The sequence below is a fragment of the Mucilaginibacter gracilis genome (assembly GCF_003633615.1).
GTDB classification, from domain to species: domain Bacteria; phylum Bacteroidota; class Bacteroidia; order Sphingobacteriales; family Sphingobacteriaceae; genus Mucilaginibacter; species Mucilaginibacter gracilis.
In genome coordinates this window covers 1,095,757-1,153,427 of the sequence record NZ_RBKU01000001.1, presented here as the reverse complement: position 1 = coordinate 1,153,427, position 57,671 = coordinate 1,095,757, and the positions used below count along the sequence as shown (strand labels likewise).

The following is a 57,671-nucleotide window of genomic DNA, read 5'->3' as shown; positions in this document are numbered from 1 at the left end:
TTGGTTGATGTTAGCATGGGCAATACCATAACACCGAATGGCGACGGTTATAACGACACCTGGAAAATAACAGGCCTCGAAAAATTCCCCGGCACTACGGTACAAATTTACAACCGATCGGGCCAACTGATATTCGAATCAACCGATTATCCAAAAGCCTTCGATGGAACATTTAAAGGCAACCCGCTGCCAACAGGTAGTTATTATTATGTAATTAACCTGCATGTGCCATGTACACTAATATCGGGTAACTTAACTATTGTCCGCTAAGTAAATTGAAATTATAAACACGGGTTAAAACAACCGTAAATAGCTAAACAATATAAAAAAGGGTCGCAGGAGCTAAAACTCTTGCGACCCTTTTTTATATAAACTGTGCATATAAACGCTCTGATCTCGCTTCTTGATTTTCGCTTCTCGGCTCTTTCTCGCCTATGCTACCTTAGCTATATACTTGGCCAGGCACTTCTTCACCACAGGCAACAAGGTTTGCTCAAGCGGAAAGGTAACCGAACTTTCAACATAGTAAACAGCCGGGTTGGGCATGTGTTTATATCGGTAAATGAGGTCGCTTTTTATCAATTCGGGTGTGTTAACAAGGTTTTGTTCGTAAATATCAACAAAGCGGGTGTTTATACTGCGGTATTCATCGTCTTTAGCTTCAAAAAGCGTTATCTGGTACTCGTAAACCCAATTACCTTTTTCGTTGCCATTACGCAGCGAAAAATAGCCATAATTGGGCATTAGTGGTATAACGCCTACAGGGTCAATAAAAAGGTTGCTTTCAACAAAATTATAAATCTCTTTACCGGTTTTAATGGCAGGGTCCATTTTGTATATCGCATAAGCAATAATTTGCTCAATCTCCCGCATCGAGCTATCGTCTTCAACTATTTTTTGGTAGGTAAGTTTAACAGCATCAATATTGGCCTGAGTTAACCGCTGCGGAAAGGCCTGCTGAAGGTTGGTTTTGTTTTGCTTAAAACTTAGCAAATTGTTGTAATGATATATCAAATCGCTAAGGTTGGGGTACAAGTGCTTGCGGTTAAAATGCTGGTTAATTTCCTGCAAATAATCAAGCAGTACATATTTTTTGTGCTCAAAGTCAACATAGCCCTCTATAAACCAATTAATTCCTAACGATTTCATTTTTGAAGTCCCTTTCGGGAGATCAAATTACAAAAAAAAAGCCACTTTTGTAAATGCCCAAAGGAACGCTCTATTTAATTCCGGTTCCGCTTGCCGAAAACGCAGCGGCAAAATCATTTACTCCCTACCTGGTTGACACTATTAATGCTATTACCGAATACATTGTGGAGAATGAAAAAACGGCCCGCAAATTTTTAAAGGAAGCCGGACTAAAAACACCGCAAAGCGCACTGCTTATACATGATTATGGCAAACACAACCGCAGCAATGGCCTGGCCTATTTTTTTGCAGGTTTAGAAGGCGGTAAAGATGTTGGCTTAATGAGCGAGGCCGGCTGCCCCGGCGTTGCCGACCCAGGATCGGAAATTGTGGCCGAGGCACACAAACGCGGCATAAAAGTAGTGCCGCTTGTTGGTCCAAGTTCTATTTTGCTTGCGCTGATGGCATCGGGCTTTAACGGGCAAAGCTTTACCTTTAACGGTTATTTACCTATTGATAAGGTGGAACGCAGTAAACGTGTAAAGGCTTTAGAACTATTGGCCGAACGTAACGACCAAACACAGATATTTATTGAAACGCCTTTCCGTAATAACTCCATGCTCGAAGAGGTTTTAAAAAGCTGTAACCCTAAAACTAAACTTTGTATAGCGTGTGATGTTACAGCCGAGAGCGAGTTTATTAAAACAATGAGCGTTGAAGGCTGGCGCAAACAAGTGCCCGATTTGCATAAACGGCCAACTATATTTTTAATATTTCATCCCTGATTTTGATGAAAATACCTGCCGAACATACTTCTGTTTTAATTATTGGTGCGGGCCCGTCGGGTTTAATGATGGCCGCTCAGTTGTTGCGTAACGGCATTCAGCCTGTAATTATCGATAGTAAAAAAGGGCCTACCGAGCAGTCAAAGGCCTTGGCAGTACAAGCTCGCTCGCTCGAAATTTACAGGCAATTGGGTGTTGTTGACCGTGTTTTACACGACGGAAAAAAAGCCGGTGGTGTATTGCTAAATCAGGATGGCCAAAGGGTAGCTTCGCTTTTGTTGGATGATATGGGCGAGCCGCAAACTTTGTATCCTTATATCCTGATGTATGAGCAAAGTAAAAACGAACGTTTGCTTTTAGATTACCTAACCCAAAATTGTTGCCCTGTTTATTGGGATACAGCGTTAATATCATTTAGGCAAAAAGAAAGCCGCTTTGAGGTTTTGTTAAAAACAGGAGCTGACCAATTATACATCACCTGCGACTGGCTAATTGGCGCCGACGGCGCACATAGCACCGTACGCAAAGAGCTGGAAATTAGTTTTAAAGGCGATACTTACGCAAACGAGTTTTATTTGGCCGATGTAACACTGGCCAATTTAAACGATAGCAACCTGCATTTACATTTATCAAAGCAAGGCTTCGCCGCTTTTTTCCCGATGCCGGAAGAGAATAGGTACAGGATTGTAGGCAGTTTATCGCCACAGTTATTGGCCAAACAAAATTTAACCATTGATGATGTAAGGCCGCATTTAAGTGGCGTTGTTAGAAAACCGGTTAACATAACAGAAGCGCATTGGTTTACTACCTACCGCTTGCACCACCGTATGGCCCAAAGGTTTAGGGCGCAACGTGCCTTTTTAATTGGCGATGCGGCACATATTCATTCGCCGGTGGGTGGGCAGGGCATGAATACCGGCTTGCAGGATGCTTATAACTTAGCATGGAAATTAGCCGGTGTTATTAACCTGCAATATAACGCTGTAATATTAGATAGTTATGCTGCCGAGCGGATGCCCGTTGCAAAAGGTTTGTTAAAAACTACCGATAGGGCATTTACTTTTATTGTATCGGATGGGTTTTTGAACCAAATTATAAAAAAATGGGTATTGCCGGGCATTATCAGGAAACTTTGGAGCAGCCCTAAATTAAGGCAGGCGTTTTTTAAGCGCATATCGCAAACTCACATTAGCTATGCCGAAAGCAAAATAAACCTGCACCTAAGCCAGGGAACTAAAATTATAGCCGGCGACAGGCTGCCCTGCCTTAAAGTTTACGACGAGAAAAAGCAAATTGATACCGACCTGCACGAATGGTGTGCTAAACCTGGCTTTACCTTTATTGCCATAGGCAAGCAAACCGAAGATGAGCTTTTTAGGCTGGCTAAATGGATAACACAAAACTACCCAAACATTCTTAATTTTTTTTATTTGCCACCAACCCAAAAAAACCGGCACGTGTTTGATGCTTTTGAAATGGGTGCCAGCCAACAAAAAACCCTTATTGTACGCCCTGATATGTATATCGGCTTCATTAACGATTCGGTTGATGTGGCTAAGATTGATAATTATTTAATAACTGTGGCAGGAGTGGTGAAGGTAGTTTAGTTACATCCCGAATGTGGCTTAAATTACCGCGATTTAACAATATCGAAATTTCGGGTATAGGCATCATGTATCCCATATAAAATCCCCGCCGAGGCAAAATATGTTTTAAATATGCTTATTTTATCGTCACAAAAATCACCTATCTTCATTTTTTCGGGACGGATTTTGATCTGTTTGCATTCAAAACAAATCTCAATGTAAGCAAATATTTTGCCTTCCGCATTAATAAAAACAATGGCATTGCGCGGTTCATAACATTTATAACCAGCGTAAGGATATTTATTGGCTTTGCGTTCGCCAATATTATAAAGTATGTCGGTTAATTTGTTTATCTGTACTTTATCTAATAGCTTACTTTCAATAAATTGAGAAGTATCTGCTTTGTAGTCATCAAAAGGGTATTTCCAATATTTTATTTTTTTTAGAGGTTCCTGTTCAGCGCTATCAACGTCGTATACGTATACCAGCACGTTACGTGCGCTCATGCCAATAAAAGAAACCAATTCAACTTTCGTGGCCTTATTAAACGGATAAAATTTCAACCGCTGCACTGCCGAATAAGTATTGCGATGAACACACCCTGCCTTGTATTGCTCCACTTTAGTTTCAGCTTCGGTCAGAATATGATAGCGCAGGCGCGATGTTTTAGTTTGACCTAAAGCCGAGAATAACGACAGTAAGAAAGCTAAGAGTAGTATTGGCCTTTTGCGCATAATTATTGGTTTGGTCCATATAAATCTACACAAAAAATAGCATGATCTATGAACCATCAACTATGAACAAAATACTTACCCGTGTATCGTTTCCTTCTTCCCGTAATTTTTTACCACATCGGCTTCGTAAGCTAAAAAATCTTTCCATCGGGCATCTACATCAATATCGCCACAGTGTTTTTTGGCGAGGTTAATAAACATGGCATAATGGCCGGCTTCGCTAACCATTAATTCGTGGTAAAAGTTCTTCGTCGTTAATGTTTTCGGATAATACCTTAAAGCGTTCGCAGCTCCGGGCCTCTATCATGGCCGAAAAGAGTAGCCTGTCAACCATTTGGCTTTGGCGCGTGCCGCCATGCTTTAAAAACCTAAATAGTTGCCCAACATAATCGTCTTTTCGCTCCTTGCCTAATTGGTATCCACGGGCAATGATGATGTCGTGTACGCGTTTAAAGTGGTCCATTTCTTCCTGCACAAGCATGGCCATTTCCTGCACCAGGTCGGGATAGTTAGGGTTTTGTATGATGAGCGTAATAGCATTGCTGGCTGCTTTTTGCTCACAGTAAGCATGGTCTGTTAATATTTCTTCAATATTGCTTTCTACCACATTTTTTACCCAAAGTGGGTCGGTAGGTAACTGTAGTTTAAGGATAGTTTTCTCGCTCACAATGGCAAAGATAGGAGTTAGATGGGAAGTGCGGAAGATTATGCCTGAGTTAGATTCGACAACTTTTTAAAAGTTGTCGAATCTTTAGTACAGCCACCAATGTTTAATACGTTTACCTGTACAAACCTTTGCCCTCAATAAATTTTAAAACCGGGTCGGGAACAAAAAACTGCACGTTTTTTTTAGCAGCTATTGATTTACGGATAAATGTGGCCGATAGCTCCATTAAAGGTGTCATGGTGATGTGTACGGAGGGGTGCGAGGCCAGGTCGGTATTTTCGTACCCTGGGCGCGGGTAAACATAAATCTGGTAATCGCGCAAAATAAGTTTATAGTTTTTCCATTTATGGAGAGATACCAAATTGTCCGATCCCATAATAATGGCAAACTCATGCTGCGGGTATTTCTCCTTGAGCAGGGTTAGTGTGTCAATGGTGTAGGATGGCTGTGGCAGCTTTAATTCGATGTCGCTAACGCTAAGGTTGTCGCTGTTATCGGTAGCAAGGCGGGCCATTTCAAGCCTGTCGTAAGTGTTAATCAGGTCGCCGTATTTTTTTAATGGGTTTTGTGGCGATACTACCAGCCAAACTTTATCAAGGTCGGTGTGGTTGGCCATATAGTTGGCAATAATTAAATGGCCTATATGTATGGGGTTAAATGAACCAAATAATAAACCGATTTTCATTTTTAATTATTGGTGCGCTATGTTTTTAAAAAATCAGTTACTAATTGTTTTGCTTCGTTACAAGCCGTTTCAAGATCGTAATTTTTAAGGATTATATCAAATTGCGGAGCGTAATTGAGTTCTTTTTCGGCTTTAACAAACCTTTCGGCCAATTTTTCGGCGGTATCGGTGCCTCTTCCGGTTAAACGTTCCTTCAAAACTTCAAGCGAAGGGGGTTGTACAAAAATAGCCAGGGCGTGCTCCTCATATTTGCGTTTAAGGTGCAGGCCGCCTTCTACATCAATATCAAATATTACGTGTTTGCCTTTATCCCAAATGCGTTGTATCTCCGAGCGTAGCGTTCCGTAAAATGTGCCCGAATAAACTTCCTCAAATTCAACAAATTGTTTTTTGGCTATGCGGTGCAAAAACTCCTCGTTGCTTATAAAATAGTAGTCAATTCCCTGGCGCTCATCGCCCCTTGGCTTGCGCGTAGTTGCCGAAATGGAAAACTCAAGCTCGGGAACAACACCCAGCAAATGATGTACAATGGTTGTTTTACCGGCCCCTGATGGTGCAGAAAATATGATGAGTTTACCTTGGGTCATTAGTCAGTTATGGGGGTTATTTGTTATTAAGTTACTGAGTTATTATCGAAAAACGCCTGATAATTCAATAACGAATAACTTATTAACTATAAAACATTCAATAGTTGTTCTTTAATTTTTTCGAGCTCTTCTTTCATGCCAACTACCAGTTTTTGTATGTTGGCATCGTTGGCTTTTGAGCCCAGGGTATTAATTTCTCGCCCAATCTCTTGCGAAATAAACCCTAATTTTTTACCATTGGCATCGGCATTTTTTAAGGTTTCGATAAAATAATCGCAATGTGCTGTGAGGCGTACTTTTTCTTCTGTAATATCCAGCTTATCAATAAAATAAATAAGCTCCTGTTCAAAACGGTTTTGATCCAGGTTTTCGCGGCCAACGCTTTCGGTTAAAAAGGTGTTTAGCCTTTCGCGGATAACGGGTACACGCTTTGGCTCTTCTACCTCAACCTTTTTAAGGTTGCCCATTATGGTGTTTATGCGTTCTTTAATGTCTTGCTCAAGCACGTTGCCTTCGTCGGCCCTAAATTGCTGAAACGCGGCGATAGCTTTTTGGAAAGTTTGCTCTACAATTTTCCATTCCTCGTCAGATACCGTTTCCTCGCCATATTTAACCACTTCGGGTAAGCCCAGAGCCAGTTGTAAAAGGTTTGAGGTAGGTTCGCCTAAGTCGTTACTTACGGCTTTTAATTGTTCGTAATAATGCTTTAGTAAAACGGTATCAATACCGGCAGCCTTAACCTGCTGGCTAACCTGCTCAATGTTGATGGATAAGCTAACCTTGCCGCGCTCTATCTGTTTGCTGCAATCGTTACGTAACTGAAATTCTTTGTCGGAAAACGAACGTGGAATTCTGAGCGTTAATTCAAGAAATTTGCTGTTCAGGGATTTAATTTCAACAGTATATTTTGTACTTCCCGAATCGTAAGTGGCCAGTCCATACCCTGTCATGGATTTTATCATGTGCAAAGATAGAAATTTATTCAGGATAGCTAAATACTCAGCAATGTGATATTTAACAAGCTTTTAACAATTTTTGAGTGTAAAATACTTAATTTTGCTTGCTTGAATAATTATAATTATAAAAATCGCTCAAAATTTTACGCATATTTTATTGCGGCAATACTGTGTTGCAGTAGTCTGTTAGCTCATGCGCAACGGCAGGAGTTTGTGCTAAAAGGAGTTGCTTTTAAAGATGGAACCACACAACGCTTGGCCAGAGTGCTGGTTGCTAACCTTACCGATGGCGGCATAACTACTACCGACGAACTGGGTACTTTTCAATTGAAATGCGCTTTGGGCGATAGCCTGTTATTTCGCCAAAAAGATTTCTCGGATAAAAAGATAGCCGTTAACACGCAAAATACTGTTATGGTTTATATGCAAGCCAATATTAGCCTCAGCGAGGTTAATATTAAAGGGCTTAATAAAAGGCAGGAACTACAGCAGGTAATGAATGAGTATAATAGCCAGGGCATTTATAATAAAGGAAAGCCATCGGTTGCGTCGGCAATTTTAAACCCGCTAAATGGTCTTTACGATTTGTTTGGATCGGGCCCAAAGCAAGCCAGACATTTTAAGCAGTTTGCCGAGCACGATTTGCAACAAACCGAAGTTAACCGCCGCTTTACCAAAAACCTGGTGCAGCGCATAACCGGCTTGCAGGATAGCGCCAAAGTGCAAACGTTTATATTGGCCTACAAGCCATCGTACGAGGATATTAAGGCCTGGAACGATTATGATTTAATCAATTACGTTAAAAGGTCGTTTACTGATTTTGAGAAAAATGGCGAGCAGCCACCACCTGCTTTACCAAGCCTTACTGCACCACAAGCAAAACCCGTTAAAAAAGAAAACTAATGATGCTTGCTTAATTTAAACTTTACGGTTGTTTTAAGTTAATGATGAGTTTGCTTGCTTGTGTCCCACTTTTTTAAGCCCGAAAACAAATACCGGTATATCAGCAGGCTTAAAGCCACTATTATTAAAATTGATTTTTAAAGTAACCAAGGCTATTCAACCAAAAGTACATTGGCCACTTTGCGCGCTCCTTGGCGATCCCATTTTTTGTTGTCGCATGGGTAATTTACAATACCATTATCGGTTTGTTTATTTATCCACATCGTGGTTGATCCGCCTCCATCAAGGTTAATACCATCGGTGGTTTTTAACCATTTCAATAGTTTTGCTAGTTCGTATAAATTTACGCCGCCGGCATTTGTGTTGCGCCCGTCGATGGTAATCAGTAATATGTGTTTTTTGGTTATAGCAACTGCGGTACGCGGATGGCGCATTTTTATAAGCGATGTAGTGTCCAATACCTGTATGTTATTATCGTATACCAGTAAGGGGCCGGTGTCCATTATGTCGCCGTTAAGGTGGCTTTCCCAATCGTTTGTGCCGTCCCATTTGGCTATGCTAACTGTACCATTGTTAAACAATAAAGCCGACTTTTGATGCACAGCCCTAACACCCGCTTTATTAAACTTATTCGGACTTATAATTTCTCCGTTAACCCTTATCAAATCAACAGCACCGCCGTTTTTAACATCAAAAAAGCTTCCGTTAATAGCCGCAACAGCGTTTGCCAGTGTAGCAAAGTCGCTCACTAATTTTAACTCTTGCTTTTGGTATCCCAGTGCCAGTTTTACTTTTTTATGCCTGTCTATCTCCAGGATATTAATATTTTGGTTGGTATCAAACAGGTTTTTATTAAACCAATAGTGTTTCCATTTTACGCCGGGTGCTATTTTATGTGTTTCCCATTTAGCTTTAACAAAAGTTATTGAATCCGTTTGCGCTTGGGCAGAAAACGCCATTAATAATACTACTAAAAAAGCTGTGCTGTTTTTAAACATATTTTTAATGTTTAACGTAAAAATAGCCTAATAAATTTATTACAAAAGTGTGGCCATGTGTTTTTTTGTTGAGCCCCTTGTGTGCTATATTATTTGTTTAAGACAAATTGCGGTACCATTAAAAAGCATTGTTAGTGCAATGGTTTACCTTAAAAACAAATTAAATATTAAATTTGGAAAACATATAAGTTTAACCGGTTGGTAATTCAACAATGGCTGTGATAAATAGTATATGTTTGTTAATGCTTTTAAGTGCTTTTTAATCCTGATATAATTTAAAAAATTGCTATGCCTTTGGTACAAAAAGCACTCGCCTTGTTTAAAAATGTGCACTTTCAATCGTTGTTAGGTAACGGGGTTATGGCCGGGCTTGGGATGGTGACAATAGGGATGCTATACAGGGCACTATCAATAAACGATATTGGGGTTTATGTGTTTTTTATGACTATTAACAACCTGATTGATACCTTAAAATCGGGCTTTTTAACAATGCCTTTTGTTAAATTTTATGCAGGTACTAATGAGGAGCGCCAAAACGAAGTAGCCGGTTCAACCTGGACCTTGGCCATATTAGTTACCGCAGTATTGCTTTTACTTAATATCCCAACCTTTTTTATTGCCCGGCATGTTGACGACGCCGCTATAGAGCTTTTATTAAAATGCTTTTCGTTGGTTTTTTTATCCACGCTGCCATCGTTTATGGCCAATGTTGTTGTACAGGCCGAAAGCCGGTTTGACAGGCTGTTGTGGTTGCGTTTAATAAACCAGCTATTGTTTATTGCAACTATTGTTGTTTTAATGGTTTTACATAGGGCCACAGTGTCATCGGCAATTATAGCTTTTATTGCCACCAATGCTTTAACCAGTGTAATTATAATGCTAACCGGGTGGACAAAGGCATACTCCATAAAGTACACAACAAAAAAAACCATTGCCGAAATATTTCATTTTGGTAAATACAGCATGGGCACCAGTTTAAGCTCTAACCTGTTTGGCGTTACCGATACCATTTTTATTAAGATTTTTTTAGGTGCGCCGGCACTGGCAATATACAACCTTGGCGGTAGGCTAAACCAAATTGTTGAAATACCGATGTTGAGTTTTGCAGCATCCGGAATGCCTGCTTTATCGGCCTATTATAACCAAAACCAAAAGGACAATTTAATGTATACCATGAAAAAGTTAATTGGTATGCTATCCATCGCAATTTTTGCTATTGCAATTGTGGCTATTATTTTTGCCGACCCTATAATTTTGTTACTTGGAGGCCATAAGTACATAGGCTCGCAGGCGCCAAACATTTTTAGGTTATTTATAAGCATTGCCATTTTATATCCATCCGACAGGTTTTTTGCTTTAACGCTTGATGTTATTCACAAACCCAAAATAAATTTTTATAAAATATTGGTGATGCTGGCCGTAAATTTAATTGCCGATTATATTGCTATAAGCATTTGCAAATCTACCTATTCTATTATAATGGCTAATATTTTCCCAGTGCTGGCAGCCATTATCATAGCTTATATTCCGCTAAATAAGTATTCCAAATTTAATTTTTGGTCTATTTATAGTGTTGGATACAAAGAGATTGTTATATTTATAAAGCAAACCTATGGCACTTTTGTTACTAAAAAGGCGGCTGCTAAAGGTTGATAGTTATACAATTAAGCAAGTATAATAACACTGTGCCGGCAGGGGCTATTGTTAACCCGGTATGCAAGCCTTAAATGGTATTACTGGCAGCTAAAAAGCTTAACAAGCATTCAATAAAAATATAATATATAGTAAAATGTTCAACACAGTTACTTTGCTAATTACCCATTACAACAGAAGTAAATCGTTGCAGCGTTTGTTGCAAGCTTTTGTTGACCAGAAAATAGAGTTTGCAGGCATCGTAGTGTCTGACGATTGTAGCTCTGCAGCTCACTTAGATTATTTAAATGAGTTGAAGGACCTGTTTAATTTCACCTTGGTAACCACACCTAAAAATGGTGGGTTGGGTAACAATATTAATAAAGGGCTTGACGTGATTACAACGCCCTATATATTATACGTACAAGAAGACTTTGATCCGTTACCGGGATACGCAACACACCTGCAGGATGCCATCGACATTATGGAAGAGAGGCCCGAAATGGATATAACCCGTTTTTACGCTTATTTTAAATATCCGTATTTAAAACCTTTTAGAAAGGGTTTTTCGGAAATGATTTTTAAAATATGGTATCCGGGTTACCGTAAATTCCATGCATACAGCGATCATCCGCATTTGCGACGCAGCACCTTTACCCAAAAATTTGGGCGTTATGCCGAAGGGCTCAATGTTGAACGTACCGAGTTTTTAATGGTAATATCGTTTTTGAAAAACAAAGGAAAAGGAATGTTTTACGAGGACCATAAAGGCTTGTTTGAACAGATAAACACATCGGTTGAACCAAGCACTATGGAACGTAAGGGTTTAAAACACCTTGATAACCCAATAATGTGGGCCGCAAAAGCGCTTTACCGTAATGTTGTGCACACTATAAAGGTTTTAAGTTAAAGAGTACGCTGTAGCATTATAATGTGGCTATCGTGAGCAAAACTATAGCCACATTATAAATATTATAGCTTTTGCGATAACTGTTTTAAATAGCGTATACCGCGTTGCCACAAACTGCCTTTGCGGTACTTTAAAAAATATTTGATGGCTTGGTATGCTGCCGGGTCCTCAATTACTTCTGCGGGGAACCGGGTTACGGGTTGTTTAGATATTTGTACCTTATAAATGTCTTCGTTATTGGAGTGTATTCCACTACCATCGTTACCAATGTTTTCGATGAGTGACTTTGCCGGATTGAGCGTTAAGCCATCCCGCAGAAATACGGATGCGTACCAGCGTATTGCCCACGAATTGTTTTTGCCTTTTTTAAATTCCTGTATTTGTTTCCAAAAATTCATGTTGCCCTCAATAGAGAACTTTAATATTTTGGCTGTATCAAACTGAGCGATTAGTTTGTTTACATCGGGCTCAAAATACTTCCATGCCCTATCCCAGGTGGCCCATCCCCAGCTTGAGGCGGCGCGGTAAAAAAAAGTTTCGGGAAGAATGGCAGCTTCTTTAAGCGGATACATGTAAGCGCCAATATGCATCACCTTATCATTCTGCATATATTTGTCTAACGCCTCGTTAAAATAATTTAAGGTATATGGCGATGTAAGCAAATCGTCTTCAAAAACTATTACCTTACCATATTCGTTTACAAGCTGGGTAACACCGGCAATTACCGAATTGGCAAGCCCCAGGTTATCCTTCCGCTTAATAATTTTTATCGACTTAAAACCATCTGCCTGTTTAATTATATCCCTAACCTCTTCAACTTTTGCAGCATCGGTTGCCGTTTTAGCAGCGTCCGAAAAGATATATAACCGCGATTCATCGGCAAGTTGATTGTTTTTTAAGTAAACCAACGTGCGGCGTGTGTGCTCGGGCCGGTTATATACAAACAAGGCAATGGGCGCTAAATGCTGCATCCTGATTTATGCTATGTAAAACTCTTATTTTTTACCGTTTAAGTTAATCGAAATTGCCATTGCGGAACGGCAGCCTGAAGTAACTTAACCAGCGATTGCATTTATATTTAATTTTTCTAAAAAAATCGGGATGGTCGTTCCTTGTAAAAGCAATTTTTGTAGTCCCGGTTTCGCTGCTGATGGGTTTAGGCGTAGGTCGTTTTTCGATAACCAATACACTATCGTAATAATGAAGTGAGTTTACCGATTTGGTGAACGAGTTAACCTGAAACGATTTCTGCCTTGAATGATAGGCATGCAAATAATCAATAAAGTTTTTTGAGTATTCTATAAAAGTTCCGTGCCTTTTATAACCTCCGCCCCAATCCATCCAGTACGATGTGTGCAAATCTTCGCATAAGTAAATTCCGTCGGATTTTACATGATCGAAGAGCTCTTCAAACGTTACAATTTGCTGTAGCATAGTATGTCCTCCGTCGTCGATTAAAATATCAATAGGCGGAATTTCGCTTTTTACCTTTTTTAAAAAATCACGATCTGATTGCGAGCCGATCATAATCTTGATATTCTCTTCTTCAACTTCTTTGCAGTTAGGGTTAATATCTATCCCATATATTTTAGCCTTTGGACCGAAATAATCTTTCCACATCTGTAAACTTCCGCCATGAAAGGTTCCTATTTCCAATATTACAATATCCTTGCCCCGGTATTTGCTAAAATGCCTGTCGTACACGTCAAAATATTGACTCCATTTGTTTATTACTCTACCCGTATTGTTATTGAAGTAGTTTTGCAGATCATTCATTTGCTGGTTGATATATTAGTTTACCTATGTTTTCTAATTCGTTGAGTTTTCAATACTATTACTTATAATTTTATTTAAAGTATTGATGTTGTTTACGATGTTATAATTTTTAGTGATGTGTTGTCTGCCCGCGTTTCCTAATTTTACCGCGGTTTCCACAGACGATGCCAAAATTATCATTTTTTCGGCCATATTCTCTATATCAAATTCGTTCACCAAATATCCGGTTACATTATTAATTACTGCTTCCTTTATTCCGGCGTGTAATGTGCTCACAACCGGCAATCCTGATGAACTCGCTTCCAAAATTGCCAGCGGTGTACCTTCCATGTCCCCGCTTGGTGGTGTTACAGAGTGTTGCACAAAACAACGGGTATTTTGCATTAACTCTCTAATTTGTATAGCATTTAAAACGCCCGCAAGTGTTACCTTATCGTTAAGGTTCAATTGGGTTATCAAGTTTTTTGCATCTTCAAATAATGGGCCATCGCCTACCATTACCAGCTTGGCCTCGGAGATCTTTTTTGAAACTAAATTAAAAGCTTTTACGAGAGATAGAGGCGATTTTTTTTCGACAAACCGACCAACCGATAAAAAAACCGATTCCGTTTTGGCGATGTTTACTTGTGAAAATGCAGTAGTGTCAATTCCGTAAGGGCATAAAATTACTTTATGCGGTGATGCGCCTAATTTTATTAAAGCGTTGGCCATATCCTGCGATACGGCGATAAGCGCGCTGGCGTAATTGAAAGCTCTTTTGTAGGATTGAAGGTATTTCGCTACTGTTTCCCGGTGGTGAACATCGGCTCCGTGAAAATGGACTACCAACGGGATTTTAGCGGCTTCGCATGATTCGGCCACCATAGCACCTACCATGCCATATTCGGCCAGTACTACATCAATGTTGTTGCTTTTTAAATAAGCAGTTAATGCTTTGTTGCGCACTTGGATACGTTGCCTTTTTAATATTCTTTTTTGAATGAGGTAGCTTAAAATACCGAGTTTTGATTTAATCAAAAATTTACCCTCATCGTCATAAACCGGAAAAGCACCACCATATAATACCTTTTTATTTCCCGCCAAATAATCAATATGCTTTTGAATGAACGTTTCAGAAAAAGCGCTTTTATTGGGTTTTATAATACAAAGGTTGTAATTATCCATTTTCTCTCCGGCTGCAAATATGTTGAAGTAATTTAGAACTTGTCGGCATCTGCTTTCCCTAAGTTCCCGTTTAGGCCGTCCTGTACGGCGGCAGCCAGTTTCTTATATTCGTTTTGTTTTGAACCTACTATACTTAAAAATTTTAGCCAACTCATGAATAGAAATTTATTGATACTAAATACCCATGGCCGTTTGGTAGCATTCAGTTGGTAAAAGTATGTTCCGTTACGGGTAAAATAGTAGGTTCTGTAATTCCATAAGTCGAGATGAATAGAATGCAAAAATCTTCTTTTATAATTAACCTGGAATGAATGGTCGATATCGGTAATTACACTGCCCGATATGAGCCATATTTTACCACCGCCTGCGGTAACACGATAGGTGTATTCGGCATCATCAAAATAGAGGTAAAATTTTTCATCGGGATAACCAATTTTATCAATCATATCCTTATGCAAAAAAAAGCCACCGTATGAGGCTAGTGGTATTTCAACCCGCTTTTTAAATTTTTGATACTTTTTAAATTTATCGGCCAATTTTCTAAACTTGATATACGGCCTCAAAAAGGTAAAATTTAGAAAATTATCGGGCACTAAATAATACCGGTACGGGCTTGCGCCCTTGGCCATGTGAATGTGGTGTATCCTATCGGTACGTAGGCTGAACAGGGCTGTTTTATCCGGTTCTGCACCCAGCTCATCCCAATTATTTAACAAGGCATCAAGCCCGACTTCCGATGGCAGGTTATCATCGTCTAGCAGCCAAATAAAGTCGGTATTAAGCGTGTGCGCAAATTCGAGGCCTTTTTTATATCCGCCGGTTGAGCCTAAGTTTTCGGCACAGTCAAGCACAATAACCCGGTCATCGCCTAATTCAAGGGCTTTGTTTTTAACATTGTAGGGCGATGCATTGTTTACAACAACTACATGGCTTGTGTTATCAAAACTTAATAAACGTAGTATAACCTGCTTTAATAAGTGCCATCTATTTTCGTAGGTAACAGTAACTGCACAAACTTTATGTTGTATTTTTGGCCTATACATTTCGCGAAAATAAAACATATTTTACAAACCCCTGCATTTAACTTCCCCGATGGGTATTATACAACAACAAACAATAAAAGGTACTATATATTCATATTTAGGCGTTTTAATAGGCGTTATTTCTATCAATGTGCTGCAGCCACACGCTTTGACCACCGAACAGGTGGGCCTTACCGGGATGCTGCTTACCTCATCGGCTTTGTTTGCCAAATTTGCAACATTAGGATTTAGCGGCACCTCAAGGTATTTCCCGTATTTTAGAGATAACGAAGCGAAACATAACGGGTACCTGTTTTTGTATAGTGCTGTATCTTTTGTTGGTATATTGATCTTTATCGGGATAGCGTACTATTTTAAGGATGACATCATCAGTGCAAAATCGCAAAAGGGAACTTTATTCAACCAATATTACTGGTATTTAATACCACTCATAATTTTCTCGGTGTATTTTGATGTGTTTGATTTATACGCGCGGGTATTATACAATGCAATTTCGGGAAGGATATTGAGGGAATTTACCAAGCGATTGTTTATCCTGATGGCTATATTACTGGTTTATTTTAAGTTTATCAGTTTTGGCGTATTTATGGTATTGTGGTTATTGGCCAACATAGTGCCAACAGTTATATTAGCAGGGAGGCTCGTTATTAATAAGGAGTTTTTCTTTAGCCCGAATTTGAAATTCCTGGATAAAGACATGCGCCGGAAGCTTACCAGTATCAGCTTATTGGGAATATTAACGGGTTCTTCGCCATTGATTGTAGATAATATTGATAAATACGTGATCAATCAAAAATTTGGATTGGGTGAAACCGGCGTATACACCATAGCCGTTTACTTCGCAACGGTTATTGCACTACCTGCACGTTCGCTTTATAGTATTGCCACAACCGTGATTTCAGAGTCGTTTAAATCGGGCGACTTTAAGAATATAAAAATGGTGTACGAGAAAAGCTGTATTAACCAATTAATCGCATCGCTTTTTTTGCTAGTGGCGATATGGGCCAATGTCAATAATATATTCTCGTTCCTTCCGGCGAGTTATTTAACCGGCAAGTACGTTGTGTTGTATATTGGCATCGGCTATTTAATAGATTCGGCTACCGGAATAAACGGTGTGATACTAAACGCTTCAAAATACTATAAATACGATGGCTATTTTTACCTGCTCCTGATAGGTGTTACCGTAGGCGGAAACCTATTATTGATACCGCTACTTGGGATAGCCGGAGCAGCGGTTGCGGCAGGTATTTCGCTATTGTCGTTCAATCTGTTTAGGTACATATTCATTTACAAGGTGTTTAAAATGCAGCCTTTCACCATCAAAAACCTTTATGCTTTATTTGTTGGAATAGCTGTATACTTTTTATCAGTATACCTTATCCCACAAGGGAAAAATTACATTATCGATAGCATTATACGTACATCGTTTATTACCCTGTTGTACTGGACAATAATCTATTATTTAAAAGTATCAGACGATATTAACCTGTTGTTAAGGGGGTATATCATCAAGCTAAAAAATAAGGCATAAAAAAAGCCATTTTAAAAATGGCCTAAGTTTTTGATATAGAGATTATTTGTTAAATGGCTACGGCGAATAATTTCTGCACTTCTTTAGCTGTAAGAATTCTATTATAAATACGTACGTCGTCAAGCGCACCTCTAAAAAAATGCCCGCCTGCAGGTATACTTATCTCATCGCGCCCAATATACATTGATGCACTTATTGCAGCATTTGGTGATGGGAAATTAGAGGTAACGTTGTCTAAAACACCATCTACATATATTGTGAGTTGTTTATTGGTATTATTAAAAACACTGGTTATCATGTGCCATTGGTTGCTTACAACAGTACGGCCACCTACAGCCATTACACTTGTTGAGCCGGGGCCGAAGGTTACTAAACCGGTTGTTCCACCTATACCGCAGGTCCATCCATTATCATTCCCGGTAATATGTTTGCTTAATATGTTATAGCCCGAAGCATTATAATCTACTTTAACCCATGCGCTTACTGTAAAATCGGTATTATTTAACCGTAAAGAGGCATTATCATTTACCGCCATATAACTGCTTAACCCATCAAAATAAAAAGCCGAGTTTGCTTTTCCAAACCTGTTTGCGGCAGGTGTCATGTTTGAATAGTAAGCTACATCGTTCCCTTTTCCGGATGAATCGGCGCCGCTGTTATTGAGTGGGTAATAGGCTATTAAGCCTATTCGTAGGCTATCAACAACTGTGGTAGGAGTTGGCGTGGGAGTAGGATCGTCGCCATGGTTTTTACAGGATGTTAGCGAGCTTAGGCCACACATCACTAATAATACGCAGGACAGCGAATGAGTTATATTTTTCATGAGATAGGGTTTTATTATTTCAAAGATATAATATTATCACAATTGGGCAAAAAAATAGAGGCAAACTTGTGCTTGCCTCTATCCTATTTATAAATAAATATATTTTTTATTGCGAAGTGAACTTTTTGGCGTTAATGCGGCGTTCACCTTCGTTTAAGTAAATTTTACGTAAACGCATTGCAACCGGTGTTATCTCGATGTACTCATCGGCCTGGATGTACTCCATAGCTTCTTCTAACGAGAACTTGATTGCAGGTGCTATACGCACGTTGGTATCGCTACCTGATGCACGCATGTTGGTTAATTGCTTGCCTTTGGTTAAGTTAATAACCAAATCGTTATCGCGGATGTGTTCGCCTAATATCTGGCCTTCGTAAATATCTGCTCCCGGATCGATGTGGAAACGGCCACGGTCTTGCAGTTTATCTATCGCAAAAGCTGTAGTTTTACCGCTATCCATTGATACCAATACACCATTTAAACGGCCAGGGATTGGGCCTTTCCAGGGCTCGTAAGCTTTAAAGCGGTGGGCCATAATAGCTTCGCCACCTGTAGCGGTTAATACGTTGTTACGTAAACCGATGATGCCACGTGCAGGGATATCAAACTCCAGGTGTTGTAAGTCGCCTTTAGGCTCCATTATCAACAAATCGCCTTTACGTTGTGTAACCAATTCAATTACCTTACCGGCAACTTCGCCCGGTACATCAACTATAAGGGTTTCAACCGGCTCACATTTAACACCGTCAATTTCTTTAACAATAACCTGTGGCTGGCCAACCTGTAATTCGTAACCTTCCCGACGCATGGTTTCGATCAATACCGATAAATGGAGAATACCACGGCCATAAACCAGGTATGAATCCGGCGATTCGGTTTCAACAACCTTTAATGCCAAATTCTTTTCCATCTCTTTGTACAAACGATCGCGCAGGTGGCGTGATGTAACAAATTTACCTTCTTTACCAAAAAACGGAGAGTTGTTAATGGTGAACAACATGTTCATGGTAGGTTCGTCAATTTTGATAACCGCTAGTTGTTCTGGTTTTTCAAAATCGGCAATGGTATCGCCAATATCAAAGCCATCAATACCAACAACGGCGCAAATATCACCGCTGCTAACTTCGGTAGCTTTAACCTTACCTAAGCCCTCAAAAGTGTAAAGCTCTTTAATGCGGGTTTTCATGATGGTGCCATCGCGTTTTACTAACGATACCGGCATGTTTTCTTTAATGGTGCCACGGGCTACACGGCCAATTGCTATACGGCCTACGAAAGATGAATAATCTAACGAAGTGATTTGCATTTGCAATGTACCTTCTTGTATAGGTGCAGGCGGAATATTTTCCAGAATGCAATCCATCAAAGGGAAAATATTATCGGTAGGTACTTTCCAATCTGTACTCATCCAACCTTGTTTTGACGAACCGTAGATAACCGGGAAATCCAGTTGGTCTTCGGTAGCTTCAAGGTTGAAAAATAATTCAAAAATTTGTTCGTAAACTTCTTCGGGGCGGCAATTCTCTTTATCAACCTTGTTTACAACAACAATTGGTTTTAAACCTAAAGCCAAAGCCTTTTGTGTTACAAAACGGGTTTGAGGCATGGCGCCTTCAAAGGCATCGCAAAGTAGCAAAACACCATCGGCCATTTTTAATACACGCTCAACCTCGCCACCAAAATCGGCGTGACCAGGGGTATCAATAATGTTGATTTTAACGTCTTTATATCTAACCGAAACGTTTTTTGATACGATGGTTATACCTCGCTCGCGTTCCAGGTCATTATTGTCCAATATCAACTCGCCTGTTTCCTGGTTGTCGCGGAAAATTGAGCAGGCGTGTAAAATTTTATCAACCAAGGTAGTTTTACCGTGGTCAACGTGTGCTATAATAGCAATGTTTCTTATTTTTTGCATTGAAATGCGTCCTTAATTTTGGCGCAAAGGTAGCAATAATATATCGCATTTTTACTATTGCGCAATAATGTTAATGCTTGATTCAATTGAATTTAACCTTGTTTGGTGTAAGCGAATTGTAAAAAACATAGAAGTGTTAGATGAACAGCCAAGCCCTAAGCAAAAAAAATCGCCTGCAATAAAGCACACGATATAATTATAAACGGACTAAAAAATGCAGGTAGCTTTTAACACCTGAGCATTGTGTTTATACAGTAACGCTTTCGCTATTTATAATGCGCTCAATTTCAGCCTTATTATAAACAGGGTTGGCGCCGCGGCAACTAGCTACGTAGCCGCCTATACCGCAGGCTTGTTCTAATATTTGAGCCATTGGGTTTTTGTTAAGCAGGCCGGCAATAAAGGTTGCTAAAAAGGCATCACCGGCTCCAACTGTATCTTCTACCTCTATTTTAAACCCGGGGTGTTCATAAAACTTTTCCTGGTGCCATACCATCGCGCCTTGTTCGCCGCGGGTTACAATAATAGTTTGGCAATGGTATTTTTTTTGAAACTCTACTATTTTGTCTTTTAAAGGTTCGTTGTAGGTTCCGGTAAGCAGGTTTGCTTCTTCCTCGTTCATTTTAATCACGTCGGCCATAGCTGCCAGTGTTTCAATGGTTGATAGTTCGTAATGCGGTGCCCGCAAGTTAACATCAAACACTTTGAGCATTTTGTTTTCAAATAAATTAAGCAGCGTATTGCGGCTTGTGCTGGTGCGGCAGGCTAAACTGCCAAAAACAATAACCCGGGCACTCTTTATTTTAGTACGCAATGGCTCCTCTTCGCGTATGTTATCCCACGATACAGGTTTAGGAATAGTATAGGTGGCCTGTTGTTTTTCGTCCAACTTAACGGTAACCTGGCATGTGGGCAATTTTTCATCCCGTTGTATCAGGTCGCTGTAAAGCTTGTTTTTCTTTAAAAAATCAACAAGCTCATTGCCTAACGCATCATTGCCAACCCTACTAATTAGGTTAGCGTTAACCCCTTGCTGCACAAGGTGCATGGCCACGTTCATAGGCGCGCCGCCAGCCTTTTTCTCTTCGCCGAAAACATCCCACAGGACTTCGCCGAAACACAGAACTTCTTTTTTCATAGCGTTATTTGATAGTATGAGCAGATTTTTACAAAGCTAAAAGCTTTAAACCACCATTTGTTTATGCTTTGTAAGTTTAAAGCAAAAAGTTATATACAATTGTTTATTCTATTTATGAGCTTTTATTTGCGCCTGTACCTAATTGTTAATATAGATTATAGGCGATACCCAAAAAAACGTCCCGAAAATTGTGATTGCAATGCTTTTAAAGGTTGTTGGTAAATGTTATTTTTATTGAATGAAAAAACTATTTTGCTTTTTACTGCTGGCGGTTTGTTACCTAACCACCTTTGCACAAACAGATGCACTGGAAATTAGAAAAGTACTGGAAGAACAGCGCACCGCCTGGAACAATGGCGATATTCCGCAGTTTATGCAGGGGTACTGGCAGTCGGACTCGTTAATGTTTGTGGGCAAAAGCGGGGTGAACTACGGTTGGCAAACTACGTTAAACCACTACAAAAAAGGTTATCCCGATAAGGCAGCAATGGGCCAGCTTACTTTTAATATAATTAAAATAGAATTGTTAGATAAAACCAATGCATTTGTATTAGGTGGCTGGAATTTAAAGCGCGAAAATGATGCTCCAGGCGGCTATTTTACCTTGTGGTTTAGAAAGATAAAAGGACAGTGGAAAATAGTTTGCGACCATACGAGTTAACCCGGTGGTGTGCTTTTATTTTTGAAGAAAACCCGCACTTAATTTTAGTACGGTTTTCCCGCCCTTAGTTCTTTTTCGGCCCATTTAACGGCCAGCTTTTCGCGATAGTTAGCATAGCCGGCTTTTAATGTCATTTTCAACACGCTATCAACTCCGCCTTTAATGGCCAGGTTATATAAACTGGCGGCTTTGCGGCTGATTGATGCATCCCATGCGCGCAGGCTTAACGAATACGACCCATCTAAATATTTCATCCAGTGCCAGTATCCGGTAGGCATAAATAAGGTATCGCCATGCTCTAAAAACACCTGCTGACCTTCAACACCATCCAGCGCCGGAAATTTTTGAACATCGGGGTTTAGTACGTCATAATCTTCCAGAGCGTAGGTTGCATTGGGTATGCAGTATAAGCGCCGTTTCCACTTATTTTCAAACAAAACAACATGTTTGCGCCCACCAAAATGGGTGTGGAAAATATGGGGGAGATCAATATCGTAATGCAAAAACGTAACTGAATTTGAGCCGCCAAAAAACATAGCAGGCATACTTTCTAAAAAGCCGCCCATCAAATCTTTAGGCATCACAATATCGTTTAGCAGTTCGGGCGCTTGTTTAAAAATGTTAAAGAAAAAAATGCGCAGTTCGGTAGGTGTAGAGCGTATCAAATCGATATACTCGTTAAAAGGCATATGTGTAGTTGCCGAGTTTATTGGTTTTGCAGGGTCGGCCTTTGAGTTATCGTATAAAGGCACCACCTTATCGCCAACAACCTGTTTTAAATACTCGGGTGTCCATTTATCGCGCGCGGGCCATGTTTTGGTTAGTCCCTTTATTACCAGCGGGCGGCGCGGATTGAGATAGTTTTTTGTGAAATCGGCCTGGGTAATGGTATCAACAGTATCTATTTCCGAAAGTATAAAGCCCATAATTTTAATATAAAGGCGCAATTTAATGCAATTATTAGTAACCTTAATATTAACGTTGTGTTAACTGCGTTTATTGCAAACAAAAAACCCGGTGCTTAATGCTACCGGGCTTTGTACTAATTAATGGTGTTTACCTTTAATTTGGTTTAATTAGGCATTAATACGGTGTTCACTACGTGTATTACTCCGTTTTTTTGGTTCACGTTGGCGATGGTTATCCACGATTTTCCGCCTTTTTCGTCAACCAGGTAAAGTTTTTTGCCGGTCATCATGGCGGTTAATGTGCCACCGCTAACCGTTTTAAATTCGGCTTTACCCATACCTGCTTTAATTTTGGCGGCAATATCTGCCGAGCTAAATTTACCTGCAACAACATGGTAAGTTAAAATTTTGGTTAAAGTAGCCTTGTTTTCTGGTTTTAACAAGGTGGTAACAGTACCTGCTGGTAACTTATCAAAAGCCTCGTTGGTTGGGGCAAAAACGGTAAACGGGCCATCGCCTTTTAAAGTTTCAACCAAACCGGCTGCTTTAACAGCGGCAACAAGGGTGGTATGATCTTTTGAATTAACTGCATTGTCAATAATATCCTTAGTTGGATACATGGCTGCTCCGCCAACCATTTTAGTTTGAGCATAAGTTTTTGGCGCTACTGCAAGAGCTACTAATGCAAAGGCCGCGATAAATAATTTTTTCATGAGATGTTATAATTTTAATTTGATTGAATTACGACAGCTTATGTAACTTGGATTTATGCGCAGATGATTATATTGTAAATATCTATATATCAGCTAACTGAAATTTATAAAAATATACTATTTAAAAAAAGTGCAGGTAGCTGCTTGCCGGCGCAAATGGTTTTTTCATTGCAATAAAAAAGCCATTTGCTTAAAATTTATAAGTTAAACCGGCGCCAAAAATTTGTTTTACCTGTAAGGCCGAGTGATAGTCAGGGTAATTGTTTTTGTCAAAAAGAATTTGGGCGTTTGGATCGGATATTAACTCCACGCCTGCGTTAACGGTTATAAATTTGTTAACCTTCATAAATAGGTTTGCGGTATAATCTGCATAAATATTTGTCGGTTTGTTAAGGTAATTGGAGTACATTTTCAAAATGTTTTCTAACGAAACATTTTCAACAAGGTTAACCTTGTAATAAGCATCAAGCGATGCTCCAAATTCGTAAAGGCTTTTGTTGCCTGGTTTTACGCCAAACGAACCAATATTTGCCAACGAATCGTTCTGCACCAGGGTAATACGGGATGCCAGCGGCGAAATATTTACCCGCAAATTATCAGATTTTTTGTAAGCAAAACCCGGGCCCAATGTAACAATTGCCGGGGCAAATAAAGCCGATATTAAGGTGCGGTGGTTGCTGGCATCGTACGAATATCCTTTTGAAAACTGTGTTTGAAAATTTGTATAAAACGTATAGAGCCAGTATTTTGCAGCCTGGTATCCTAATAAGCTGTTCAAAATTAAGCGGTCGTCGTTTTTACGCCAGCCAAGGCCGGCTTGTTTGCTTAAGCCATAGCCAATTATAGCTTTGTTATCCCAGCTTAGTTTGCCTTTTTTATAATCAAAATCATAATTTAAAACAATGTTGCCTGCAAGTGAGTTTACCCCACCTGCGGCCCAGTTTACAAACGAACTTTGGTTAATTAAAAAAGTATTTTGGCCATGAATTGTCCAATAATGATGTGTAGTGTCTTTGGGTGTTGTTGTTTGCGCATGGCTTGCTATAACAGCAAACAAAAACCCCAGGAGGAGTAAGTTTTTTTTCATAAGGTGTGCGATAAGATTGTAAAGCTAATTTACAAAATAGCCTCAAAAACGCTAAAAAAAAGTTTCAACACCTTGTATAAAAGAAAATTGTGCTAAAAAAACAATTCGGCAGCTATTTTATCAGCATATAGCTTGCCTTCGGTGCTCAGGGTAAGCACATTGTTGGCTTTGTTTATCCAGCCTTTATAAAAAAATTCTTCGGCGGCCTTTAACAACTCCTGGCCCGAATGCTTGCTTATACTTTCGAGTTTGTTAATGTCTAAACCCCAGCTTGTGCGTAACGACGTCATAATGTATTCGTTAAGCCGGTCTTGTTCGCTCAGGTTTTCGCGTTCGGCGGGTATGGTGTTTCCATTTAAGGCTTGTGTGTATCTAGCATTATTAGCTACGTTCCATTGCCGCGCTTCGCCATTAAATGAGTGTGCTGATGGGCCAATGCCCAAATACTTTATGCCTTTCCAGTAGTTTGAATTATGGCGCGAGTATTGCCCCGGCAGGCAAAAGTTTGATATTTCGTACTGCTCGTAACCTTGGTTTTGCATCTCTTGCAGCAGCACCATAAACTGGTCGGCACTTTGGGCCTCGTTCATAGGGGCATAAACTTTTTTTTCTATAAAGGATGCTAATGCGGTTTTTGGTTCTACAGTCATGCTGTAAGCTGATATATGAGGGATGCTCAGCTCAAAAATTTGCTCCAGGTTATGCTTCCATTTATGGTCGGTAAGTAAGGGGTATCCGTATATCAAATCGGCAGTAATGTTGGTAAAGCCGGCATCTTGTACCCTTTTTACCGATGCCTGGGCTTCCTGCCCGCGGTGGACGCGGTTCATCCAAAACAAATCTTCGTTGTAAAACGATTGTATGCCTATGCTGAAACGATTAATAGTGGTTTGTTTAAATGCCTTTACCTGTTGTTCGTTTAAATCGTCGGGATTGGCCTCAATAGTTACTTCTGCATCTGACGATACGGTATGATACTTGGTGATTGTATCAAAAAGCATATTAACCTCATCGCCAGATAGTAACGATGGCGTGCCGCCGCCGAGGTAAATAGTTTCTATGGTTTGGCCCGATAGATAATTTTGTTGCAGGCGTATCTCGTTTTGCAAGGCATTAAGCATTTCGCTTTTGTATTGCAGCGATGTGCTGAAATGAAAATCGCAATAATAACAAGCTTGCTTGCAAAAAGGGATGTGAATGTATATGCCGGCCATTAGAGGTAAAGGTAACAAAAGCAGATGGCCTTATATCTACAGAACAATCATTTCTCGTTTTTTCATATCAAAAGTAACTTGCTTTCCAATCCAGTTTAATGAAACTATGCCGTCATAAATCAACCCATCAATAAAAGAAGCTTTTACATCCTGGCATTGGATAGCTGGCGTTTGCTTAGCAGTTATAGATTTAACGTTGGCTTGATAAATAATGGTGTTAACCTTAGGGTTAAATTCACTTGGGATGGCTATTTTACTGGCGTTTGCAGTATCAACACCCAATGCCGTGATGTACCTTGAGTTTATACGATATATATTACTCCCTGCCCCACTATCAATTAAAAATTGTAACGTTAGCTTATTGTTTACAATAAAATAAGCAGCCATGGTTAGTGCTTTGTCTCTTGATTCCTCCAGCTGCAAGGGGATTGTATGGCCCGCTTTTCGAATTGCGGGCATGCTTTTATTGGTTTCAAAAATTATCCTTTTATTGGTGTAATTGATAGTAAAAGGTTGTTCCTTAAAACTCATGAGAGAAATCAGGCCATCGATAGGGCCAAGGTTTACATCAAAAATTGTTAGTACCGGGTTATGTTCTATAAAGTTTCCTAATGCTACAGTTTTTGCATCATACAGGTCAACTGTTAGTTTCTCACCTGTGGCACGAAAAGCAGTATAGCTACCGTCTTGCTTATGCAGCTTGCCTATCTTATCCGAAAAGGTTTTGGTAATTAGCGTTAGGCCAGCACCGGTATCAAATATAAAATTTCCCTCAACCCCGTTAATTTTCGCCTTAACTACTATATGGCCCTGTGGCGTTAGTTCAAACGGTATGAAAGACTGTGCATGGCTTATGTTGGTTGTTATTATTGCAAATAGGAAAAGAAAAAGGAATTTTGACCGGAAAAGAATAGGATTACTCATGGTAGAAGTATATTTATTTGAGTTGCAAATTAATTAGAAAATTGGTAAAATGGTAAATTTTCTATTGGCAAAATGCCCCGGCCCCTTTTTACATTGATAGCTGGCCGAAGGGTTTTCACTAAGCTACGTTGCGCATTTGTTACGTTATAAATGCAAATTATTGTAAATCAAATATAACGTCGAGCCCTGCTATTTGGGCAAAGTTGGTAAACATATTCACACCAACCGGCGCAAAAATTCAAGCGCATTTATAAAAGCGTAGCCGCTATAGTTATAAAATGATTTATTCGCATAAATTTGCAAATAACATTAATGCTGCTGCTTAACATGCGTTTAATTATCCTGGTTTTATTTGCATTTTTATTTACCAGCCTATGTGCAAACGCCCAAACGGATTCTATCCAAAATAAAACCGAAGAGGTAAAACCTGCTGCCGACACATTAGCTGCGGTAAAACTGCATGTAGATACACTGCCAATGGGCATCCGCATGCCCGATTCTTTGCGCCACAACCAGTTTATTGATACCCTGCTTAAACAATATGCCATAAACCCGTTTCAGTTTAATGGTATTAAACTTAGGTACAGCTACCAGCATGTGGGCCACGAACGCCCTTCGCGCGATGTGTGGGTTATTTTTGTAATACTATTGTTACTTATTTATGCTGGTTTGCTAAACAGGATATTGAGTAAAGACATTTACAACATGGTGCAGGCCTTTTATTTTAAAACATCGTTTGCTAAATTGAGTAAAGAAGATAGTTTGTTTAGCTCGTGGGCATTTATATGTTTGTTTTTATTGTTTGGCCTTACTGTGGGTATGTATGTTTACCAGCTTTCAATTTATAACAACCTTATTTATTCGGTTAGCGGCTTTCAGCTTTATATTAGCTGTGCTGTTTTAATTATTGTATTTTCTATACTTAAAATATTGGCTTTGAGGGTTTTGGGTTTTGTATTTGATATAGGCGGCCTTGTTAGGGAGTATATTTCAATTTTGTATCTAACCTACTTTAATATTGCCTTTATATTTTTGCCTGTTATTATTTGTTTTAGCTTGCTGCCCCCGGTTGTAACTCCTTACTTATTAAAGGTTTCGGTAGCTTTAATCATCATTGTAGTGTTATTTCAATACTTACGAAGTGTTTTAAGTATCATTTCTAACTTCACCTTTCATAAAATCTATTTATTTATCTATCTTTGTGCCCTCGAAATTTGCCCCGTGCTGATTATAATTAAGGCATTGGATTTGTAAGATATAAGTGAGTAAAACTGTATAAATTGGAAGATAGAAAGAAAAAGGTAAAGAGCATATTGGTTACTTTACCGAAACCGGATACAGATAAGAACCCTTACGCTGAACTGGCTAAAAAAAGCAATCTGAAAATTGATTTCAGGTCGTTTATCCATGTTGAAGGTGTGCCAGCTAAAGAGTTTCGTAAAGAGCGGATAAACCTTGCCGATTTTACCGCCATTATTTTTACAAGCCGCAACTCGGCCGACCATTTTTTTAGGATATGCGAAGAGATGCGCTTTGAAGTACCGGCTGATATGAAATACTTTTGCCTGTCAGAAACTATTGCACTGTACTTGCAAAAATACATTCAGTACCGCAAGCGTAAAATATTTTTTGGCAAACAAACTGCTGCCGACCTGGCCGAAGTTTTAAAAAAGCACTCGGGCGAAAAGTTTTTATATCCCTGCTCGGATGTTGCGGCTGAAGAAACCCAAAAGTTTTTGCTTGATAATGGCTATAAATTTACTCCAGCCGTATTGTTTCGTACAGTTTGCAGTGACCTCTCTGACCTGGCCGAAGTGTTTTACGATATTATTGTTTTCTTTAGTCCATCAAGCATACAATCGTTATACAAAAACTTTCCCGACTTTAAACAAAATAATACCCGCATTGCTGCCTTTGGAGCTACAACTCACAAAGCCGTTTTAGATGCCGGGTTAATATTAGATATTTCGGCGCCCACCCCAACGGCCCCTTCCATGACTATGGCTCTCGACCAATACATTAAATTGGTGAATAAATAAAAAGCGTTTTATTAATCTTAATTTAATAAACACGTGCAACCCTTTCCCTTTTTGCTGCGTAAAAGTTAACAAATAACTTTTACGCACACTTTTCAACTTTAAATACAACTTTTAAAAAAAAATGCCGTTATTCAACCAATCAAAATACATCGCTCAGTAAAAAAGTTTTGGTTCTGATTGAAAGTTTTTGGTATATTCGAAACGTCATGGTACGTGATAATTTTAACGGAGATGTATTATAGGATGAAATTATACTATTTCATAGTTTTTTTAGTGGCCGGAGTTGTGATGGTAGGTTGTAATACCAACCATCGTGGGGAAGTGGTTGGCGTTTATCAACGTACTTTTAGAGCCGAAGTGCCAAACGGAATGGCATATATACCTGCCGGTAGCTTTTTAATGGGCCCGGTAGATCAGGATATTACGTTTTCGCAAATAGGCGATAATAAGCAGGTGAGCATCCCGGCTTTTTATATGGACGAGATGGAGCTATCAAACTCAAAATACAAGCAATTTGTAAATTGGGTGCGCGACTCGATAGCCATTACCAGCTATTTAAACGACGATAAATATTACATACATCCTAAAGGAACAACAAAATCTGCTGCAAACAGCCGCAAGTATATTGATTGGGATTACGTTGCTAAAAACCCACCTTTTAAAAATAAAAAAGGCCAAAACACAACAAGCAAGCTGGAAAACATGTACTACCAGGGCGACGACAGGGTTTTTGACCGTAATGAGATAGACGTTAGCCGATTGAAATATAGCTACGCCATATATATGCTGAGGGATGCCGCCAATCATCAAAATGATAAAAAGATGAAACGCTCGGACTTTATACTCCGCGATTCGCTTGCCATATATCCCGATACATTGGTTTGGTTGCGTAATTTTACCTATTCGGCAAATGAGCCTTATGCTCAGGGCTATTTTTCGCACCCGGCTTATCAAAATTATCCGGTTGTTGGCGTAACCTGGAGGCAAGCGCGTGCATTTACGGTTTGGCGCACCAAACTGCAAGATGCAGCCGCTCAAGACGGCAGACATTTAACACAATCGCGTTTACCATACGATTTGCCATCTGATGCGCAATTTGAATACGCAGCCCGCGGCGGCAGGATAGGTACAAATTACCCTTGGGGTGGCCCTTACATTAAAAATGCAAAAGGCTGTTTACTGGCCAATTTTAAACCCGGACGTGGTAATTATACTGATGATGGCGGATTAATGACTGTAAAGGTAAATGCTTATTTACCTAACGACTACGGGTTGTATAACATGGCAGGCAACGTTGCCGAGTGGACCTCATCTGCTTATGACGAAGCTTCATCCAGCGTTGTGAGCGATTTAAACCCATCGTTCACCTATAATGCTAAAGCAACAGACCCCGAAGTTAAAAAACGTAAGGTTGTTAGAGGCGGATCTTTTAAAGATGTGGGTTATTTTTTGCAAAACTCTACCCGCACTTATGAGTATCAAGATACAGCAAAAGCTTATATCGGCTTCCGTTGCGTAACTTCGTTTATCGGTCGCGATATTAAAGATAGAAACTAAATCAAAAAACGATAATTCATTTTAACTAAAAAAAACAATTTAATTAATTAAAAGTATGGCTGGCGTAGAAAAATCAAAGATCGGGATAGGTAATATCGTATCCTGGGGTGCAACAATAGTAATTATTGGCTTGTTGTTTAAAATACAACACTGGCGTTATTCAGAGTACTTCATTACGCTTGGGTTAGGCGCCGAAGCAGTATTATTCTTTTTAATTGGATTTCAACAAGAACCAGTTGATCCGGATTGGACTTTAGTATACCCAGAGTTAAAGGGCGATGCACCTGCAAAGGTTGTTGCTCCAAAACCGGTTGCAGGTACAGCCGCATCATTAGATAAATTAATGGCTGATGCTAAAATAGGCCCCGAATTGATAAGCAGCTTAGGCGAAGGCTTAAAATCATTTGGCGATAAAGTAAGCACAATAACTAAAGTTGCCGATGCCGGTACAGCTACACAAGAGTTTACTACTAAAATAAAGGCAGCAACCATTAGTTACGATAACCTTAACACTGCTTTTACTAAGGCATCTGCCGGTTTAATTGAATTGGGTAATACCAATATCGATTCTAAAGCGTATCATGACGAGATAACCAAGCTTGCTAAAAACTTGTCATCGTTAAATGCAGTTTATGAGCTTGAGTTACAGGATTCGAACAAACACCTTAAATCAATGAGTGCTTTTTACGAAAATTTAGGCACCACCATGAAAGGCTTTACCGAAGCTGTTGATGATTCTAAGAGATTTAAAGACGAAGTTAGCCGTTTAGCAAAAAATGTAGCTTCATTAAACTCTGTATATGGCAATATGCTATCTGCAATGAATGCGCCGATAGGTAAATAATATTGTCCAATAATCAACCTTATAATAATTAACAGATAAGATATGGCTGCAGGTAAACAGACCCCCAGACAGCGAATGATCAACATTTTGTATCTGGTGTTGTTGGGCTTAATTGCGCTTAACGTACCAGAGAATTTGTTGGATGCATTCAAGAAAATAGGTGATAGCCTTTCAACGTCAACCAAAAACGTTCAAAGTAGCATCGACCAAAACTATACGGCCTTCGAGAAACATTTAAAGGATGAGCCTGAAAAAGCTAAACCAATTTATGCGAAGGCACAAACGGCCACAGCATTGGCTAAAAAACTTTACGACGAAGTAGAAGAGTTAAAAACTGAGCTGGTGAAAAACAGCGGAGGTATGGACGAGGCAACTGGTGATTACAAAGGACGCGACGACATGGAAGCATCGGAACGTTTGATGATTAAAAACGAGAAGGGTGCCCAGCTACGTAAAGATATTTTGGAAACCCGCTCTAAGTTGCTTGATTTGGTTGATCCTAAAGATCGTGCTGCAATGAGTTTATCATTAGACGCTCAAGCTCCTCCTCATGCAAACGGAGTTCCGGAAAAATCGTGGGAAGAAGCTTATTTTGGTCCTAATATACCAGTTGCTGCTGTGATGACCACTTTGATCAAAATACAATCAGACGCTAAGAACGACGAATCGGCAGTTACTAAGAAATTGTTAAGCAAGTTTGACCAGGCTGTTGTAAACCTTGATAAGTTTGAAGCAGTAGCCGTGGCGCCTACAAGTTATGTAATAGTTGGTGGCCAGCCCTACACTGCACAAGTGTTTTTAACAGCTTCAGATTCGCACTCTGTACCCTACGTAACCGTAGGCGGCAGCAAGTTACCTATTGTTGATGGCAAAGGTGTATACACCGGCAGCACCAGCAGCGAAGGTATTAAAACCTGGACCGGTACCATTACTGTTAAACAAACCGATGGTACGGTAAAAACCTATACCACTGCACCCCAAACTTACCAGGTAGCTAAACCATCTGCGGTTGTATCTCCTGATAAAATGAATGTTTTATACACAGGTGTATCAAACCCTTTATCTGTTTCGGCACCAGGTATACCTGTAGAAAAACTGCATGTTACTATTTCTGGCGGCGGTGGCTCTTTAAGTGGCTCTAATGGCCATTACGAGGCTAAGGTTACCTCTATTGGCGAGGCAACGGTTAATATTTCTGCCGAGTTGGTGAAAGGTAAAGTGTTATCTCTGGGTTCTACAAAATTCAGGGTTAAACGTATTCCCGATCCTAAGGCTCAATTTGGAGGCAAAAGCGGTGGTTCGTCACCTGCTGTAAATTTAAGGGCTCAAGAAAAACTATTTGCCAAGCTTGAAAACTTTGAGTTTGATGCCAAATTTGTTGTTAAAAGCTTTAAATTGTTTGTGGCAAAACCGCACCAGGATGCTGTTGTATCTACAAGTAACAGTGCCGAGCTTTCGCCCGCACAAAAACTTGCTTTATCGAGCATCACACCCGGTTCAACAGTATATTTTGATGATATTGTAGCCGTAGGTCCGGATGGCTCACAACGTGCTTTGGATCCTATTATATTTAAGGCGCAGTAATTATTACTTAGTAAAAGGTTTAGGATAGGGTTTATGAAAAAGGGGATATTAGTTTTACTGTTTTTAAGTTTGGTTGGTGGTACTTTTGCGCAAAAAAAAGGTACTAAGGCAAAAAATAAAAAAGCGGTTTCAAAAACAAAGACTGCGGTGCCAACTAATGTTTCCTTGCCTGTTCCTGTTAGTAATACCCAGGTGAGTGCTGTAACCCAGACTGCTTTGGTTGATACAACGAAAAAAGTAATTGCGGCTATACCGGTTGACAGGCCTATTGACGGCGTTTATAAAAAAACCGATATTGTAAGTGCCCAGCCTGTTGCATATGCAACTATACGCGAAGCCGATGTTGTATATCAAAAACGTGTTTGGCGCGAAATTGATTTGCGCGAAAAAATGAACCAATATATGGCTGCACCGCAGGCCAGGTTGATTGATGTTTTGATGGATGCCATTAAGAACGACGAATTGCGCGCTTTTGATGCTTCGCCAACAAAGGAATGCCCCGGTGGTGACAATTTTGCAATACCGTTAACCAGCAAGGAAACGCTTTTGAAGCTATCGGATAGTGTATTAGTTTCTAAAATAGACCCAAACACGGGCGAAGTAACCGGAACCGAAAGGCGCATGTCGGAGTTTAACCCCGATAGTGTGGTAAAGTTCCGCATTAAGGAGGATTGGATATTTGATAAGCAACGCGGCGAATTTAAACCTCATATTATCGGCATTGCCCCGCTTATTCAGCTCAAGGTAGCCGGTAGCAAGTTGGAAGATTATCAGCCAGCGTTTTGGATATACTTCCCAGAGGCCCGGCCAATTTTGGCCGCTAAAGAAGCATTTACAAAATACAACGATGCTTCAAACTTAAATTACGATCAAATTTTTGCTAAGCGTATTTTTAGCAGTTACATTGTTAAAGTATCAAACGATAAAGACGAGCGTATAAAAGATTACAAGCAAGGAATTGATAGGCTTTACGAAGCAGAGCGCATTAAAAAATCGCTTATGGATTACGAGCTTAATTTATGGCAATACTAAACCATTAATAATATTACTTTTAAAGCCACAGCGTTTACTCGTTTGTGGCTTTATTGTTTGTGAAATAGGCCGTAATAGCTTTTGCCTGTTTAGTATTTACAACTTCGAGTAATTCATCTTCGGTGGCCAACTGTATTTTTTTCACCGATTTAAAGTACTTTAAAAGCTTATCGGCCGACGTTTTTCCTATACCATCTATCAGTTCAAGCTCGGTAGCCAGGGTGCCTTTATCTCGTTTTTTACGGTGAAAAGTTATCCCAAAACGGTGAGCCTCATCACGCAGGTACTGTATAACCTTGAGCGTTTCCGATTTTTTATCCAGGTACATCGGGTATTGGTCGCCGGGGTAAAATAACTCTTCTAAGCGTTTGGCTATACCAATAACGGTTATCTGTTTTTCAATACCCAGCAATTTTAAACTTTTTAATGCTGATGATAACTGGCCCTTGCCACCATCAATAACGATGAGTTGCGGTAATTCGGTGCCTTCATCCAGCATGCGCCGGTAGCGGCGGTGAACAGCCTCTTCCATGGTTGCAAAATCGTTGGGGCCTTCAACAGTTTTTACGTTAAAGTGGCGATAATCTTTTTTTGATGGCTTACCATCCCTAAATACCACAATTGCCGATACCGGATATTTACCCTGAAAGTTTGAGTTATCAAAACACTCAATATGTCGGGGCAGTTGGTTCATCCGCAAATCCTTCATCATTTGAGTGAGAAGCCGTTCGGACCGTACTTCGGGATTAAGTTTTTCGTATTGTTCTATTTTATCGCGTTTAAAAAAAGTAACGTTTTTTTGCGATAGATCAAGCAGTTTTTTCTTTTCACCAAGCTTAGGTACAGTGAATTTGATGTTGGCGTCGTCAAGGTCGATATCAAATGGAACAATGATTTCCTTAGATTGGCTACTGTAGCGGTTTCTAAATTCGGTGATGGCAAAAGTTAGCAGATCTTCATCGTCCTCGTCAAGCCGTTTTTTGAGTTCGATGGTTTGCGTTTGGATGATGGTGCCATTCATTACTTTTAAAAAGTTAACAAAAGCATATTTTTCTTCGGATGCGATGCTAAATACATCAATATCAGTAATTGACGAATTAACCACTGTTGATTTGCTTTGGTAGTTCTCCAATAAATCAAACTTGCGCTTTAAGCGGTGCGCCAGTTCAAAATTCATGTTAGTGGCAGCGTTTTCAATATCGGCTTTTAAGGTTCTTATTACTGCACTAATTTTGCCGTTTAGTATATCTTTAATTTCCTCAATATTGTGGGCATAGTCGTCTTCGGTTTGGTAATTTTGGCAAGGGCCTTTACAATTACCCAGCTGGTATTCAAGGCAAACTTTAAACTTGCCGGCATCAATGTTTTTTGGCGTTAAAGGCAGGCTGCAGGTGCGCAAGGGGTAAGTTTCGCGTATCAGGCTTAAAATAGCATGCATCATACTTACCGAGGCATATGGCCCAAGGTATTTTGATCCGTCTCTAACAATAGTTCGCGTCCAATAAATACGTGGGTAGTTTTCGTTCTTGATGATAATCCAGGGATAGGTTTTATCATCTTTTAACAAAACATTATAACGGGGTTGGTGCTTCTTAATCAAACTGTTTTCTAACAGCCAGGCATCAACTTCGGTATCAACAATGGTAAAGGTTATGTTGCGTATTTTGGTTACCAGTACTTTGGTTTTGGCGTTAATATTATGATCTTTATTAAAGTAAGATCCTACGCGGTTGCGTAAATCTTTAGCTTTGCCAATATATATCAGTTCGTTATCGGCATTCCAGTATTGGTATACCCCCGGTTTATGCGGAATATTTTTTAATGCGGCCTTGTAGTCAAAAATTTCCATCGTTTACAGCCGCAAAATTAAATTTTTATTTAGGTATTGGGCCATCCTTTTATAAAACGTGATGTTAATAAAGCAATTAGGCCCAACAATTGTTGTAGCAATATTCCGCAAAATAGCTTATATTCATGCTCGCTGTAATAATTTTTTTACCATTTACTTATATATGAAACCAACCGCCTTACCCTATTACGCCAAATTTGCATTTGTGTTAATTATACTGCTGTGTATAGGCTACATGGCTATTTTGGGGAAAGATTTGTTGGCCCCGCTGGTTTTTTCGTTTTTGTTTGCTATGCTTTTGTTGCCATTAGCAAGGTTTTTGCAATATAAATGCCGTTTGCCGCGGGCGGCTGCCTGCATGCTTTCGGTAATTTTATTTACCGCTTTTGTGGTGCTGATAGGTTACCTTATTGGCCGCCAAATAAGCAATTTGGCTGATGATTGGCCAAAAATTCAGGCTGAGCTTACACAAATTGGCGACCAATTACACCGCTGGCTTGTAAACGAGTTTCACATGAATGTGAATCAGCAAATAAACAGTGCTAAAAAAGAAGCCAATGCCGTTGGTGCGTCCGTAATAGGTTCTACGTTTTTGTCGGTTTCGTCGATAGTGCTGTTCCTGGTTTTTATTTTTATCTACACCTTTTTTGTGCTGTTTTACCGCAAAATATTAATAAGCTTTTTACTAAAAGCTTTTGGTGATGATAGCGAGGTTTTGGTTTTTGATGTAGCCGAGCAAATTCAATATATCATGAAAAAGTATATATCGGGTTTGTTTTTAGAGATGATTACCGTTTGTGTAATTGTTTTTGGGTTGCTTACGTTTTTAGGCGTAAAATACGCCTTTTTGCTGGCCCTTATTACTTGTATTTTTAACCTTATACCCTATGTTGGTATATTTACAGCTATGGCCATCAGCGCTTTTTTAACGCTGGGTACATTGGGCTCTACCAAAGCCATTGAAGTTGCGGCCAGTATAGTAGGCGTACACTTGATAGATAGCAACATTATTATGCCCCGTATAGTGGGCTCAAAAGTTAGATTGAATGCCCTGGTGGTAGTATTAGGCGTAGTGGTGGGCGAAATGATATGGGGTATATCGGGCATGTTTTTGGCTATCCCGGTTATGGCAATAATAAAAATTGTTTTCGACCGTATTGACGGACTGAAACCCTGGGGATTGTTATTTGGGGATGAAACCGAATACGAAACTGTATTGGTAAACACAGTTGCCGATAAAAGTGATTTGCAGGAGGAAACGGGCACAAAGAAAGAGGAAGATATTTTAGTTAAGCCTGTTGATGATGACGGTGCCGTGGGCACAGAGGATATAAAACCAAATAAAAATGATGAAATATAAAACTTTAGGACGATCGGGCCTTAAGGTATCCGAGTTGTGCCTGGGTACTATGGGTTTTGGTACCGAGAATGGCTGGGGTGCCGATAAACAAGTAAGTAAGCAGGTATTTGATACCTATGTTAATGCCGGAGGCAACTTTTTAGATACGGCTAACATTTATACCCAGGGTACAAGCGAAGTTTTTTTAAGCGAATTTATTGCTTCCGAACGCGATAACTACGTGGTGGCCACAAAGTATAGCCTTTACGAAAACACAAAGCATCCAAACGCAAGCGGCAATAGCCGCAAAAACATGATGAACAGCGTTGAAGCCAGTTTAAAGCGGTTAAAAACCGAATACATAGACTTGATGTATTTGCATATATGGGATAATTTGACCCCGGTTGACGAGGTGCTACGCGGCCTTGACGATTTGGTGAAGCAGGGCAAAATTATGTACATCGGCATATCAGACACGCCAGCCTGGGTGGTATCAAAAGCTAATACAATGGCTGATTTAATGGGCTGGAGCCAGTTTATTGGCTTGCAGGTTGAATACAGCTTGGTACAACGTACTGTAGAACGAGAGCTGATACCCATGGCGCAACATTATAACATGACGGTATTACCCTGGGCGCCCTTAGCCGGCGGGGCCTTATCGGGCAAGTATTTACGCGGTGAAAAGGGAAGAATTAAAGAAACTAGTAACCGCTTAAATGAACGCAGTACCAATATAGCCCGCGAAGTTGTTAGCATTGCTGATGAGCTTGGTGTAGCACCATCAAGCGTGGCCTTAAAGTGGCTTATGCAGCAAGCGGTTTCGTGTATACCTATTGTTGGTGCAACTAAGCCATTGCAGGTGGAAGAGAATTTAAAATGTGTTGATGTAACCCTAAGCAGCCAGCAAATGGATCGACTTAATAAAGTTAGCGCTTACGACCTGGGTTTCCCGGCAGCGTTTTTTGAGGAGGATGCGGTTAAGAAAAACTTATTTGGTGGCTTCTATAACCAGGTTGAACAGCGGGCCTTTGTTAAATAAAACCCATGCGAACAAAAAGAGAGCGGTACATTTAAATGTTGCCGCTCTCTTTTTGTTTTATATCAGGTTAATACTTTATTTAGGTATATAAACAGGTGCTTTTTTCACCGGGAAATGCGGTTTGCCTTCCGGATGAATTTCTGCCTGGTCTTCCATGGTCATGGCGCAACGGAAACCAACATCGGCACTGGCCGCTGCCTGATCCATAAAACGGCGGGTTGCGGGGTTTAACCAATAAGCCATATCGTTCCACGAGCCACCTTTATAAACCTTCGATCGGTCGTTCACCAGTGTGGTTCTACCATACAAAAGGTTATTAACAGTATCGTTATAACCGCGTTGATCCGGGTTATAAGGTTTACCATCAATTGATGAAGGATATTTAGTACCCGGTCCGGTTTGATCGGCAGTTTTAGTTTGGTTTTGTTCTGTAAGTGTTAAAGCATATGGTGTTTTACTGCCACTTTTGGCCGGATCGTGTATGGGGTGGCCATTTTTATCAACAATTATTGTTCCGGTTTTAGGGTCGGTACGGGTGTTTACAAACTCATTACCACGTATCGGGTTCATATCGTCGTCCTCGCCGCGTAGTTGTCTGTAAGTATCTGCGGTCCATTCGTTTACGTTGCCTGCCATGTTATACAAGCCAAAATCGTTTGGCAGGTATGAGCGTACCGGGGCGGTAATATCGGCCTTATCGTTTAACGATCCGGCAACGCCGCTATAATCGCCCATGCCGCGTTTAAAGTTGGCTAAAATTAAACCCTGGGTTTGGCGTTTTGGCGATCTTAATCCCATGCCGCTCCACGGATACATTTTACCTTCAACTATATTTTCGTCTTTAGCAACTACGCCTAGAGCAGCATATTCCCACTCGGCCTCGCTTGGCAGGCGGTAGTGCCCTTTTAAAATACCATCTTCGGCACGTACAGGGCGCCTTGCTTTACCGTCTTCGCCGGCTTTTGCGCCTACGCTTAAATCTAAAGGCATTCGTTTGCCGTCAACATCTTTACCGCGAATTTGGTTGTTTAAGTAAAGCTCGGTATTAAATGCCGGAACTACTTTTGCGCCATCATTTGATGCAGTTTTAAAATCGGCAATGCGGCCGGTTTCGCGCAAAATGCCTTCGTTTACCGCATCGGTGCGCCAATCGCAATAATCGTTGGCTTGCTCCCAGGTTACCCCAACCACAGGATAATCCTGAAAGGCGGTATGCCTGAAATAGCTATTTACATAAGGCTCGTTAGCCGATAACGGCCTGCGCCAAACCAAAGTATCTGGCAAGGCATTGTAATAAGCTTCCCTATCTTCGGGGTAATGCGTTTTTATCCAATGTAAATACTCCAGCCAGTTAGAGTTAGACACCTCGGTTTCGTCCATGTAAAAAGATGCAATGGAGCGTCGTTGTTTATCAACCAAATCATATTGCACGTCCTGATCTGCCGATCCGCCTTCTACAAAGGTGCCGCCCTCAATAGGTATAAGGCCCGGGCCGGGTGCAGGGTGTTTCTTTTTAAAAACCTGAAACCCGCCATTGGTTTTGTCGTTATATTTCCAGCCGGTTTTCTCAGATCTTTGTACATGCTTACAGCTGCAAAAAATCAAACAAATGCCAACAAATGTTAAAGCTCTTCCTCTCAAAATTATTTTCATTAATACAAAAAAACCTTGTTAACAAACAAGTACATTTAATTTAATTAGTACTGCTAATATACAGCAATCAATTTAATATTTGGGTATTTTAACAAATACACTTCAATTAACGCAAAAACTAAAACTTAGTATTAAGGTTTTAAATTTTATTGCGTTGCTGTACAATAAAATGCCCGGCAATTATGTTTGCAGTAATTGTGATTACAATTGAAAAATAAGTTATAAATTACGGCGATGAATTTTACTTTGTGGCATTTTAAACGGATAACAACCTTTTTGGTTACACTGGGGGTTTATAGCAACACCTTTGGGCAGGTGGTAGGTGCGGGTGCAACCTCAACCAATGGAAGTTCGTCAAACGCGATACCTACAGCCGTTCCGTTTTTAAGTGTATCGCCCGATTCCCGCTCGGGTGGTATGGGCGATAACGGAGTAGCCCTTTCGCCAGATGTTAATGCAAATTACTGGAACCCCTCAAAACTGGCGTTTATTGAAGATAATACAAGCATGGCGCTATCATACAGCCCCTGGCTGCGCCATTTATTGCCCGATGTTAGCCTTACCTATTTAAGTTTTGCTAAAAAACTTGACGACCGCAACGCCTTTGGCGCATCATTACGCTATTTCAATTTGGGTACAATTGAATTGTTTGACCAATATCAAAGCCCACAGGGTACATACAGGCCCAACGAGTTCTCTATAGATGGTTCTTATGCCCGTAAGTTTGGTACCAACTTTTCTTTGGGCTTAACTATGCGCTACATTCACTCAAGCCTTAGTAACGGTGCCTTTGTTGAAGGGCAAACCATTAATGCCGCAAATGCCGTGGCGGCAGATGTATCCATGTATTATAAAAGCGCGGGGCAGCAATTTGGTAAAGATGCCTTGTTTGCCTTTGGTGTAAACGTATCAAACATAGGCTCTAAAATAGGCTATACCGACGGTGGCGCCACTTATTTTTTACCCACTAATTTAAAAATAGGTGCATCAAACACCTGGAACCTTGATGAGTATAACCAGTTTACAGTGGCCCTTGATCTTAATAAGTTGCTGGTGCCTACACCGCCTATCCGCGACCCATCAACCGGTGCCATTATTAAAGGTAAGGACGATAACCGGTCGGTAGTGTCGGGTATTTTTGGGTCATTTAGTGACGCTCCCGGTGGTTTTAGCGAGGAGCTGAAAGAGATTAGTTTTTCGCCGGGTGTTGAATATTGGTACAATAAACAATTTGCACTGCGTGCCGGTTATTTTTACGAAAACCCTACAAAAGGAAACCGGCAATATGTTACACTTGGCGCAGGTTTAAAATACGATAGTTTTGATTTTGATTTCTCATATTTGATGGCCAGCCAAGACCAAAGCCCGTTGGCAAATACCTTACGTTTTACGTTAGCGTATAAGTTTGGTGGCGGCAAATAATAAACATGAAAATAAAAGTAGGTTTTGGGTTTGATGTGCATCAACTGCGCAGCAATCACACGTTTGTTTTAGGAGGAGTTAAGCTGGATCACCACTCGGGTGCCTATGGCCACTCGGATGCTGATGTTTTGTTGCATGCTATATGCGATGCCTTGCTTGGCGCAGCCAATTTGCGCGATATTGGCTACCATTTTTCAAACACCGATGATAGGTGGAAAGGCATTAGCAGCCTTATTTTATTGCAGGAAGTGGTAAAATTACTAGCCGATAAAGGCTGGGGCATAGGCAATATTGATGCTATGGTTTGCCTTGAGGCCCCCAAAATAAACCCTCATATCCCCGCCATGAAAAAACATATTGCCGAAGCCATCAGCATTAGCGAAGAGGATATCTCCATTAAAGCCACTACCAACGAGCAAATGGGTTTTATTGGCCGGGAAGAAGGCGTAGTTGCCTATGCGGTTTGCTTAATTGAGAAGGTGTAATTACTGTGTTACCTTACGTTTAATACATCAACACTGAACGCCAGTACCGAATTACCCGGTATAGAACCATAGCCCGACGGGCCATAAGCAAGTGCCGAAGGTATAAGCAGCAGTATGCGGCCACCGGCCTTTACCAGCGGTATGCCAATTACCCAACCTTGTATTACCTGCGCAACCCCATTGGTTACCAGTTGTGTACTAAACGAGGTGCGGCCCGGAGAACTGGTTGAGTCAAATTGAGTTCCGTCTAAAAATTTGCCGGTGTAGTTTACCGTTACTGTTGAGGATGCGGATGCATTTACACCCGTGCCTTGTGTAACTATTTGGTAATATAAACCAGATGCATCTTTAGTGGCGGTAATATTATTGGCCTTAATATAGGCTTGTATGGCGGCATCGTCCGCAGCGGCTTGTTTAACCGGATCAAAAGTATCTTCCTTTTTGCCGCAAGAAACAAACAGCGTACAGATGACGCTGAGTAAATATCCTAATTTTTTCATAATTTGTTTTTTATCCTATGCCGTGAACATCAACAGTAAATACCAATACCGAATTTGGAGGTATCTTTTCGCTAGGCGAATCAGCCCCGTAACCCAGGCCGGATGGTATTATCAGTAAAATTTTACCACCTGCCTTTACCAATGGTATCCCAATTTGCCAGCCGCTTATCATTCGTGAAAGCGGTAATGCCATAATACCTGTTGATTTATCAAACTCGGTTCCGTTAAGTAATTTACCAGCATACTCAACATTTACTGTTGAAGCCAGGGTGGCATTAGCGCCTGTACCCTGCGTTATGATTTGATAATATATACCAGATGCCGAATCCTTTTTTGCATCTATTTTATTCGTGGTAAGGTAAGCCTTAATCAATTTATCATCAGCTAAAGCCTGCACACTTGGTGCAGGTTTGGTTGTAACCGTAGCTGTTGTGCTTTGCACGTTGTTGCCCGTGGTTGATGAGCCATTGCTATTGCATGCAGCAATGGCTACCACTGCAAACAGTGCAAATGTAAGTTTACGCATAATATAGTTACACCGTCGTCCTGATCTTCAATTCGTTTAATTGCTTGTCATCAATGGTTGATGGCGAATCGATCATTACATCGCGGCCCGAGTTGTTTTTTGGGAAAGCAATAACATCGCGGATAGAATCCAGCCCGGCAAAAATTGAGCATAACCTATCAAAACCGAATGCAATACCACCATGCGGAGGTGCGCCAAATTCAAAGGCATCCATTAAAAAGCCAAATTGTTTTTGGGCCTCTTCGGGCGAGAAGCCAAGGTGTTTAAACATTAACGATTGCAGGTCGCGGTCGTGAATACGGATAGAACCGCCGCCAACTTCAATACCGTTGATTACCATATCATAGGCATTGGCGCGCACTGCTCCCGGGTCTGTTTCCAACAAGGCAATATCTTCGGGCTTAGGCGAAGTAAAGGGGTGGTGCATAGCGTGGTAACGCTCTGTTTCCTCGTCCCATTCCAATAACGGAAAATCAAGCACCCATAACGGGGCAAAGGTGTTTTTATCGCGCAGGCCTAAGCGTGTGCCCATTTCAAGGCGCAGCTCATTCAGTTGTTTGCGTACTTTATCGGTTAAGCCGGCCAGTATTAAAACCAGATCACCAGGTTGGGTGTTAAATGCAGCCGACCATTTTTTCAACTCGTCTTCGTTATAAAACTTATCAACCGACGATTTTAAGCTACCATCGGCATTGTGGCGAAGGTATATTAACCCTGTGGCGCCAATTTGCGGGCGTTTTAACCATTCGGTTAATTCGTCTAATTGTTTACGGGTATATTCGGCTGCGCCGCTGGCGTTTATACCAACAACCAGTTCGGCGTTATCAAAAACACCAAAGCCTTTGCCTTTAACCAGTTCATTCAATTCAACAAACTCCATCCCGAAGCGCACATCTGGCTTGTCCGATCCATATAAACGCATGGCATCGGCATATTGCATGCGGGGGAAATCAATCAGGTCTATCCCTTTTACATTTTTGAATAAGGTACGGGCCAGGCCTTCAAAGGTGTTTAATATATCTTCCTGCGTAATGAAACTCATTTCGCAATCTATCTGTGTAAACTCCGGCTGACGGTCGGCACGTAAATCCTCGTCCCTAAAGCATTTTACAATTTGGAAATACCTGTCGAAACCGCTTACCATTAACAATTGTTTAAACGTTTGCGGCGATTGTGGCAAGGCGTAAAACTCGCCGGGGTTCATGCGGCTTGGCACCACAAAATCGCGCGCACCTTCCGGGGTCGATTTTATAAGTACAGGGGTTTCAACTTCAATAAAGTTAAGCGCGTCTAAATATTTGCGCACTTCTTGCGCCATTTTGTGGCGCAGTACCATGTTGTTGCGTATAGGTGCGCGGCGCAAATCAAGGTAACGATATTTGGCGCGTAGTTCTTCGCCGCCGTCGGTATCGTCCTCAATCATAAACGGCGGAATTTTGGCTGCGTTTAAAACCTCAATGGCGGTAACCAAAAGTTCAATTTCGCCGGTTGCCATTTTTAGGTTTTTGTTGGTGCGCTCAATAACCTGGCCGGTAACCTTAATTACAAACTCACGGCCCAAACCACGGCTAACTTCGCGTAAAGCAGCGTCGGTATCGGTATTAAACACCAGTTGCGTTAATCCGTAACGGTCGCGCACGTCAATAAAAGTGGTGCCGCCCAAATCGCGCGATTTTTGCACCCATCCGCATAATACAACAGTTTGGCCTAAGTGACTGATATTTAAATCGCCACAAGTATGAGTTCTAAGCATAGTAGTTTAGTAAAGTTTGCAAAAGTATAAAATAGATATGAGTATTGAGATATGAGTATTGAGATAACGATTAGTTTTGGTTTTTAACCCCGCTTTAGGCGTTAGCTACCGAACAAGGGCTGGTTTGTAGTTACTTAGAGGCTTTACTCCACATTAAAAATCGAAAACCACGTAGAATTAGTAAAAATACTATACTTAGAATTGTTTTCTTTCATTCAAACACATCTCACATCTTACCTTTTACATCAGCCATAAGCGTAATCTCAAATCTAATTTATCAATACTCATATCTATTCTATATCTTTGCGCTATAATTCTCAAGGGGTGCCTTGCTTTGGAACGATAACACAAGTCGCGAATTGTGTTAACCAAACTGAAAGACAGGCTGAGATCAAACCCATGTCCCCCGACCACCTGAAAGGTGAGTATTCATTTACTCACCCCCTTCAGGGGGCCGGGGGGCTGCACCTGATCCGGGTAATGCCGGCGTAGGGAGAGGTAAAAATAGTTAAGTGTACTGCTTGTTCACCCTGACTGGCAGATGGTTTAACTCAATTTAATTTACAAACATTGAAAAAATTATTATTAGCCATTAGTGGCCTTGTGCTGCCTTTTTTGGCCGCGGCCCAGTTTTCCGTATCCGGAAAAATTACAGACGCACAAACCGGCGAAACTTTGCCGGGCGCAACAATTACCATCCAAAACCAAAGCCAGGCTGCCGATTCGCAGGGCATTTACATTATTAAAAGCTTAAAAAAGGGTGTTTACACCGTTAAGGTAAAATATGTGGGTTACGAGGTGGAGCAAACCCTGATTGAAGTAGCAGCCAATGTTACCAAAGATTTTTACCTGAGCAAAAGTACTACCCTTGCCGGCGAGGTAAACGTTAACGCTACCCGGGCATCAAAAACAGCAGCAACAACCTTTACCAATTTAAGTAAAAAGGATTTGGAGAAAAACAATCTCGGTCAGGATTTGCCTTTTTTGCTTAACCAAACCCCGTCTGCCGTTGTCACATCTGATGCAGGTACCGGCGTGGGTTATACAGGAATCCATATTCGTGGCACCGATGCAACACGCACCAACTTAACCCTAAACGGCATCCCGTTAAACGACGCCGAAGACCAGGGCGCGTACTTTGTTGATCTGCCCGATTTGGCCTCTTCTGTTGATAACATACAGATACAGCGCGGCGTAGGTACCTCAACCAACGGCGCAGGTGCCTTTGGTGCCAGTATCAATATGCAAACCAACGTTCGCCGCGATACCGGTTATGCCGAACTCAACAACTCTTTCGGCTCGTATGGTACATTAAAAAATACGGTTAGCTTAGGTTCGGGCCTGGTAGGCAATCACTTTCAATTTGATGGCCGCTTATCGCGGATCAAATCCGACGGTTATATTGATCGTGCCTCGTCTGATTTAAAATCGTACTTCCTGAGCGGTGCCTACTATGGTAAAAATACAACCGTACAAGCCAATGTGTTTTCGGGTTACGAAAAAACCTACCAGGCCTGGGACGGTGTGCCCGAAGCCCTGATGGGTACTCACCGTACCTATAACGAATTGGGCTTAAAGCCGAATGGCACCTTTTATAACAACCAAACCGACAACTATACCCAAAACTATGCGCAGGTACTGGTTGGGCAAAAAATATCGGATGTACTATCATTTAACGGTGCATTGCATTATACCAAAGGCTATGGTTATTACGAAGAATACAAGCGAGACCAGGATTTAACCAGTTATGGTATAAAGCCGATAGTTGCCGGCAGTACAACCGACCTGGTTAGGCGTTTATGGTTAGATAACGATTTTTACGGTTTAACCTACGCCTTCGATTTTCATCCCGATCAGGATTTTAAGGGTATTTTGGGTGGAGCTTATAATGAGTATAAAGGCCGCCATTATGATAACATAGAGTGGACGCAGCAAGGTGCCAATGTACCGCCCGATTACGAATACTCGCGCAACAACGCCAAAAAAACCGATTTCAATATCTTTGGTAAAGCCGAACAAACGGTGGGCGATTTTAAGTTTTCTGTCGATTTGCAATATCGCCATATCAATTATTCTTTCTTAGGTTTCGATCGAAACTTAAATAATGTTCAACAAGATGTTCAGCTTGATTTTTTTAACCCTAAAGCTGGTATAACTTATTTATTTAGCGATAACAGCAATGTTTATGCATCCATCGCGGTAGCCAACCACGAGCCTAACCGGTCGGACTTTGTTAACTCAACACCCGACAGTCGCCCAAAGTCAGAAAATTTGAAAGATCTGGAAATAGGCTATCGCACCAAAGGCGACAATTATAGCTTTGGGGCTAATGGTTTTTACATGCTGTATAAAAACCAGCTGGTACTAACCGGTCAGTTAAATGATGTTGGCGAAGCTATCCGCAGCAATGTTGATAAAAGCTACCGCGCGGGTATTGAGCTTGAGGGCCGCGTAAAAATAACAAGCTGGTTAAACTGGGCCGGTAATGCTGCCTTTAGCGCAAACAAGGTGCAAAACTTTAACCAGTATTTAATAAACTATTACGATGTGAGCGATTACACCAAGTACAAAATAACCGGCAAGCAGTACGGCACAACCGATCTGGCTTATTCGCCGGGCGTAGTAGCCTACAGCGAGTTTGGTTTTGTACCCGTTAAAGGCGGTGAAGTGGCTTTGATAAGCAAGTTTGTTGGCAAACAATATTTGGATAACACATCAAATATTAACCCCGATGGTTACCCAACTGCTACTGTTAATGGTTATCCCTCAAACCGCTACCTCGATTCGTACTTTGTAAGTAATTTACGGTTGAGGTACAACTTCAGCACAAAGTCAATCAAAAATATTGGTTTAACACTTTTGGTGAATAACGTTTTCAATAAGCTTTATTCGGCCAACGGAGCCACTTATCCCGATATTGAAGGTGGTTCGGTTTATAACTATAATTACTACTATCCGCAGGCCACACGTAATTTTTTGGCTTCGCTTAGTTTGGTATTTTAAATGGACATGCACCAGTTAATGCAATTGCTCATGGAGCAAATTAAAGCAACCACACCTATTGAGTGGATAGCCGTTGCCATGAGCGTTGCCGAAGTTTTGCTGGCGCGCATTAATAACGTATGGTTATACCCAACCGGTATTATTGGTACCGTGTTGGGTATCTACCTGCTACTAAATGTGCATTTATATGGCGAATCGTTATTGAATGTATATTATTTGGTAATGAGCTTTTACGGCTGGTATTATTGGCTTAAAAAGAAAGGTGAGCCGCCCGTAAAAATTACCTGGAGTAGCCGCACCGAATGGGTAGTTACATTAAGTATTACTTTTATTGGCTGGGCAATTTTGTATGCTATATTAAACCACGGTTTTGTGTTTTGGCGGTTTAACTTTCCGCCGTCAAACGTGCCCATTTGGGATGCCTTTGTATCATCAAGCGCGTGGGCGGGTATGTGGTTGCTTGCCCGCCGTAAAATTGAAAACTGGCTGCTGCTTAATTTGAGTAATGTTTTTGCAGTGCCGCTATTGTTTTATAAGCATTTACCCTTGTTTGGTTTTTTAACCATCTTTTTATTTGTAATAGGCGTATGGGGCTTTATTGATTGGATTAAGATATACAATAAAGAAAAATCGTCAGTTTTACTTGCCGCTTAATGGATATAAGTTACCACCCATCAACTCAATTACAGGCAGACTGCATCGGCATTATTAGGCGCACAGCACCTTTAGCCGAGCAAGCCCGCCAGCTTTTACCCCAACAGTTAGAGCTTATATACCAACAACAATGGTTTAAAATGCTTGTGCCTAAACAATACGGCGGTTTGGAAATGGATTTAAACCAGGAAGTACGCCTGATTGAAGCCTTAGCCTGGGCCGATGGTAGCTTGGGTTGGGTAATTACATTGTGTACAGGTGCGGGTTGGTTCGGTGGGTTTTTGGATGAACAATTTGCCCAGCAAATATTTGCCGACCGTTCGGTTTGCCTTGCCGGAAGTGGTGCGCCAACAGGAACGGCAACTGTAACCAGCAACGGCTATGTAATTAACGGCACCTGGAAATATGCCAGTGGGGCATTAAACACCACGCACTTTACTGCCAACTGCAAAATTTTAGAGGATGGCCAACCGGTATTAAACCAACACGGCGAACCACTTATACAACCCTTTGTATTTAAAAAAAGCGAAGTGAACGTAATACCTGCCTGGGCCTATATAGGCATGGTATCAACAGGTAGCCACAGTTTTGAGGTAAAAAATGTGGTAGTACCGCCATGCCGTGCCTTTAAAATTGATGCTGCTTTTACAAAGGTAAGCCGGCCTTTATATATTTATCCCTTTCATCAACTGGCGGAGGCTACACTGGCGGCTAACCTATCGGGCATGGCTATCCATTTTATTGATTTGTGCAGGGATGCTTTTGCAGAAAAAAATGTAAGTAAAAATTTAAAGCCTGAGCAGCAAGCCGAATTAAGCAGCGTTTTGCTATCATCAATATCTGAGCTTAATTTGGTAAGGGAATCGTTTTACATGTGTCTCGATCAATCATGGTCGGATTTTACAATAGCTAACCGAGCCAGCCAAACTCAAAACCTGCAAAATGTGAGTTTGGCAAGCCGGGCATTGGCAAAAAAAGCCAGGCAAATTGTAGATGAACTGTACCCTTACTGTGGCCTTGATGCGGCCCGCAGCCATTCGGAACTTAACCGTGTTTGGCGCGATATGCATACGGCGAGCCAACATAGCTTGTTCACTTTTTCGGTTTAAGTACACTAACATAGTGCTAGCATGTTAATTCTTAACATAAATATCACATTCGGTTGAGTTGTATTGCTGATATTTGAGTTTTTATAGTGATTATCAACATGAAACTAAAATGCCTCTCCATTGCCTTATTGGCCTTAACAACATTAGCCGCATCGGCTCAAACTAAAAAAACTGCAATTGCTGCTACCACTGCTGTTCCGCGCCCTAAACTGGTTGTGGGTATTGTGGTAGATCAAATGCGTTGGGATTATCTGTATCGCTATTACAGCCGCTACCAAAGCAATGGCTTTAAACGTTTACTAAACGAAGGCTTTAGCTGCGATAATACTAATCTGGATTATATCCCTACCGTTACTGCAGCCGGGCATACGTGTATTTACACAGGCACCGTTCCGGCTATACATGGCATCGCCGGTAACGATTTTATTATTCAGGCAACAGGGCAATCAATGTATTGCACCGAAGATGCTACCGTAAAAACGGTGGGCAGTACGTCGGTAGCTGGCCAAATGTCGCCACGTAATTTACTAACCACCACCGTAACAGACGAGTTGCGCCTGGCAACAAACTTTAAAGCCAAAGTAATAGGCATATCACTTAAAGACCGTGGCGGTATTTTACCTGCAGGCCACAGTGCTAATGCCGCTTATTGGTTTGACGACGCAACCGGTAACTGGATAACCAGCACCTATTACATGAATAGCCTGCCGGCATGGGTAAATAATTTTAACCAGCAAAAAAATGCTGAAAAGTATTTGAAGCAAGATTGGAACACCTTATACCCGGTTAACACTTACGACCAAAGTACCGAAGACAACAGCCCTCGTTACGAAGGCAAGCCCAAAGGTGCCGATGCGCCAACCATGCCCGTAAAAACTTCGGCAATGTATGCTAAAGATTACGGCGCTATACGTACTACGCCCTATGGCAACTCCATCACGTTAGATTTAGCTAAGGAAGCCATTGAAAATGAAAAATTAGGAAAAAATACCGTTACCGACTTTTTAGCCCTAAGCTTATCATCAACAGATTATATTGGCCACCAATATGGTATTAACGCCGTTGAAACCGAAGATACCTATTTGCGCCTGGACCGCGATTTAGCCAGCTTTTTTACATACCTGGATAATACAGTTGGTAAAGGAAACTATACCGTGTTTTTAACCGCCGACCACGGCGCGGCACACAATCCAACTTTTTTAACCGACCATAATATCCCTGCCGGGATGTGGAACGAGGCAGCCGCAAAAAACGAATTGAATAAACAATTGTTAGGCAAATACAAGGCCGATTCGTTAGTGCTAAGTTTAATGAATTACCAGGTTAATTTTAACTATAGCGCAATCAATCGCTTACATCTGGATGAAACCGAATTAAAAAACGACTGTATAAAATACCTGGAAAAACAGCCTGCTATTGCTTTTGCTGTCGACATGAAAAAGGCTGCCGATGCATCTATACCGGTTGCCCTGCGCACCCGGATTGTTAACGGCTACAATGCCGACAGAAGCGGGTCGGTTCAAATTGTTTTAAAACCCGGATGGTTCTCGGGCCATGGCAGCACCGGCACAACGCACGGCACCTGGAACCCCTATGATACCCACATCCCCCTGGTTTTTATGGGCTGGGGAATTCCGCATGGCCATACCAATGCATCAATCCACATGACGGATATAGCACCTACGGTAGCCGCCTTACTACATATTCAAACACCTAACGGCACCATTGGCTTGCCTATAGTTGAGATAGTAAGATAATTGGTTTAATATAATAAAGTCCGGAAAATGTTGGAACCCATTTTTCCGGACTTTATTATTTACATTTGATAAACCCAATTGCCATGTCGCCCAGTATAACCTTAACCTTGTGGACTTTATTTAACCTGTTGCTTTTAACAGCACTCATAATAGTAATCTATCGCTTTTTGAGTAACCGGGTGAAGGGCAAAAACATTAAAGGTTAATTTGTTGTTACAGGCATAGCATGAAAAAATACGTTTCTCGCTTTCACTATTTAACTCAGGATTTACCTGGCCGCAGCCATGCCGAGCAAACCCAAATGGCTTGCCAGGCCGGGGTTAACTGGATACAGTACCGCTGCCTGAGTAAAACAGACGAGGAAATGATACCCGAAATACACCAGGTAGCCAGCATTTGCGACGATTGGGGTGCTACCCTCATACTAACCAACCATTACCATTTACTGGATAAGGTTGATGCCCAAGGCGTACATATCGAAGATATGGATGCCGATTTAGCGGTTATCCGCGAAATTATTACCGACGAAAAAACATTGGGCGCATCAGCCACAACAATTGATAACCTACTACAATTGCAAAAGCAAGGCTTTGCCGATTACGTGGGCTACGGCCCCTTTGCCCACACCGAAACCAAGCCTAATAATTACCCGCTGTTGGGCTACAACGGCTACCGCGAATTAGAAAAATATCCTGTAAATATCCCCATCATAGCAGTTGGTGGCATCCAGTTAAACGGTGTTGAACATTTAATGCAAACCGGAATAACAGGCATTGCCGTATCAGGCGCAGTCAATAACGCCACGGACCCGCAAGCGATGTTAAAAGCTTTTTATCAAAAAACTCATTGATAATAGCTACTCACTCACTCACTCAATCAATCACTCACTCACTCACTCAATCAATCAATCAATCAATCAATCAATCAATCAATCAATCAATCAATCAATCAATCAATCAATCAATCAATCAATCAATCAATCAATCAATCAATCAATCAATCAATCAATCCCCTGCCAAAATACTATGCGTGCATTGTATTTGTGAAAAATTAATACGACCTTGGCTTTATAAACCTCTTGCTTAATGAACACTATACAGGTAACTATTAAAGACCGGCTGGCCGTTATTGCACTTAACCGTGGCAAATCAAACCCCATGAATGCCGAAATGGTAAAGGAGTTGCACACCCTGGTGCATAGTATTGATAATGACGATAATATTGGTGGCCTCATTATAACCGGGAAAGAAAACTTTTTTTCGGCAGGGTTGGATTTGATAGAACTTTACGATTATAACGAAGAACAGATTACTGCTTTTTGGACGGACTTTTTGGCCCTGCAAGCCAAACTGGTTTCGTTTAAAAAACCTATGGTTGCGGCAATTAGCGGCCACAGCCCGGCAGGCGGTTGCGTAATAGCCATTTGCTGCGATTACCGCGTAATGGCGCAAGGCAAATATATTATTGGCCTAAACGAGATACCCGTAGGCATTATTGTACCCGATAGTATTTTCCATTTGTATTCGTTTTGGCTGGGGCAGCGCAAGGCTTATCAGTTGTTGATGGAAGGCAAGTTGCTAAGTGTTGATGAGGCCTTACAGGCCGGTTTAATTGACGAGATAAGTAACCCCGAGAGCGTAATAAGTACTGCCGAAAAGCAAATACGCAAGTATATGCAGCTAAACCCCGTTACCTGGAGCCAAAGCAAGCTTAACCTGCGCAAGCACCTGATAGCTGCCACCAATGCCGACCAAACCGAAACCCTTAACCAAATGATAAAACAATGGTGGGCTCCCGAAACACGCAAGGCCTTGGATATGATAATTCAGAATTTGAAAACTCCGAGGAGCCCGCTTTAAAGCCCCCTCTAAATCTCCCCCCGGTAGGGGAGACTTTTGGGGAATGGTGTGATATGAGATTTACAATAATATTTATATAACGGTAAAATTAAAAAACAAAAAGTTTCCCCTACCGGGGGGAGATTTAGAGGGGGCTTTTTTTATGTTAAAAGACGATGCATTACAAGGGAAAACAATTATAGTAACCGGTGGCGGCACCGGGTTAGGTAAAGCTATGGCAACCTACTTTTTAAAGCTTGGCGCCAACCTGGTTATCACCAGCCGAAAGCTGGAGGTACTGCAAAAAACCGCCACCGAAATGGAAGCCGAAACAGGGGGCAAGGTGTTAGCCATAGCCTGCGATGTGCGCAATTACGACGAAGTGGAGGCCATGCTCAAACAATCGATAGAAAAATTTGGGCGGGTTAATGTATTACTTAATAACGCGGCAGGTAACTTCATATCCCCTACCGAAAGGTTATCGGCAAATGCGTTTTCAACAGTTATTGATATTGTGCTTAAAGGCTCGGCCAATTGCTCGCTGGCATTGGGTAAATATTGGATAAAAGAAAAAATTGCCGGTACTACATTAAATATAGTTACTACTTACGCATTTACCGGCTCGGCCTATGTGGTGCCATCGGCTTGCGCCAAAGGAGGTGTACTGGCCATGACGCGGTCTTTAGCTGTGGAATGGGGAAGGCACGGCATTCGCACCAATGCCATTGCACCCGGGCCTTTCCCTACAAAGGGAGCCTGGGAGCGTTTACTACCCGGCGATATGGCGGCTAAGTTTGATTTTAAAAACCGTGTGCCATTAAAGCGCGTAGGCGAACACCAGGAGCTGGCAAACCTTGCTGCATTTTTAGTTTCGGATTTTTCGGGATATATCAATGGCGAAGTGATTACTATTGACGGAGGTGAGTGGCTGCAAGGTGCTGGTCAGTTTAGTGCCCTTGAGATGGTGAGCAACGAAATGTGGGACGGCATTGAAAAACTAACCCGCGGCGCTAAGGGAAGTTAAAACAACGTTTTACATTAATGTGTTGATTGTTTTGGTTAAATTTGTGCTAACTATGTCAACCCAGGTAGAAGAGCAAACGCTAACTTTAGAAGAAGTTTTAGCCGGATTAAAAGAATTGCACCGGCTTATTTTGTGGAACGATGACGTTAACAGTTTTGACCATGTAATTTATTGCATGATGAAATACCTTGACTATACCGAATCGCAGGCGGAAAAAATCGCCTGGAAGGTTCATAACGAAGGTAAATGCGCCGTTTTAGAAGGCTCTTTTACCGAAATGGAGATTTACCGTAAAATACTTCAGCAAGAAGGTTTAACCGTTTCGGTAGATTAAGCGCTTATTCTCCGGTTGACGTTTTTCACAGTTGTACCTATAGCTATAGGCTGTGGTGCTAAAATTAATGCTATCTTTTTTATCAATAACTACATTTTTTTTGCATTGACCAAGGTTTTACTTGAGCGTAGGGAAATTTATGCCGATATTAAATATCGGTAACTCAACTTATGGGTTATGAAAAAAATTGCTGATTGGATAGAGAGAAAGTCTCCCGAAAGGGCTCAAAGAAACATCCACGATGTGTGCACAATCATGCAATGTTATTAAACTACCGGCAATACTAAATAGTACTGCCGGTAGAGTTTATATGTGTTTACGGTAGTAACCGTGAAAAAGAATTGGAATAAAAGAAAAAAGTATGTTTGAAAAAGGTAAAAATGCCTAAGGCTAATTACATTAAAAACACTAAACTATCTTTTATAGCCACCGCCGCCGCTACCGCCACGGTTGTAGCCACCACCACCGCCACCGCTATTGCCGCCACGGTTGTAACCACCACCGCCGCCGCTACCGCCACGGTATCCGCCACCACCTGATGGACGCTCTTTTTTCTCTTCAGCCTGGTTTACAACAATTGTTCTGCCATAAAGTTCAGCACCATTTACTTCCGAAATAGCTTTTTGAGCTGCCTCATCATCAGGCATTTCAATAAAGCCAAAACCTTTGCTTCTGCCTGTTTCTCTGTCAGTGATAATCTTTACCGATGTAACTTCACCAAATTCTTCAAAAACTTCTTTCAATTCACTTTCTTCAACTTTAAACGGAAGACTACCTACAAAAATGTTCATGTTTTTTTATCAATTAATTTTTAATGTTTTAGCAAAAGTATATTAAATAAAATAAGTTGCACAATTAGCGCAAAGAAAATGCGAATAATTACCTTAAAAAATCTTTATTTATAAAATACGCCTGCACAATTTTAAAGTTTATGCTTGTTTAAACTATAAGCAAAGGGTATGTTTAATAATTTTTTGGTTAAAGCGCATCATCAATCTTAAGCTACTAAAGCAATAATGTTTTAAATTGTTTTAGCGTAATTAAAAAAAAAGGCGACAATTTAATTAGCTATCGACCCGCAAATTGATCACCAAACCCCAAATTAGTTTTATATTTAAACTGAAAACCTAAATTATTTATAACCATGAACTGGAAACTCATTTTTCAACTCTCCATGTTTGGCCTCATTATGGCCTTTGGAACAATCTCTCTTATCCCCGAAAAGGTAGAATTTATATTTTGGCTTTTTATATCTATTGCAGTGGCTTATGTTATAGCAAAAGTTTGTACCGGCAAATACTTTGCACACGGCTTTTTTGTAAGCGGACTTAACAGTGTGTACCTTACCACAACACACACCTTTTTTTATACAAGCTACAGCACCCACCACCCCGATATGAGTAAAATGATGCCTGCGGGTGGCTATCTCATTGGCTATATGATAGGTATCGGCCTAATTTCGGCAATAGTTTTTGGCTTGTTTCAGGGGTTATTTGCCCTTATAGCATCAAAGCTGGTTAAGCAAAAAACACCCTTACAGTGATATTGCTAAGCAGGTGTGTTTTGCGTTTTGGTTAATGGTATTATTAAATAATATCATTAACTCCAGATTTCTAATTATAAAATACATGCTTTAGTAAGCGGAGCCGCTACGGCAAGCTTGAGCCAAACCAATGCTATCCTCTTTTATCAAAATATTCTTCGCCCAGTTGTAGCGTTTTGTTAGTAGGTGTTATTAAACGGTTGACTTATTAATGTGCTGGGGTTAACTTGTAAACAGGTTACCTGCTTTAAAAATAATTTAGAGTAATTTAAAAGGCTGGCCGTTATCCTAATAAAAGAGCACATCATTTAAATGACAAATAATCCGGCACAAAACATTGTAGAAGCTGTAAAAGACTATGGCAAAGGTCTGTTCAGCTTTATACGTGGCCGGGTAAAAACCGAAGAAGATGCTGAAGACGTTTTGCAGGATGTTTGGTACCAGCTAAGTAATGTTGTTGATATTGATGAGATAGAACAAATGAGCGGCTGGCTATACCGCGTGGCCCGCAATAAAATTATTGACCGCTATAGAAAAAAAACTCCCGAAGCGCTTGACGATATGGGTTTTGAAGACGAAGAAGGCGAGTTTAATTTTAACGAGATATTAATAGCCGACGATGACGACCCCGAAACTATTTACATTAAGGAACTTTTTTGGCAGGAATTATTTACAACCCTTGACGAATTGCCCGAAAACCAGCGCCAGGTTTTTGTTTGGAACGAACTGGAAGATAAAACACTGCAACAAATTGCCGATGAAACCGGCGAAAAACTAAAAACCATCATATCACGTAAGGGTTACGCCGTAAAATTTTTACGCAGCCGCCTACAGGCATTATATAACGAATTTTTAAATTATTAATACAAAAAACTATGTTTAATCCATCAGAACATTCTGGGCACCGCAAAAAGAAATTGTTTTTTGTGCCTGTTATCATCTTACTGCTGTTTGCTTTGGGCACTGCGGTTCAGTTTTTATGGAACGCCATATTGCCGGCAGTAATTCACGCTGCCCCGGTAACCTACTGGCAGGCCTTAGGCTTATTAGTGCTTTGCCGCATATTGTTTGGCCGTTTGCATTTTGGGCCGCGTGGTGCAAAAACAGGCTGGGGCGGTGCGCCACAACATTTGCGCGAGAAGTGGATGAATATGAATGATGAGGAACGCGAAAAGTTTAGGGCCGAATTTAAGGAACGGTGCAGGTATAAGCGCCAGCGGTAATTGTTTAGCGATGGATGTAAGCCCATCGCTTTTTTTTGCTCATAAATACTGCCCCGGCTGTGTTTTTTGTGTTCGGCAAAATAATAAATCATCACTTTGTTATTATATTTACAATTAACTGTAACCCGGTAAAAGGTTTATGCGTCACAGTCGGTAATTGATGCAATCAAAGCTTACAGATATCGAACTGATAGACCTTGCCCTGGCAGGTAACCAGGCAGCCTATGCCGACCTGGTTAAACGGCACCAGCGTTTTGTGTTTACCCTGGCATTGCGTTTTGCCAAAGGCCGCGAAGATGCCGAAGAAATTACGCAAGATTGTTTTATAAAGGCATACCGGTCGTTAGCCCAGTTTCAGGGTCAGTCAAAATTCAGTACCTGGCTGTATAGTATTGTATATACAACCGCCATGACGTTTTTGCGTAAGAAACGGGTAAGCACCACATCAATTGATAACGAGGATGCCGGCATCCAACTAGAAAACCGCCCGTCGGCATTTGAGGCCAATACAGCCGAGAGCAAGTCGCGGTCGTTTTATGTAAACCAGGCCATTGAGCAATTATTGCCCGATGATGCCATGATAATAACCTTGTTTTACAAGGCAGAACAATCGTTAGAAGAAATTGCACAGGCCATGAATATGGAGGCCAATACCGTTAAAGTTAAACTATTTAGAGCGCGCCAGCGTTTGAAAGAAAAGCTGGAGCATAACCTGAAACACGAAGCGAGGGAATTGATATGAATGATATAGAAGAAAAACTTTGGAACTATATTGATGGCCACTGTACTGCCGAAGAGGAACAGCTTATTAGCCATTTAATAGATACTAACGAGATGTACAAACAAATGTACACCGAGCTGTTGCGGCTTAATACCGAATTTAAAGCAATTGATTTGGACGAGCCATCTATGGCCTTTACCTACAATGTTATGGAGGCCATCCGTACCGAGGCCGCTTTAAAGCCATTAAAATCTGCAGTAAACAAACATATTATATGGGCTATAGGTGCCTTTTTTGCAGTAAGTATTTGCGCATTGTTAGTTTTAATGTTAGCCAGTATTAACTGGCAGCAAACGGGCCACGTAGCCA

55 protein-coding genes and 1 pseudogene (2 of these 56 only partly in view) are annotated in these 57,671 nt (G+C 40.9%); 31 read left to right on the top strand and 25 right to left on the bottom strand.

What is annotated here, in order from left to right; genetic code table 11:
- A protein-coding gene (locus BDD43_RS04905) for a gliding motility-associated C-terminal domain-containing protein (protein WP_121196691.1) crosses the window boundary here: on the top strand, positions 1–270 show its end. It extends 3,270 nt beyond the left edge of the window; the window shows 270 of its 3,540 coding nt (coding positions 3,271–3,540); its start codon lies beyond the left edge, outside the window; it ends in the stop codon at positions 268–270.
- 162 nt (positions 271–432) lie between these two features.
- Here BDD43_RS04905 and BDD43_RS04900 read toward each other — a convergent pair whose 3' ends face one another.
- Positions 433–1,149: a hypothetical protein gene (locus tag BDD43_RS04900; protein WP_121196690.1), complete on the bottom strand. Its 717-nt coding sequence runs from the start codon at positions 1,147–1,149 to the stop codon at positions 433–435.
- Between the two features lie 53 nt (positions 1,150–1,202).
- On the opposite strand from BDD43_RS04900, the gene BDD43_RS04895 reads away from it, so the two are divergent.
- Both BDD43_RS04895 and BDD43_RS04890 read left to right on the top strand, forming a co-directional pair.
- Positions 1,203–1,913: an SAM-dependent methyltransferase gene (locus BDD43_RS04895; RefSeq protein WP_121196689.1), complete on the top strand. Its 711-nt coding sequence runs from the start codon at positions 1,203–1,205 to the stop codon at positions 1,911–1,913.
- Positions 1,914–1,918: 5 nt separating this feature from the next.
- The gene (locus BDD43_RS04890; protein ID WP_121196688.1) at positions 1,919–3,520 is read left to right on the top strand and encodes an FAD-dependent monooxygenase; all 1,602 of its coding nucleotides are present in this window, start codon (positions 1,919–1,921) and stop codon (positions 3,518–3,520) included.
- A gap of 23 nt (positions 3,521–3,543) precedes the next feature.
- Here the strand turns inward: BDD43_RS04890 and BDD43_RS04885 are convergent, their stop codons facing one another.
- The 5 genes and pseudogenes from BDD43_RS04885 to BDD43_RS04865 all read right to left on the bottom strand — a co-directional run bounded on the left by BDD43_RS04885 (position 3,544) and on the right by BDD43_RS04865 (position 7,134).
- Positions 3,544–4,233 (bottom strand): hypothetical protein, encoded by a 690-nt coding sequence (locus tag BDD43_RS04885; protein WP_121196687.1) that lies wholly within the window; start codon positions 4,231–4,233, stop codon positions 3,544–3,546.
- A gap of 75 nt (positions 4,234–4,308) precedes the next feature.
- Positions 4,309–4,840 (bottom strand): annotated as a pseudogene (miaE, locus tag BDD43_RS04880) (tRNA isopentenyl-2-thiomethyl-A-37 hydroxylase MiaE).
- Positions 4,841–5,012: 172 nt separating this feature from the next.
- Entirely contained in the window at positions 5,013–5,585 is a 573-nt protein-coding gene (gene nadD / locus BDD43_RS04875) for a nicotinate (nicotinamide) nucleotide adenylyltransferase (protein WP_121196686.1), read from the bottom strand.
- Positions 5,586–5,602: 17 nt separating this feature from the next.
- Positions 5,603–6,172, bottom strand: coding sequence for a guanylate kinase (gene gmk, locus BDD43_RS04870; protein ID WP_121196685.1), 570 nt, complete (start codon positions 6,170–6,172; stop codon positions 5,603–5,605).
- Between the two features lie 86 nt (positions 6,173–6,258).
- Positions 6,259–7,134, bottom strand: a complete 876-nt coding sequence (locus BDD43_RS04865) for a YicC/YloC family endoribonuclease (protein WP_246001461.1) — start codon at positions 7,132–7,134, stop codon at positions 6,259–6,261.
- Positions 7,135–7,236: 102 nt separating this feature from the next.
- On the opposite strand from BDD43_RS04865, the gene BDD43_RS04860 reads away from it, so the two are divergent.
- Positions 7,237–8,031 (top strand): hypothetical protein, encoded by a 795-nt coding sequence (locus BDD43_RS04860; protein WP_147425575.1) that lies wholly within the window; start codon positions 7,237–7,239, stop codon positions 8,029–8,031.
- A gap of 152 nt (positions 8,032–8,183) precedes the next feature.
- Here BDD43_RS04860 and BDD43_RS04855 read toward each other — a convergent pair whose 3' ends face one another.
- Positions 8,184–9,029 carry a phosphodiester glycosidase family protein gene (locus BDD43_RS04855; RefSeq protein WP_121196682.1) on the bottom strand — a complete coding sequence of 282 codons (846 nt, stop codon included), beginning with the start codon at positions 9,027–9,029 and terminating at the stop codon, positions 8,184–8,186.
- Positions 9,030–9,317: 288 nt separating this feature from the next.
- On the opposite strand from BDD43_RS04855, the gene BDD43_RS04850 reads away from it, so the two are divergent.
- Positions 9,318–10,682 (top strand): oligosaccharide flippase family protein, encoded by a 1,365-nt coding sequence (locus BDD43_RS04850; protein ID WP_121196681.1) that lies wholly within the window; start codon positions 9,318–9,320, stop codon positions 10,680–10,682.
- Between the two features lie 136 nt (positions 10,683–10,818).
- Positions 10,819–11,571 (top strand): glycosyltransferase, encoded by a 753-nt coding sequence (locus tag BDD43_RS04845; protein WP_121196680.1) that lies wholly within the window; start codon positions 10,819–10,821, stop codon positions 11,569–11,571.
- 62 nt (positions 11,572–11,633) lie between these two features.
- Here the strand turns inward: BDD43_RS04845 and BDD43_RS04840 are convergent, their stop codons facing one another.
- The 4 genes from BDD43_RS04840 to BDD43_RS04825 are packed head-to-tail and all read right to left on the bottom strand — an operon-like array spanning position 11,634 to position 15,554.
- Positions 11,634–12,542: a glycosyltransferase gene (locus tag BDD43_RS04840; RefSeq protein WP_121196679.1), complete on the bottom strand. Its 909-nt coding sequence runs from the start codon at positions 12,540–12,542 to the stop codon at positions 11,634–11,636.
- Between the two features lie 43 nt (positions 12,543–12,585).
- The gene (locus BDD43_RS04835; RefSeq protein WP_121196678.1) at positions 12,586–13,347 is read right to left on the bottom strand and encodes a class I SAM-dependent methyltransferase; all 762 of its coding nucleotides are present in this window, start codon (positions 13,345–13,347) and stop codon (positions 12,586–12,588) included.
- Positions 13,348–13,380: 33 nt separating this feature from the next.
- Complete coding sequence (locus tag BDD43_RS04830; RefSeq protein WP_121196677.1) at positions 13,381–14,511, bottom strand: glycosyltransferase family 4 protein; 1,131 nt, start codon at positions 14,509–14,511, stop codon at positions 13,381–13,383.
- Between the two features lie 32 nt (positions 14,512–14,543).
- Positions 14,544–15,554 carry a glycosyltransferase gene (locus BDD43_RS04825; protein WP_162846985.1) on the bottom strand — a complete coding sequence of 337 codons (1,011 nt, stop codon included), beginning with the start codon at positions 15,552–15,554 and terminating at the stop codon, positions 14,544–14,546.
- Between the two features lie 49 nt (positions 15,555–15,603).
- On the opposite strand from BDD43_RS04825, the gene BDD43_RS04820 reads away from it, so the two are divergent.
- Positions 15,604–17,088, top strand: a complete 1,485-nt coding sequence (locus BDD43_RS04820; RefSeq protein ID WP_121196675.1) for a lipopolysaccharide biosynthesis protein — start codon at positions 15,604–15,606, stop codon at positions 17,086–17,088.
- Positions 17,089–17,137: 49 nt separating this feature from the next.
- On the opposite strand, the gene BDD43_RS31170 is transcribed toward BDD43_RS04820, so the two are convergent.
- The 3 genes from BDD43_RS31170 to BDD43_RS04805 form a co-directional block, all read right to left on the bottom strand.
- Positions 17,138–17,911, bottom strand: a complete 774-nt coding sequence (locus BDD43_RS31170) for a LamG domain-containing protein (RefSeq protein WP_162846984.1) — start codon at positions 17,909–17,911, stop codon at positions 17,138–17,140.
- Positions 17,912–18,017: 106 nt separating this feature from the next.
- The gene (gene typA / locus BDD43_RS04810; protein ID WP_121196674.1) at positions 18,018–19,829 is read right to left on the bottom strand and encodes a translational GTPase TypA; all 1,812 of its coding nucleotides are present in this window, start codon (positions 19,827–19,829) and stop codon (positions 18,018–18,020) included.
- A 247-nt stretch (positions 19,830–20,076) separates the two neighbouring features.
- Entirely contained in the window at positions 20,077–20,967 is an 891-nt protein-coding gene (locus BDD43_RS04805) for a carbohydrate kinase family protein (protein WP_121196673.1), read from the bottom strand.
- A gap of 238 nt (positions 20,968–21,205) precedes the next feature.
- On the opposite strand from BDD43_RS04805, the gene BDD43_RS04800 reads away from it, so the two are divergent.
- The gene (locus tag BDD43_RS04800; protein ID WP_121196672.1) at positions 21,206–21,628 is read left to right on the top strand and encodes a YybH family protein; all 423 of its coding nucleotides are present in this window, start codon (positions 21,206–21,208) and stop codon (positions 21,626–21,628) included.
- Positions 21,629–21,672: 44 nt separating this feature from the next.
- Here the strand turns inward: BDD43_RS04800 and BDD43_RS04795 are convergent, their stop codons facing one another.
- The 5 genes from BDD43_RS04795 to BDD43_RS04775 all read right to left on the bottom strand — a co-directional run bounded on the left by BDD43_RS04795 (position 21,673) and on the right by BDD43_RS04775 (position 26,474).
- Positions 21,673–22,554, bottom strand: a complete 882-nt coding sequence (locus BDD43_RS04795; protein WP_121196671.1) for a cupin-like domain-containing protein — start codon at positions 22,552–22,554, stop codon at positions 21,673–21,675.
- A gap of 146 nt (positions 22,555–22,700) precedes the next feature.
- Complete coding sequence (locus BDD43_RS04790) at positions 22,701–23,249, bottom strand: fasciclin domain-containing protein (RefSeq protein ID WP_121196670.1); 549 nt, start codon at positions 23,247–23,249, stop codon at positions 22,701–22,703.
- A 190-nt stretch (positions 23,250–23,439) separates the two neighbouring features.
- Positions 23,440–24,336 (bottom strand): DUF3078 domain-containing protein, encoded by an 897-nt coding sequence (locus BDD43_RS04785; RefSeq protein ID WP_121196669.1) that lies wholly within the window; start codon positions 24,334–24,336, stop codon positions 23,440–23,442.
- A 92-nt stretch (positions 24,337–24,428) separates the two neighbouring features.
- Entirely contained in the window at positions 24,429–25,550 is a 1,122-nt protein-coding gene (gene hemW, locus BDD43_RS04780; RefSeq protein ID WP_121196668.1) for a radical SAM family heme chaperone HemW, read from the bottom strand.
- Between the two features lie 36 nt (positions 25,551–25,586).
- Positions 25,587–26,474, bottom strand: coding sequence for a retropepsin-like aspartic protease (locus tag BDD43_RS04775; RefSeq protein ID WP_121196667.1), 888 nt, complete (start codon positions 26,472–26,474; stop codon positions 25,587–25,589).
- A gap of 327 nt (positions 26,475–26,801) precedes the next feature.
- Here BDD43_RS04775 and BDD43_RS04770 point away from each other — a divergent pair, with 327 nt between their 5' ends.
- The 6 genes from BDD43_RS04770 (at position 26,802) to porN (ending at position 33,530) form a co-directional block, all read left to right on the top strand.
- Positions 26,802–27,728, top strand: coding sequence for a DUF4271 domain-containing protein (locus BDD43_RS04770; protein WP_162846983.1), 927 nt, complete (start codon positions 26,802–26,804; stop codon positions 27,726–27,728).
- 26 nt (positions 27,729–27,754) lie between these two features.
- Positions 27,755–28,513, top strand: coding sequence for a uroporphyrinogen-III synthase (locus BDD43_RS04765; protein ID WP_211339655.1), 759 nt, complete (start codon positions 27,755–27,757; stop codon positions 28,511–28,513).
- A gap of 243 nt (positions 28,514–28,756) precedes the next feature.
- Positions 28,757–30,070, top strand: coding sequence for a T9SS ring complex lipoprotein PorK/GldK (porK, locus tag BDD43_RS04760; RefSeq protein WP_121196664.1), 1,314 nt, complete (start codon positions 28,757–28,759; stop codon positions 30,068–30,070).
- A gap of 55 nt (positions 30,071–30,125) precedes the next feature.
- Entirely contained in the window at positions 30,126–30,914 is a 789-nt protein-coding gene (gene porL, locus BDD43_RS04755; protein ID WP_121196663.1) for a type IX secretion system motor protein PorL/GldL, read from the top strand.
- A gap of 42 nt (positions 30,915–30,956) precedes the next feature.
- Complete coding sequence (porM, locus tag BDD43_RS04750; protein ID WP_121196662.1) at positions 30,957–32,498, top strand: type IX secretion system motor protein PorM/GldM; 1,542 nt, start codon at positions 30,957–30,959, stop codon at positions 32,496–32,498.
- A 33-nt stretch (positions 32,499–32,531) separates the two neighbouring features.
- Positions 32,532–33,530 (top strand): type IX secretion system ring subunit PorN/GldN, encoded by a 999-nt coding sequence (gene porN / locus BDD43_RS04745; RefSeq protein ID WP_121196661.1) that lies wholly within the window; start codon positions 32,532–32,534, stop codon positions 33,528–33,530.
- A 34-nt stretch (positions 33,531–33,564) separates the two neighbouring features.
- On the opposite strand, the gene uvrC is transcribed toward porN, so the two are convergent.
- A complete protein-coding gene (uvrC, locus tag BDD43_RS04740) occupies positions 33,565–35,379 on the bottom strand; it encodes an excinuclease ABC subunit UvrC (protein ID WP_121196660.1) in 1,815 nt (604 codons plus the stop codon).
- Positions 35,380–35,542: 163 nt separating this feature from the next.
- Here uvrC and BDD43_RS04735 point away from each other — a divergent pair, with 163 nt between their 5' ends.
- Together BDD43_RS04735 and BDD43_RS04730 are read left to right on the top strand one after the other, a co-directional pair.
- Positions 35,543–36,739 (top strand): AI-2E family transporter, encoded by a 1,197-nt coding sequence (locus BDD43_RS04735; protein WP_121201877.1) that lies wholly within the window; start codon positions 35,543–35,545, stop codon positions 36,737–36,739.
- A complete protein-coding gene (locus BDD43_RS04730; RefSeq protein ID WP_211339654.1) occupies positions 36,726–37,757 on the top strand; it encodes an aldo/keto reductase in 1,032 nt (343 codons plus the stop codon). The genes BDD43_RS04735 and BDD43_RS04730 overlap by 14 nt, the downstream gene beginning before the upstream one ends.
- A 75-nt stretch (positions 37,758–37,832) precedes the next feature.
- Here BDD43_RS04730 and BDD43_RS04725 read toward each other — a convergent pair whose 3' ends face one another.
- On the bottom strand, positions 37,833–39,410 hold the full coding sequence (locus BDD43_RS04725) for an SUMF1/EgtB/PvdO family nonheme iron enzyme (RefSeq protein WP_121196658.1): 1,578 nt from the start codon (positions 39,408–39,410) through the stop codon (positions 37,833–37,835).
- Positions 39,411–39,644: 234 nt separating this feature from the next.
- Here BDD43_RS04725 and porV point away from each other — a divergent pair, with 234 nt between their 5' ends.
- Positions 39,645–40,832, top strand: a complete 1,188-nt coding sequence (gene porV / locus BDD43_RS04720) for a type IX secretion system outer membrane channel protein PorV (RefSeq protein ID WP_121196657.1) — start codon at positions 39,645–39,647, stop codon at positions 40,830–40,832.
- A gap of 5 nt (positions 40,833–40,837) precedes the next feature.
- The gene (gene ispF / locus BDD43_RS04715; protein WP_121196656.1) at positions 40,838–41,317 is read left to right on the top strand and encodes a 2-C-methyl-D-erythritol 2,4-cyclodiphosphate synthase; all 480 of its coding nucleotides are present in this window, start codon (positions 40,838–40,840) and stop codon (positions 41,315–41,317) included.
- Between the two features lie 8 nt (positions 41,318–41,325).
- Here ispF and BDD43_RS04710 read toward each other — a convergent pair whose 3' ends face one another.
- From BDD43_RS04710 to aspS, 3 genes are read right to left on the bottom strand one after another with little or no spacing between them, the layout of a single operon-like run.
- Entirely contained in the window at positions 41,326–41,817 is a 492-nt protein-coding gene (locus BDD43_RS04710) for an FKBP-type peptidyl-prolyl cis-trans isomerase (protein ID WP_121196655.1), read from the bottom strand.
- Between the two features lie 10 nt (positions 41,818–41,827).
- On the bottom strand, positions 41,828–42,343 hold the full coding sequence (locus BDD43_RS04705; RefSeq protein WP_121196654.1) for an FKBP-type peptidyl-prolyl cis-trans isomerase: 516 nt from the start codon (positions 42,341–42,343) through the stop codon (positions 41,828–41,830).
- A 7-nt stretch (positions 42,344–42,350) separates the two neighbouring features.
- The gene (aspS, locus tag BDD43_RS04700; protein WP_121196653.1) at positions 42,351–44,096 is read right to left on the bottom strand and encodes an aspartate--tRNA ligase; all 1,746 of its coding nucleotides are present in this window, start codon (positions 44,094–44,096) and stop codon (positions 42,351–42,353) included.
- A 570-nt stretch (positions 44,097–44,666) separates the two neighbouring features.
- Between aspS and BDD43_RS04695 the strand changes: the two genes are divergently transcribed.
- The 8 genes from BDD43_RS04695 to BDD43_RS04655 all read left to right on the top strand — a co-directional run bounded on the left by BDD43_RS04695 (position 44,667) and on the right by BDD43_RS04655 (position 53,815).
- On the top strand, positions 44,667–47,099 hold the full coding sequence (locus tag BDD43_RS04695) for a TonB-dependent receptor (protein WP_121196652.1): 2,433 nt from the start codon (positions 44,667–44,669) through the stop codon (positions 47,097–47,099).
- Positions 47,100–47,129: 30 nt separating this feature from the next.
- Positions 47,130–47,753 (top strand): nicotinamide riboside transporter PnuC, encoded by a 624-nt coding sequence (pnuC, locus tag BDD43_RS04690; RefSeq protein ID WP_246001458.1) that lies wholly within the window; start codon positions 47,130–47,132, stop codon positions 47,751–47,753.
- A complete protein-coding gene (locus tag BDD43_RS04685) occupies positions 47,753–48,862 on the top strand; it encodes an acyl-CoA dehydrogenase family protein (protein ID WP_121196650.1) in 1,110 nt (369 codons plus the stop codon). Before pnuC ends, BDD43_RS04685 begins: the two co-directional genes overlap by 1 nt.
- Positions 48,863–48,960: 98 nt before the next feature.
- Entirely contained in the window at positions 48,961–50,619 is a 1,659-nt protein-coding gene (pafA, locus tag BDD43_RS04680) for an alkaline phosphatase PafA (protein WP_121196649.1), read from the top strand.
- 226 nt (positions 50,620–50,845) lie between these two features.
- Positions 50,846–51,469 carry a thiamine phosphate synthase gene (locus BDD43_RS04675; protein WP_121196648.1) on the top strand — a complete coding sequence of 208 codons (624 nt, stop codon included), beginning with the start codon at positions 50,846–50,848 and terminating at the stop codon, positions 51,467–51,469.
- 235 nt (positions 51,470–51,704) lie between these two features.
- Positions 51,705–52,478 carry an enoyl-CoA hydratase/isomerase family protein gene (locus tag BDD43_RS04665; protein ID WP_121196647.1) on the top strand — a complete coding sequence of 258 codons (774 nt, stop codon included), beginning with the start codon at positions 51,705–51,707 and terminating at the stop codon, positions 52,476–52,478.
- A gap of 142 nt (positions 52,479–52,620) precedes the next feature.
- Positions 52,621–53,481, top strand: coding sequence for an SDR family oxidoreductase (locus tag BDD43_RS04660; protein ID WP_121196646.1), 861 nt, complete (start codon positions 52,621–52,623; stop codon positions 53,479–53,481).
- A 52-nt stretch (positions 53,482–53,533) separates the two neighbouring features.
- On the top strand, positions 53,534–53,815 hold the full coding sequence (locus tag BDD43_RS04655; RefSeq protein ID WP_121201876.1) for an ATP-dependent Clp protease adaptor ClpS: 282 nt from the start codon (positions 53,534–53,536) through the stop codon (positions 53,813–53,815).
- 413 nt (positions 53,816–54,228) lie between these two features.
- Here BDD43_RS04655 and BDD43_RS04650 read toward each other — a convergent pair whose 3' ends face one another.
- A complete protein-coding gene (locus BDD43_RS04650) occupies positions 54,229–54,606 on the bottom strand; it encodes an RNA recognition motif domain-containing protein (RefSeq protein ID WP_121196645.1) in 378 nt (125 codons plus the stop codon).
- A 353-nt stretch (positions 54,607–54,959) separates the two neighbouring features.
- Here BDD43_RS04650 and BDD43_RS04645 point away from each other — a divergent pair, with 353 nt between their 5' ends.
- The 5 genes from BDD43_RS04645 to BDD43_RS04625 all read left to right on the top strand — a co-directional run.
- Positions 54,960–55,358 carry a hypothetical protein gene (locus BDD43_RS04645; protein WP_121196644.1) on the top strand — a complete coding sequence of 133 codons (399 nt, stop codon included), beginning with the start codon at positions 54,960–54,962 and terminating at the stop codon, positions 55,356–55,358.
- Between the two features lie 312 nt (positions 55,359–55,670).
- Positions 55,671–56,222, top strand: a complete 552-nt coding sequence (locus BDD43_RS04640; protein ID WP_121196643.1) for an RNA polymerase sigma factor — start codon at positions 55,671–55,673, stop codon at positions 56,220–56,222.
- Positions 56,223–56,233: 11 nt separating this feature from the next.
- Entirely contained in the window at positions 56,234–56,581 is a 348-nt protein-coding gene (locus BDD43_RS04635; RefSeq protein ID WP_121196642.1) for a hypothetical protein, read from the top strand.
- 160 nt (positions 56,582–56,741) lie between these two features.
- Positions 56,742–57,323 carry an RNA polymerase sigma factor gene (locus BDD43_RS04630; RefSeq protein WP_121196641.1) on the top strand — a complete coding sequence of 194 codons (582 nt, stop codon included), beginning with the start codon at positions 56,742–56,744 and terminating at the stop codon, positions 57,321–57,323.
- Positions 57,320–57,671: the 5' portion of an anti-sigma factor gene (locus BDD43_RS04625; RefSeq protein WP_121196640.1), read on the top strand. The gene runs 146 nt beyond the window's last position; the window shows 352 of its 498 coding nt (coding positions 1–352); its start codon is at positions 57,320–57,322; its stop codon lies off the right edge, out of view. Before BDD43_RS04630 ends, BDD43_RS04625 begins: the two co-directional genes overlap by 4 nt.

Excerpts from the sequence above, each read along its gene's own strand:
- BDD43_RS04900 (WP_121196690.1), bottom strand. The coding sequence starts at position 1,149 with ATGAAATCGTTAGGAATTAATTGGTTTATAGAGGGCTATGTTGACTTT.
- BDD43_RS04895 (WP_121196689.1), top strand. The coding sequence starts at position 1,203 with ATGCCCAAAGGAACGCTCTATTTAATTCCGGTTCCGCTTGCCGAAAAC.
- BDD43_RS04890 (WP_121196688.1), top strand. The coding sequence starts at position 1,919 with ATGAAAATACCTGCCGAACATACTTCTGTTTTAATTATTGGTGCGGGC.
- BDD43_RS04885 (WP_121196687.1), bottom strand. The coding sequence starts at position 4,233 with ATGCGCAAAAGGCCAATACTACTCTTAGCTTTCTTACTGTCGTTATTC.
- nadD (WP_121196686.1), bottom strand. The coding sequence starts at position 5,585 with ATGAAAATCGGTTTATTATTTGGTTCATTTAACCCCATACATATAGGC.
- gmk (WP_121196685.1), bottom strand. The coding sequence starts at position 6,172 with ATGACCCAAGGTAAACTCATCATATTTTCTGCACCATCAGGGGCCGGT.
- BDD43_RS04865 (WP_246001461.1), bottom strand. The coding sequence starts at position 7,134 with ATGATAAAATCCATGACAGGGTATGGACTGGCCACTTACGATTCGGGA.
- BDD43_RS04855 (WP_121196682.1), bottom strand. The coding sequence starts at position 9,029 with ATGTTTAAAAACAGCACAGCTTTTTTAGTAGTATTATTAATGGCGTTT.
- BDD43_RS04850 (WP_121196681.1), top strand. The coding sequence starts at position 9,318 with ATGCCTTTGGTACAAAAAGCACTCGCCTTGTTTAAAAATGTGCACTTT.
- BDD43_RS04845 (WP_121196680.1), top strand. The coding sequence starts at position 10,819 with ATGTTCAACACAGTTACTTTGCTAATTACCCATTACAACAGAAGTAAA.
- BDD43_RS04840 (WP_121196679.1), bottom strand. The coding sequence starts at position 12,542 with ATGCAGCATTTAGCGCCCATTGCCTTGTTTGTATATAACCGGCCCGAG.
- BDD43_RS04835 (WP_121196678.1), bottom strand. The coding sequence starts at position 13,347 with ATGAATGATCTGCAAAACTACTTCAATAACAATACGGGTAGAGTAATA.
- BDD43_RS04830 (WP_121196677.1), bottom strand. The coding sequence starts at position 14,511 with ATGGATAATTACAACCTTTGTATTATAAAACCCAATAAAAGCGCTTTT.
- BDD43_RS04825 (WP_162846985.1), bottom strand. The coding sequence starts at position 15,554 with ATGTATAGGCCAAAAATACAACATAAAGTTTGTGCAGTTACTGTTACC.
- BDD43_RS04820 (WP_121196675.1), top strand. The coding sequence starts at position 15,604 with ATGGGTATTATACAACAACAAACAATAAAAGGTACTATATATTCATAT.
- BDD43_RS31170 (WP_162846984.1), bottom strand. The coding sequence starts at position 17,911 with ATGAAAAATATAACTCATTCGCTGTCCTGCGTATTATTAGTGATGTGT.
- typA (WP_121196674.1), bottom strand. The coding sequence starts at position 19,829 with ATGCAAAAAATAAGAAACATTGCTATTATAGCACACGTTGACCACGGT.
- BDD43_RS04805 (WP_121196673.1), bottom strand. The coding sequence starts at position 20,967 with ATGAAAAAAGAAGTTCTGTGTTTCGGCGAAGTCCTGTGGGATGTTTTC.
- BDD43_RS04800 (WP_121196672.1), top strand. The coding sequence starts at position 21,206 with ATGAAAAAACTATTTTGCTTTTTACTGCTGGCGGTTTGTTACCTAACC.
- BDD43_RS04795 (WP_121196671.1), bottom strand. The coding sequence starts at position 22,554 with ATGGGCTTTATACTTTCGGAAATAGATACTGTTGATACCATTACCCAG.
- BDD43_RS04790 (WP_121196670.1), bottom strand. The coding sequence starts at position 23,249 with ATGAAAAAATTATTTATCGCGGCCTTTGCATTAGTAGCTCTTGCAGTA.
- BDD43_RS04785 (WP_121196669.1), bottom strand. The coding sequence starts at position 24,336 with ATGAAAAAAAACTTACTCCTCCTGGGGTTTTTGTTTGCTGTTATAGCA.
- hemW (WP_121196668.1), bottom strand. The coding sequence starts at position 25,550 with ATGGCCGGCATATACATTCACATCCCTTTTTGCAAGCAAGCTTGTTAT.
- BDD43_RS04775 (WP_121196667.1), bottom strand. The coding sequence starts at position 26,474 with ATGAGTAATCCTATTCTTTTCCGGTCAAAATTCCTTTTTCTTTTCCTA.
- BDD43_RS04770 (WP_162846983.1), top strand. The coding sequence starts at position 26,802 with ATGCGTTTAATTATCCTGGTTTTATTTGCATTTTTATTTACCAGCCTA.
- porK (WP_121196664.1), top strand. The coding sequence starts at position 28,757 with ATGAAATTATACTATTTCATAGTTTTTTTAGTGGCCGGAGTTGTGATG.
- porL (WP_121196663.1), top strand. The coding sequence starts at position 30,126 with ATGGCTGGCGTAGAAAAATCAAAGATCGGGATAGGTAATATCGTATCC.
- porM (WP_121196662.1), top strand. The coding sequence starts at position 30,957 with ATGGCTGCAGGTAAACAGACCCCCAGACAGCGAATGATCAACATTTTG.
- porN (WP_121196661.1), top strand. The coding sequence starts at position 32,532 with ATGAAAAAGGGGATATTAGTTTTACTGTTTTTAAGTTTGGTTGGTGGT.
- uvrC (WP_121196660.1), bottom strand. The coding sequence starts at position 35,379 with ATGGAAATTTTTGACTACAAGGCCGCATTAAAAAATATTCCGCATAAA.
- BDD43_RS04735 (WP_121201877.1), top strand. The coding sequence starts at position 35,543 with ATGAAACCAACCGCCTTACCCTATTACGCCAAATTTGCATTTGTGTTA.
- BDD43_RS04730 (WP_211339654.1), top strand. The coding sequence starts at position 36,726 with ATGATGAAATATAAAACTTTAGGACGATCGGGCCTTAAGGTATCCGAG.
- BDD43_RS04725 (WP_121196658.1), bottom strand. The coding sequence starts at position 39,410 with ATGAAAATAATTTTGAGAGGAAGAGCTTTAACATTTGTTGGCATTTGT.
- porV (WP_121196657.1), top strand. The coding sequence starts at position 39,645 with ATGAATTTTACTTTGTGGCATTTTAAACGGATAACAACCTTTTTGGTT.
- ispF (WP_121196656.1), top strand. The coding sequence starts at position 40,838 with ATGAAAATAAAAGTAGGTTTTGGGTTTGATGTGCATCAACTGCGCAGC.
- BDD43_RS04710 (WP_121196655.1), bottom strand. The coding sequence starts at position 41,817 with ATGAAAAAATTAGGATATTTACTCAGCGTCATCTGTACGCTGTTTGTT.
- BDD43_RS04705 (WP_121196654.1), bottom strand. The coding sequence starts at position 42,343 with ATGCGTAAACTTACATTTGCACTGTTTGCAGTGGTAGCCATTGCTGCA.
- aspS (WP_121196653.1), bottom strand. The coding sequence starts at position 44,096 with ATGCTTAGAACTCATACTTGTGGCGATTTAAATATCAGTCACTTAGGC.
- pnuC (WP_246001458.1), top strand. The coding sequence starts at position 47,130 with ATGGAGCAAATTAAAGCAACCACACCTATTGAGTGGATAGCCGTTGCC.
- BDD43_RS04685 (WP_121196650.1), top strand. The coding sequence starts at position 47,753 with ATGGATATAAGTTACCACCCATCAACTCAATTACAGGCAGACTGCATC.
- pafA (WP_121196649.1), top strand. The coding sequence starts at position 48,961 with ATGAAACTAAAATGCCTCTCCATTGCCTTATTGGCCTTAACAACATTA.
- BDD43_RS04675 (WP_121196648.1), top strand. The coding sequence starts at position 50,846 with ATGAAAAAATACGTTTCTCGCTTTCACTATTTAACTCAGGATTTACCT.
- BDD43_RS04665 (WP_121196647.1), top strand. The coding sequence starts at position 51,705 with ATGAACACTATACAGGTAACTATTAAAGACCGGCTGGCCGTTATTGCA.
- BDD43_RS04660 (WP_121196646.1), top strand. The coding sequence starts at position 52,621 with ATGTTAAAAGACGATGCATTACAAGGGAAAACAATTATAGTAACCGGT.
- BDD43_RS04655 (WP_121201876.1), top strand. The coding sequence starts at position 53,534 with ATGTCAACCCAGGTAGAAGAGCAAACGCTAACTTTAGAAGAAGTTTTA.
- BDD43_RS04650 (WP_121196645.1), bottom strand. The coding sequence starts at position 54,606 with ATGAACATTTTTGTAGGTAGTCTTCCGTTTAAAGTTGAAGAAAGTGAA.
- BDD43_RS04645 (WP_121196644.1), top strand. The coding sequence starts at position 54,960 with ATGAACTGGAAACTCATTTTTCAACTCTCCATGTTTGGCCTCATTATG.
- BDD43_RS04640 (WP_121196643.1), top strand. The coding sequence starts at position 55,671 with ATGACAAATAATCCGGCACAAAACATTGTAGAAGCTGTAAAAGACTAT.
- BDD43_RS04635 (WP_121196642.1), top strand. The coding sequence starts at position 56,234 with ATGTTTAATCCATCAGAACATTCTGGGCACCGCAAAAAGAAATTGTTT.
- BDD43_RS04630 (WP_121196641.1), top strand. The coding sequence starts at position 56,742 with ATGCAATCAAAGCTTACAGATATCGAACTGATAGACCTTGCCCTGGCA.